Here is a 56,811-nt window from a genome sequence, read left to right as displayed (position 1 = left end):
CCGAGCATATCCACGGCCTCTGTTCGCATACATGCGCATACGGAGGTGGCCGCCTTTAGCGATTGTTGCTATATATAAATCTGGATTCAGAATTTCAACATCACTATCGTGCGTGATATCTGCAGCCGTAACCGTTCCATCACCTTTGACATCAATTTCAATGACTTTTTCTTCGTCAGAGTAAATCTTCAGAGCCAGTTTCTTAATATTCAAAATGATAGAGGCCACATCTTCTTCTACACCTTCAACAGTGGAGAATTCGTGCAATACACCGTCAATTTGAATCGAAGTAACAGCAGCGCCTGGTAAAGATGAAAGTAAGATTCGACGTAAGGAGTTCCCTAAAGTGGTTCCATATCCACGTTCAAGTGGTTCAACAACAAATTTTCCGAATTTGGAATTGCTGTCGATCTCGACCGTTTCAATTTTTGGTTTTTCTATTTCGAGCATTCATTTTACCCTCCTTCAAAACGTCGGTGTTTTTTTCGTTTCATCAAGAATTCGATAGTCACAGACTTTCGCTACAATTCGGAACACGTTCAGTAAGTCGTGATGTTCAAAAATCCTATTCAGATTAACGATTACACGCGGCGGCGTTTTGGTGGACGGCAACCGTTATGAGGTACTGGAGTTACATCTTTGATAGCTGTAACTTCTAGTCCGGCAGCTTGAAGCGCACGGATAGCAGCCTCACGACCTGAACCAGGACCTTTAACTGTAACTTCTAAAGTTTTAAGACCGTGTTCGATTGAAGTTTTAGCAGCGGTTTCAGCAGCCATTTGAGCAGCGAAAGGTGTAGATTTACGTGAACCTCTAAATCCTAGTGCACCTGCGCTTGACCAAGATACTGCGTTACCTTGCATATCTGTAATCGTAACAATTGTGTTGTTAAATGTTGAGCGGATGTGAGCAATACCAGATTCGATATTCTTTTTCACACGACGCTTACGAGTTTGTTGTTTACGTGCCATGTTAAGAAGAAACCTCCTTTACTGATTATTTTTTCTTGTTCGCAACTGTTTTACGAGGACCTTTACGCGTACGCGCATTGTTCTTCGTATTTTGACCGCGTACAGGCAGTCCACGACGGTGGCGGATTCCCCGGAAGCTAGCAATTTCCATCAAGCGTTTGATGTTTAAAGATACTTCACGGCGAAGGTCACCTTCGATTTTGTATTGGTCTAATTGTTCACGGATATTGTTCAACTCGTCTTCAGTAAGATCGCGTACGCGAGTATCTTCAGAGATACCAGCAGAAGCAAGTACTTTCTGAGCAGTAGTTTTACCAACACCAAAAATGTAAGTTAATGAAATAACAACGCGTTTGTCGCGCGGAATGTCAACACCAGCAATACGTGCCATGTGTATGATGCACCTCCTTCATATTAGCCTTGTCTTTGTTTATGTTTCGGATTTTCACAGATTACCATTACTTTACCGTTTCTGCGAATAACTTTACATTTTTCACAGATCGGTTTTACAGATGGTCTCACTTTCATCTAACCCAACCTCCTTAGTAGTCCGGAGTGCAAAAGATTATTTAAAACGGTATGTGATACGACCGCGTGTTAAATCATAAGGAGAAAGTTCCACTGTTACTTTATCTCCTGGCAGAATGCGGATGAAGTGCATGCGGATCTTGCCTGATACATGAGCAAGAATCGTATGGCCGTTCTCCAATTCCACTTTAAACATCGCGTTAGGCAAAGTCTCAACGACTGTTCCTTCAATTTCAATTACATCGTCTTTCGCCATCGACCCAGTCTCCCTTCTGTATACAAATCAGGTTCTCATCTTCAAACAGTATTTGCTGATTGAATAGTTATATTATATTCATTCACCAGGAATGCATGAGTGACATTCGAAAGACAGTCTCCGAGTTCCACTGCCCGCAAGTTGCGGAGAGGGGGTAATCCGGTTTATCCAGTCTGACTCATGTTTCCTCGACCGTCCGGACTGCCTTGGATGAGTTCCAAACCCGTTACACAGATGCTTCCACGAAACCCATTATACTATTTCCAGTGCTGAATTGCACATTGCGAACTCTGCACCGGACTTCATATAATAAGCCTTGTTTGCTTTTGCAGCTCTCGAAAATTCATATCTCCGGTGCTCCTTAAAGCCACATGGAGGCAACTAACTGCGCCCGGCGCCGGGGATTAGCCTCGGTCGCCCTTTAGAAGAGCATCAATGTCAGCAAATACTTTTTGAATGTCCTGCTGTCCATCTATATTTTTCAACACGCCTTTGCTTTCATAGAAATCAAGAAGCGGTTGTGTTTGTTTAATGTTTACTTCTAAACGGTTTGTGACGGTTTCAGGATTGTCGTCTTCGCGCTGGTATAGTTCGCCGCCGTCTTTGTCGCACACACCTTCAACTTGAGGCGGGTTAAACACTAGATGGTAAGCAGTTCCACATACTTTGCAAATCCGACGTCCTGTTAAGCGTTTAACAAGTTCATCTTGTTCAACTTGGATGTTTACGACATGCTCGATTCTTTTGCCAAGATCAGCAAGAAGAGATTCCAGCGCTTCAGCTTGTGGGACTGTACGCGGAAAGCCATCTAGTAGAAAGCCTTCTGCACAATCCACTGCGCTAAGACGCTCACGGACGATACCGATAGTCACTTCATCAGGCACTAATGCCCCTTTATCCATGAACGATTTTGCTTCCAAGCCTAGTTTCGTACCGCCTTTGATAGCAGCACGGAACATATCACCTGTAGAAATATGAGGGATGTCGTACTTCTCAACAATTCTGTCTGCTTGAGTGCCTTTGCCGGCACCAGGTAGACCCATTAATACGATATTCATACGGTTTTGCCCCCTCAGACAAGTAGACAAGAAACGTCTTGCGTTCCCAGGACCCTTGATTATTTCATAAAGCCTTTATAATGACGTTTAACAAGTTGTGATTCCAGTTGTTTCATTGTTTCGAGCGCAACCCCTACGATGATCAATAAACTAGTACCGCCAATTTGAGCCGATTGGGGCAAGCCCGCAAGGTTGATGAAAAAGATTGGCATAACAGCAATGACTGCAAGGAAAATAGCGCCGACAAATGTTAAACGGTATAACACACTTGTTAAATAATCTTGTGTATTTTTTCCCGGACGGATTCCTGGAATATAAGCACCTTGCTTTTTCAAGTTGTCCGACATGTTTTCAGGATTTACCTGAATGAATGCATAGAAGTACGTGAATGCCACGATCAAAGCGACATAAATGATCATGCCGACAGGTCGAGTGTAATCAAACGTATTCTGTACTGCATCCGTAAACGCGTTGGCGCCAAAGAAAGAAGCGATGGTTTGTGGCGTAATAATGAACGCCACTGCGAAGATTACCGGAATAACCCCAGCCGAGTTCACTTTCAAAGGTAAATGCGTTTGTTGTGCACTTGTTGTTTGGCCGCGGCCTGCAACACGTTTTGCATACTGGATTGGAATTTTGCGCAGCGCTTGCTGTACATAGATAACCAAAACAGTAACAGCAACAACTGCTAATGCTAGCAATGCCATGATGGCAAGATTAATCGGGAGTTGATCTCCAGCTCCTTCAATCTGCTGTGCATATAATTGGTTGATAGCTCCAGGTATTGCAGCGACAATCCCAGCGAAGATGATAATCGAAATACCGTTCCCCACACCTTTTGCCGTAATCTGCTCACCAAGCCACAGTAGAAAAGCTGTACCGCCTGTTAAAACAATCGCGATGACTGCATAAGTTGCAATCGTATCGTTCTGTATTAAAGTTCCACCATAAATTTGGTTGAACCCGTAAGACATTCCGATCGCTTGTATAAAGGCAAGTACAATTGTGAAGTAGCGAGTGAATTGAGCAAGTTTCCGTCTTCCGACTTCCCCTTGTTTCGCCCACTCAGCAAATTTCGGTACAACGTCCATCTGCAATAATTGCACGATGATTGACGCTGTAATGTATGGCATGATTCCCATCGCTAAAATCGAAAAGTTAGCAAGGGCGCCTCCACCGAAAGTATTTAAGAATCCAATCAAGCCAGCTTGATCGGTAGCTTGCAGTACATCCGCATCGACATTCGGCACCGGAATGAAAGTTCCGAGACGAAAAATGACGAGCATCAGTAATGTAAAGAAAATTTTATTTCGAATATCAGTCACGCGCATAAAATTGGAGATTGTCTGAAACATTAAAGCACCTCGGTTTGTCCACCGGCAGCTTCAATAGCTTCTTTAGCTGATCCAGAGAATTTGTGAGCTTTAACAGTCAGTTTCTTCTCTAAGCTACCATTGCCCAGAATCTTGATTCCAGAACGTTCGTTGCTCACAACACCTGATTCGATAAGCAATGCAGGTGTAATTTCTGTGCCTTCGTCGAAACGGTTCAATACATCAAGGTTCACAATAGCGTAGTCTTTGCGGTTAATGTTTGTAAATCCGCGTTTAGGCAAACGACGGAACAATGGGTTTTGTCCACCCTCGAATCCAGGGCGAACTCCGCCGCCTGAACGTGCGTTTTGACCTTTATGACCTTTACCTGCTGTTTTACCAGTACCTGAACCGATACCGCGTCCGATACGCTTTCTAGAACTGCGTGAACCTTCTGCTGGTTTTAATTCATGAAGTTTCATTTGGTTGGCACCTCCTTCTATAGAAATCAGGGATTAAACTTCTTTAATAGTTACTAAGTGAGCGACTTTATCAAGCATACCGCGAACGGCTGCATTGTCTTGCTGCTCAACTGTTTGATGCATTTTGCGAAGTCCAAGTGATTGAACAACTTTACGTTGTGTCGGTTTGGCACCGATCACAGATTTTGTGAGGGTAATTTCTAGTTTAGTAGCCATGTAATTTTCCCTCCTTATCCTAATAGCTCTGCTGTAGTTTTGCCGCGAAGTTTTGCAACTTCATCAGCACTTTTCAGTTGAGTTAAACCGTTGATAGTTGCACGTACCATGTTGATTGGTGTGTTTGAACCCAAAGATTTAGACAAGATGTCTTGTACTCCAGCAAGTTCAAGTACCGCACGGACAGGTCCGCCTGCAATTACTCCAGTACCTGGTGAAGCAGGTTTGATAAGAATTTGGCCAGCACCGAAGCGGCCGATTACTAGATGTGGAGTTGTACCTTTAACCATAGGTACTTCGATTAGGTTTTTCTTCGCATCTTCAATAGCTTTACGGATTGCATCTGGAACTTCTTGTGCTTTACCAGTACCAAAACCGACATTACCATTTTTGTCGCCTACAACAACTAATGCGGAGAAACGGAAACGACGTCCACCTTTTACAACTTTCGCTACGCGGTTAATCGTAACTACGCGTTCTTCAAGTTCAAGTTTGTTTGGATCAATACGACGCATGAAATGTGTCCCTCCTTCTTTTAAAATTGTAAACCATTTTCACGTGCAGCTTCTGCAAGAGCTTTAACACGTCCATGATATAAATAACCACCGCGGTCAAAAACAATCGATGTGAATCCTTGTTCTACAGCGCGTTTTGCGATAGTTTCGCCAACTTTTGCTGCAGCTTCAAGATTTCCTGTTGAACCTTCGAAGTCTTTTTCCATTGATGATGCGCTAGTTAGTGTTACACCATTTACGTCATCGATCAATTGTGCATAAATGTATTTATTTGAACGGAATACGTTTAAACGCGGGCGTGATGCTGTACCCGTGATTTTAGAACGTACACGAGCATGACGTTTTTTACGAGATGCGTTTTTATCGAGTTTCGTAATCACTGAGGTCACTCCTTTCAGACTGCCTAAGCAGCATTATTTACCTGTTTTACCTTCTTTGCGGCGAACTTTTTCCCCTTCGTAACGAATCCCTTTGCCTTTATATGGCTCTGGCGGACGTACTTGGCGGATGTTTGAAGCAAGTGCTCCAACACGTTCTTTGTCAATACCTTTAACGATTACGCGAGTGTTAGCTGGAACTTCAACTGAAACTCCTTCTTCCGGAGTAAATTCTACCGGGTGAGAGTAACCAACGTTAAGAACCAATTTTTGCCCTTGTAATTGCGCACGGTAACCAACACCAACTAATTCAAGCACACGCTCGAACCCTTCAGAAACTCCTAGAACCATGTTCGCTAGCAAAGCACGAGTTGTACCGTGAATTGTGCGGTGTTCTTTTGAATCTGAAGGACGTGTTAGAGTTAGCACGTTTTCTTCTTGTGTAATTGCGATATCTTTGTTAAATGTGCGAGTCAACTCGCCTTTAGGACCTTTAACAGTTACGACATTGTTGTCTCCAACTGTGATCGTAACGTTTGCAGGAACCTCGATTGGTTTTTTACCTACACGTGACATTCTGTTGCACCTCCATTCGTTTGTTGTCTCTTACCAAACGTATGCTATAATTTCTCCGCCGATTTGTTTCGCGCGGGCTTCTTTATCAGTTACTAATCCTTGTGATGTCGATACTAAAGCGATTCCTAAACCGTTTAGTACGCGTGGCACCTCATTAGTTTTAGCGTATACACGCAATCCTGGTTTTGAAATACGTTTCAATCCAGTAATAACGCGTTCGTTGTTAGCTCCGTATTTTAAGAAAATCCGGATCATGCCTTGTTTGTCGTCTTCAACATATTCAACGTCACGGACGAAACCTTCACGCTTAAGAATTTCAGCGATGTCTTTTTTCATATTAGAAGCCGGAAGCTCTAATTTCTCGTGACGTACCATGTTCGCATTACGAATGCGTGTCAGCATATCTGCAATCGGATCTGTCATTGTCATTACTTTTACCTCCTTCCCAAATTAGGGGATTACCAGCTGGCTTTTTTGACGCCAGGAATTTGTCCCACATATGCAAGTTCACGGAAACAAATACGGCAAAGTTTAAATTTGCGTAATACTGAATGCGGACGTCCGCATCTTTCACAGCGTGTGTACTCTTGTACTTTAAACTTTGGCGTGCGTTTTTGTTTTGCGATCATAGATTTTTTAGCCACGTTTACGCCTCCCTCACGTTTACTTTTGGAACGGCATTCCGAATTGTGTTAATAACTCACGAGCTTCTTCATCAGAGTTCGCAGTTGTTACAATTACGATGTCCATACCGCGTACTTTAGAAACTTTATCATAATCGATTTCAGGGAAGATCAATTGTTCTTTCACACCAAGTGTGTAGTTGCCGCGTCCGTCGAAAGATTTTTTCGAAACGCCACGGAAGTCACGTACACGTGGAAGTGAGATAGCAATTAATTTATCCAGGAAGTCGTACATACGCTCTCCGCGTAGTGTAACTTTACATCCGATTGGCATTCCTTCACGAAGACGGAAACCAGCGATAGATTTCTTAGCTTTAGTAATAACTGGTTTTTGACCAGTGATCGTTTGTAATTCTTCAACAGCCGAGTCAAGAGACTTAGTGTTTTGAACAGCTTCACCAACACCCATGTTGACAACAATTTTATCAACTTTTGGAGTTTGCATTACTGATTTATATTCAAACTTGCTCACTAGAGCAGGAGTGATTTCATTCACATATTTTTCTTTTAGGCGGTTCATGTGTGTACCTCCCTTCATTCAGGAATTTTATTTATCTAATTTTTCACCGGATTTTTTTGCAACACGAACTTTTTTACCATCTTCAACCTTATATCCTACACGAGTCGGCTCGCCGGATTTAGGGTCAAGTAACATAACGTTAGAAACGTGAATTGCTGCTTCTTGGCTGACAATTCCACCTTGTGGGTTTGCCTGGTTCGGTTTTGTATGCTTCTTGATGATGTTGACACCTTCAACAAGCACGCGGTCTTTCTTAGGTAGAGCAGCTAAAACAACACCTGTTTTGCCTTTATCTTTACCTGAGATCACCTTAACTGTATCGCCTTTTTTAACATGCATTCTGTCGCACCTCCTTGGTATGGCACATTGATTTATTAAAGAACTTCAGGAGCAAGTGAAACGATCTTCATGAAGCTGTTGTCGCGTAGTTCGCGTGCAACAGGTCCGAAAATACGTGTTCCGCGTGGACCTTTGTCGTCACGAATGATAACACATGCATTTTCATCAAATTTGATGTAAGTACCGTCTTTACGGCGAGCTCCGCTTTTCGTGCGAACGATGACAGCCTTAACGACTTCACCCTTCTTAACAACGCCACCTGGTGTTGCTTTCTTCACGGTACAAACGATTACGTCTCCGATGTTTGCAGTCTTACGACCAGAACCACCAAGTACTTTAATCGCTAGTACTTCACGAGCACCCGAGTTGTCTGCAACTTTTAAACGACTTTCCTGTTGGATCACTTAGGTTACCTCCCTCCGGAATTTCTTAGGTTCCGAACTTATTTAAATTAGATAATAACCGCTTTTTCTACAATTTCCACTACGCGGAAACGTTTTGTAGCTGATAGCGGACGAGTTTCCATGATACGAACGATGTCGCCCATTTTCGCTTCGTTTAGCTCGTCATGAGCTTTAAATTTCTTAGAGTATTTTACACGTTTGCCATAAAGTGCGTGCTTCTTTTGAGTTTCAACCATTACTGTAACGGTTTTGTCCATTTTGTCAGACACAACACGGCCTGTGTATACTTTGCGTTGGTTACGCTCAGTCATACTTGCAAACCTCCTCTCGAATTATCAGTTATTGCCACTGATTTCTCTTTCATGAATCACAGTTTTCATACGCGCAATCGCTTTACGAACTTCGCGGATGCGAGCAGTGTTTTCTAATTGACCAGTAGCCAATTGGAAGCGAAGGTTGAAAAGCTCTTCTTTCAGTGATTTCACTTTTTGTTCGATTTCAGCAGTGGTTAAGTCACGGATTTCATTAGCTTTCATTCGATTCACCACCAATTTCTTCACGTTTTACGAACTTCGTTTTAATCGGAAGTTTGTGAGATGCAAGGCGCAATGCTTCGCGTGCCACTTCTTCAGATACTCCTGCAAGTTCAAACATAATTTTACCTGTTTTAACAACCGCTACCCAGCCTTCAGGCGAACCTTTACCGGATCCCATACGAACCTCAAGAGGCTTTTTCGTATATGGCTTATGCGGGAAAATTTTGATCCATACTTTACCGCCACGTTTCATGTAACGAGTCATGGAAATACGTGCTGCTTCGATTTGGCGGTTTGTGATCCAAGATGATTCTAAAGCTTGGAGACCAAATTCACCGAATGCGATTTCTTTGCCGCCTTTAGCTTCTCCGCGCATCTTTCCGCGGTGCTCACGACGATATTTAACGCGTTTAGGCATTAACATATTATTTGCCTCCTTCCTCAGATTTCTTCTTAGTTGGAAGGACTTCACCGCGGTAGATCCATACTTTTACGCCAAGCTTACCATAAGTAGTGTCTGCTTCAGCATGCGCATAATCGATGTCAGCGCGTAGCGTATGGAGCGGAACAGTGCCTTCACTGTAGTGTTCAGCACGCGCAATGTCAGCGCCGCCTAGACGTCCAGATACTTGAGTTTTGATCCCTTTAGCGCCAGAACGCATAGTGCGTTGGATTGCTTGTTTTTGTGCACGGCGGAAAGACACGCGGTTTTCCAATTGACGTGCTACGCTTTCAGCAACTAGTCTCGCATCAAGGTCAGCTCTTTTGATTTCGATGATGTTGATGTGTACACGCTTGCCAGTCATAGTGTTAAGTTGCTTGCGAAGTACTTCTACTTCAGAACCACCTTTACCAATTACCATACCTGGTTTCGCAGTGTGAATCGTTACGTTGACACGGTTTGCAGCGCGTTCAATTTCAATTTTTGAAACTGATGCTTCTTTCAAACGTGCTTCGATGTATTCACGGATTTTAATATCTTCGTGAAGAAGTGTCGCATAGTCTTTTTCAGCGTACCATTTTGACTCCCAGTCACGAATGATTCCGATACGCATCCCGATTGGATGTATTTTTTGTCCCACGAATTATCCCTCCTTCTTCTCAGATACCACTAATGTGATGTGGCTTGTACGTTTGTTGATTGCGCTTGCGCGTCCCATTGCACGTGGACGGAAACGTTTTAATGTTGGACCTTCGTCAACGAATACTTCGCTTACGATCAAGTTGTCCAGGTTCATTTCGTAGTTATGTTCAGCGTTAGCAGCTGCAGATTTTAATAACTTCTCAATAACAATCGATGATGCTTTTGGAGTGTGTTTTAAAATCGCAACGGCTTCGCCAATTTGCTTGCCTCGGATTAAATCTACTACTAAACGGACTTTACGAGGAGCAATACGTACTGTTCTAGCAACAGCTTTTGCTTGCATGGGGAAATCCTCCTCTCAATTAACGTCTTGTTTTCTTATCGTCTGCACCATGACTAGCGTATTTGCGCGTTGGAGCAAATTCTCCTAGTTTATGGCCTACCATATCTTCAGTTACGTATACAGGGATGTGCTTACGGCCATCGTATACTGCAATTGTTTGTCCGATGAATGTCGGGAAAATTGTAGAACGGCGAGACCAAGTTTTAATCACTTGTTTTTTCTCAGAATCCTTTTGTGCTTCAACTTTTTTCATAAGATGATCGTCAACAAAAGGTCCTTTTTTCAAGCTGCGGCCCATTTGGGATCCTCCCTTCGTGATTGCACCACGGTTCTTATGCTGAACCGTAGCGGAATCAAATTATTTTTTACGACGACGCACGATGAACTTATCTGACTTGTTCGTTTTCTTGCGTGTTTTGTATCCAAGAGTCGGTTTGCCCCATGGAGACATTGGTGATTTACGTCCGATTGGCGAACGTCCTTCACCACCACCGTGTGGGTGATCGTTAGGGTTCATTACAGATCCGCGGACTGTTGGGCGTTTGCCTAACCAGCGAGAGCGTCCTGCTTTACCAATGTTGATCAATTCGTGCTGTTCGTTACCTACAGCACCGATAGTTGCGCGGCAAGTAGCAAGAATCATACGAACTTCGCCTGATTGCAAACGAACTGTTACGTATTTTCCTTCTTTACCAAGAACTTGAGCTGAAGTTCCTGCAGAGCGTACTAGTTGTCCGCCGGCACCTGGCTTCAATTCAATGTTATGGATTGTAGAACCCATTGGAATGTTCAATAACGGAAGTGCGTTACCTGGTTTGATATCAGCTTCAACGCCTGACATGATTTGCGTTCCAACTTCGATTCCTTTAGGAGCCAAGATGTAACGTTTTTCTCCGTCAGCGTAGTGAATTAATGCGATGTTTGCAGAACGGTTTGGATCGTACTCGATTGTAGCAACGCGTCCTGGAATGCCATCTTTGTTACGTTTGAAATCGATGACACGGTATTGGCGTTTATGTCCACCACCGTGATGGCGTACAGTGATTTTACCTTGGTTATTACGGCCGCCTTTACGTCTAGTTGGTTGTAGAAGCGATTTTTCAGGCTTGTTCGTTGTGATTTCAACGAAATCTGAAGTAGTCATGTTACGACGACCGTTAGTGGTAGGTTTATATTTTCTAATCCCCACGTTGTTTCCCTCCTTCGTTAGTAGTTCTTTAAGAACTTATAGAAATTAAATTTCGAACAATTCGATGTCTTTAGAGTCAGCAGTCAATTTAACGATCGCTTTGCGGCGTTTGTTAGTGTAGCCTGCATGTTTGCCCATGCGTTTGAATTTCCCTTTGTAGTTCATGATGTTGACTTTCTCAACTTGAACTCCGAAGATGTCTTGAACAGCATGTTTTACTTGTGTTTTGTTAGCGCGAGTGTCCACTTCGAAAGTGTACTTCTTATCTGCCATTACTTCAGAAGAACGCTCAGTAATGACCGGACGCTTTAAAATATCACGTGCTTCCATTAACTAAGCACCTCCTCAATTTTCTCTACTGCTGCTTTAGTCATAACAACTTTGTCATGTCCAAGCAAATCTAAAACGTTGATACCAGTTGCTGCTACCACTGTCATACCTTGAATGTTGCGAGCAGATAATGCTACGTTTTCATCCGGATCAGCAGTTACGAACAAAGCTTTTTTACCAATTGAAAGGTCTTGGATCAATTGAGTAAATGCTTTTGTTTTTGGTGCGTCAAATGTCAACCCTTCAAGTACCATCAAGTTTTCTCCAACTACAGTTGATGAAAGTGCAGAGCGAAGAGCTAAACGACGGACTTTCTTAGGCAATTTATAGCTATAGCTACGTGGTGTTGGACCAAATACGACACCGCCTCCACGCCATTGTGGTGAACGGATCGAACCTTGACGAGCACGCCCAGTTCCTTTTTGGCGCCATGGCTTTTTACCACCACCAGCTACTTCAGAACGATTTTTTACTTTATGGTTACCTTGACGAAGTGATGCGCGTTGCGCGATTACTGCGTCGAATAACACTGCTTCATTTGGCTCGATACCGAATACATAGTCGTTCAATTCGATGTCGCCCACTTGTGAACCTGTTTGATTTAATAAAGCTACTTTAGGCATTCGTGTTTCCTCCTTCCTCTAAAAAAATATTATTTCGATTTGATAGCTGATTTTACGCGAAGCAATGCTTTGCGTGAACCAGGGACATTACCTTTGATTAGAAGCAAGTTACGTTCAGCATCAACCTTAACGATCTGAAGGTTTTGAATCGTAATTGTCGTTCCACCCATTTGACCAGGCAATTTCTTCTGTTTGAATACGCGGTTTGGAGCAACCGGACCCATTGAACCAGGACGGCGGTGGTAACGTGAACCGTGAGCCATTGGCCCGCGTGATTGTCCGTGGCGTTTAATAACACCTTGGAAACCTTTACCTTTTGTTGTTCCTGTAACATCTACTACATCGCCTTCTGCGAATACATCTACTTTGACTTCCTGACCAATCTCGTAATCAGCTAAGTTTACATTGCGAAGTTCGCGAATGAAGCGCTTAGGAGCAGTGTTCGCTTTTGCTACGTGTCCTTTAGCTGGTTTGTTAGAAAGCTTTTCGCGCTTGTCTTCAAAACCTAACTGGATTGCTTCGTAGCCGTCAACCTCAACTGTTTTCTTTTGAAGTACTACGTTTGGAGCAGCTTCAACTACAGTTACAGGGATTAAATCACCGTTCTCAGCAAAAACTTGCGTCATACCGATTTTTCTACCTAAGATTCCTTTGGTCATGTTGTCACACCTCCTGTGATTATTTGAGTTTTTCTATTTCGTTTGCCGATTAAAGTTTAATTTCAATGTCGACGCCAGATGGTAAATCTAATTTCATTAACGCGTCAACTGTTTGTGGTGTTGGGTTAACGATATCGATCAGACGTTTGTGCGTGCGCATTTCGAATTGCTCACGTGAATCTTTATAGATATGCACAGAACGCAAGATTGTGTAGACTGACTTTTCAGTTGGCAACGGGATCGGACCCGATACACTTGCACCTGAACGTTTTGCAGTTTCTACAATTTTCTCAGCAGACTGATCTAGAACTCTGTGATCATATGCTTTTAAACGGATACGAATTTTCTGTTTTGCCATTACTTTCCCTCCTTTTCGCCTATTTTGGATAGACATTCTCCACGAAAATTTTCCAATCACTCGCCATGGCAAAGCGGCCGGGTGTATCGGTAACCTCTCGCTTCATCGCAGTCAAAGACCAACATTCACCATTATACATAAGAAAAAAGAATTCCGCAAGACTTTCCACGAAATTCTTTTCAATTCGCTTTTATTAGTATAACAGGATATTTCGGATATTCAACTCATACGAGAAAAGTCCGAACATTTTTTCTTAAGCCGAAAACATTACTGCAAGCCAACCAAATACGACGAGCGGAATATTGTAATGAAGAAAAGTCGGCACACACGTATCCCAAATGTGATTGTGTTGCCCGTCGATATTCAAACCTGCAGTTGGTCCTAATGTTGAATCTGACGCAGGAGAACCAGCATCACCTAATGCCCCCGCTGTGCCGATCAAAGAAATGATGGCAATCGTCGAGAATCCGAATTCCATACTTAATGGAACGAAAATCGCTGCAATAATTGGAATGGTCGCAAACGAAGAACCGATTCCTATAGTCACTAACAGTCCTACTACTAACATGAAGAAAGCTGCAATGCCTTTATTGCCATTAAATGCATCAGCAACACTGACAACGAGAGGTTCGACTGCTCCTGTGGCTTGAATAACAGCAGCAAAGCCATTAGCCGAAATCATAACAAACCCGATAAATGCCATCATACGCATTCCAGCGCTTAAGATATCGTCCGCTTCACGCCATTTCATTGCTCCAAATATATACAGCACAAGAATCCCCGCAAGTGCTCCGATGATCATTGAATCTGTTTGGATCTGGCCGTACAGGGCAGCAAACAAAGCGATAACCGTCACGATGATATCTTTTTTCGAAGCCACCTTTTTTGGTGTTTCTTCTATAGTATTAACATGCGTATGATAATCTCTCGGTTTCCGGTAAGCAATGAAAACAGCAACCGCCAAACCAAGGGCCATGCCAGCAACCGGAATTGCCATCGCTTTCGGAATATCCGCCATATCGATCGGCAATCCTGCCAGCTCCATCTGCGTTGCTACGATTTCATGGAAAATCAATCCGAAGCCATATGGCAATAAAATATAAGGCGCTGTTAAACCAAACGTCAGCACAGATGCAATCAAGCGGCGGTCAATTCTCAGCTCATTTAAAATGTGTAAAATTGGCGGAACTAATAACGGGATAAATGCAATGTGAATCGGGATTAAGTTTTGCGAAAAAATCGCCATAACAAGCAACGCAAAGATAATTAAAGCCTTTGCTAAATTCTCTCTTGTCGCTTCCCCTTCTTTATTGACCAGCTTCAAAACTTTTGACACAAGCAATTCAGGAATGCCGGTGCGCGATATCGCTACTGCAAATCCTCCGAGCATCGCATAACTGAGCGCAATGGTCGCTCCTGCTCCCAATCCATCTGTATACGCTGAAACGGTATCTATAAATGATAAGCCGCCACTCAAGCCACCCGCAAGCGCTCCAATCAATAAAGCGAATACTACATTGACGCGCATCAAGCTTAAAACTAACATCACCAAGACGGCAATAACTACTGCATTCATATATATAATCTCCTTTAGTTTGCTAAAGCGTTAAAGTACACACTTAAAATTAACAAAACCCAAAAAGGATGTCAACCGCAAAAGCCAGTATTGCTGAAAGTAGAAAAACTCAGAAAATAGATAGACGTAATTACAGCGATTTGGCTGCCAAAAAAAATCCTTCGCTGTATATGCGAAGGATTTCTACTATATAATAAACCGGTATTACACTGGCTGCTGTTTTTGTTCATATGCTGTGATGTAGTCAGCGTATTGGAATGTCAAAGCAATCTCATCCCAGCCTTTAAGCAGCATTTCTTTCCAATATGGATCTATTGTAAATACATAACGGCTTCCGTCCTGTGCAGTTACCGTCTGCTCATCCAAATTGACTTCTAGCTGAAAACTATCTTTTTGCCCTTTTTGGATCAGCTCATCTACTTCTTGATCGGTTAACCGAATCGGCAAAATGCCGTTTTTTACACAATTATTATAGAAGATATCTGCATAGCTAGGAGCTATCACCACATTAAACCCATAATCTTGAATTGCCCACGGAGCATGTTCGCGTGAAGAGCCGCAGCCAAAGTTTTCTTGCGCGACTAAAATTTCGGAGCCCTTGAAACGCGGATCGTTGAGGACAAAGTCTTCTCTCGGTGTGCCGTCCTGATGGAAGCGCCAATGATAAAACAAATATTTGCCGAACCCGGTGCGTTCGATGCGTTTTAGAAACTCTTTAGAAATAATTTGGTCCGTATCCACATTTTTTCGGTCAAGCGGCGTCATTACGCTTGTGATTTTATTGATCGGCTTCATGTACTCTGCCTCCTTGTCTCCATTTCTTCTATGCTGTTGGCACGGGGTCTTTCATGAAATTACGGACATCTGTCAAATGGCCTTCAATTGCTGCAGCTGCCGCCATAACCGGACTGACCAAATGCGTCATAGAACCCGCTCCTTGGCGTCCTTCAAAATTTCGGTTGGAAGTGGAAGCGCAGCGTTCGCCTGCAGGCACAGAATCTTCGTTCATCGCCAAACACATACTGCATCCTGTTTCCCGCCATTCAAATCCTGCTTCCAGGAAGACCTTGTCCAATCCTTCAGCTTCTGCTGCCCGTTTCACTGATTCTGATCCCGGAACAACAATAGCAGTTACCGACGGATGTACTTTTTTCCCTTCGACAATGGCACTCGCAGCTCTTAAATCACCAATGCGTGCATTGGTGCAGGAGCCGATAAAGACATGCTGGATATCAATAGAAGATAATGGCGCTCCTTGTTCCAGCTGCATATAAGCTAAAGCTTGCTTTAATGCATCGCGGTCCGCTTGCTTGTCATAGTCCGCTTCGTAAGGTACATGGCCTGCAATGCCTGATCCCATCGATGGATTTGTTCCCCAAGTAACAAAAGGAGAAATTTCATCTGCATGAATGCTGAGCGACACATCGTATGTAGCCCCTTCTTCTGTCGCTAAGGCTTTCCACCGGGCAGCTGCCTGTTCAAACTCTTCATCTTTTGGCACATGTCTGCGGCCTCTCAAGTATTCAACAGTCGTTTCATCCGGACTGATCAACCCGGCACGAGCACCCGCTTCAATGGACATATTGCAAATGGTCATCCGCTCCTCCATAGAAAGCTTGCGAATTGCATCTCCTGTATATTCCACGATATGCCCAGTTCCCATATCAACACCAAACTTCGCGATAATCGCTAAAATTACATCTTTTGCAGAAACACCGAAGCCTAACTCACCGTCAATGCGAATTTCCATCGTTTTCGGTTTTGATTGCCAAAGAGTCTGTGTTGAAAGGACGTGCTCTACTTCACTGGTGCCGATGCCAAATGCCAAAGCGCCGAATGCCCCGTGGGTAGAAGTATGGCTGTCTCCGCAGACAATTGTTTTGCCTGGCTGCGTAAGCCCCAGCTCCGGTCCGATGACATGGACAATTCCTTGGTCAGGATGATTAATGCCGGCAAGCGGAACACCAAATTCATCACAATTTTGCTGGAGGGTCTTAATTTGCTTTCGGGAAATTGGATCCGTAATCGTTTCCCGGTTTCTCGTTGGAACATTATGGTCCATCGTCGCAAAGCATAAATCCGGCCGGCGCACTTTACGGCCATTCAGCCGAAGCCCTTCAAATGCCTGAGGCGAAGTGACTTCATGCAATAAATGAAGATCAATATAAAGGAGATCCGGCTTTCCTTGCTCTTCATATACAATATGCTGTTCCCAAATCTTTTCAATAATCGTTTTCGCCATGCGAACCACTCCTTTCAATCAGACATAAGAATACATGATATGTTCTGATACAAATTCTCTTTCCAATTCCTCAATCACTTTTGTGACAAATCGATCGGTTGATACCACATGCTTGCCTTCTTGAGACAAATCTCCTGTACAATATCCGTCATCCAACACGCTCATTACCGCTTCTTCAATTGCAGCCGCTTCCGAATGCATGCCGAACGAATGGCGCAGCATCATCGCTGCCGACAAAATTGCAGCTGATGGATTAGCTTTATTTTGTCCAGCAATATCAGGAGCCGAACCATGTACCGGTTCGTAAAGCCCAAAGCCATCTGTACGGACGCTTGCTGATGGCAGCATGCCAAGAGATCCTGTGATTACCGAAGCTTCATCGCTTAAAATATCACCAAACATATTTTCAGTGACGACTACATCAAACTGGCGTGGATCTGTAATTAGTTTCATTGCTGCGGAATCGACCAGCATATGTTCCACTTCCACGTCCGGATAAGCTGCTTTGCGTTCTTCCACCACTTCACGCCATAGCTTGCTCGTTTCCAGCACATTGGCTTTATCCACTGAAGTTACTTTGCCTCTTCGCGTGCGGGCAAGTTCAAATGCCTGGTCCACAATCCGCTCAATTTCTTCACGCGTGTAAACGAGTGTATCAATTCCAGCTTTTTCTGTCCGGCGTTTCGGTTCACCGAAATACAAGCCGCTTGTCAGTTCCCGCACAATCACCATATCCACTTCTTTTGCCACTTCTTCTTTTAGAGGGGAAGAACCAAGCAAAGCAGGTACCGCTTTGACCGGCCGGATATTTGCAAATAAATCGAAATGCTTCCGGATATTCAACAAACCTTTTTCTGGACGAAGATGAGCCGGGTTTTGATCCCATTTCGAACCTCCGACAGCACCGAGGAGAATCGCGTCGCTTGCCGCACAAATGGCAATAGTTTCGTCAGGCAGTGGGTTGTTATGCACATCCACTGCACTGCCTCCGATTAACGCGTGCTTTAAATGAAAAGTATGTCCATAACGCATTGCGATGGATTGCAGCACTTTTACCGCCGCATCTGTTACTTCTGGTCCGATTCCGTCTCCTGGCAATACCGCTATTGTTTTTTTCATTTTAAATTCCTCCTCTTTCGATTTATCCGTTTTAGACCACTGCGACTTTTACTTTTTGCCCCGATTTGACTAGTTGGCGATTGACTGTATTCAAGTACGCTTTTGCTGTTGCTTCCAAAACGTCTTGTGCTACGTCGCGGCCTGTTACTGTTTCCCCGTCATACGTCATATTGATAACCGCTTCACCTAGTGCATCGCGCCCTTTACCGATTGATGTTACCCGATAATCCAGAATGTGGACTTCACCGGCTACAATGCGTTCCAAGGTATTGAATATCGCTTCCACCGACCCTGCGCCTGTTGCAGCTTCTGTTACCAACTCGCCATTCGGCTGATAAGCAGAAACAGTAGCTGTCGGGATATTCGCTGTCCCGTAATGGACTTGAACACTTTCCAATTTATAAACCGGTATTTCGCTGTCATTGATCTGCTGATCGGTTAGCAACACTAGTAAGTCCTCTTCTACTATTACTTTTTTTCGATCCGCCAGTTTCTTGAATTCCACGAATGCTTTTTTCAACTTTTCATCACTCAACTCAAAGCCCATTTTAAGTGCCCGGTCTTTGAATGCATGTCTGCCAGAATGTTTGCCGAGCACCAATTCAGTTTTTGCATCGCCAATCAATTCCGGTGTAATGATTTCATACGTCAATGGATTTTTCAGCATGCCGTCTTGATGGATGCCTGATTCATGAGCAAAAGCATTTTTTCCCACAACCGCTTTATTCGGCTGAATCAAGCTGCCTGTCAACTGGCTGACCAATTGGCTTGTGCGCTTAATTTCTTTTAGTTGAATGCCCGTTTCAGTTTCATAAACTTGTTTACGGATATGAAGAGCGACTGCAATTTCTTCGAGAGCTACGTTTCCAGCGCGTTCTCCGATGCCGTTGATCGTACCTTCTATTTGAGTCGCACCATTTTCAATTGCAGCCAGGGTATTTGCTGTAGCCATCCCTAAATCGTTATGGCAATGCGCTGACAACTTGACGTTTTCGATGCCGATGACGTTTTCCGATATATAGCGGAACAGCGCACCGTATTCATGCGGTGTGGCGTAACCGACTGTATCCGGAAGGTTGATTGTAGTGGCACCTGCTTTGATGACTTCACGGATGATGCGCGCCAGAAATTCCGGTTCGGAGCGGGAAGCATCTTCTGCCGACCACTGGACAAGCGGGAAGAACTGCTTGGCGTATTTGACAGAAGCTACAGCCGTTTCGATTACTTGTTCTGGTGTTTTCATCAATTTATGTTCCATATGGATCGGTGAAGTTGCCAAGAAGATATGAACATGGGGCTGTTCGCCGCCTTTTAATGCTTCCCATGCAGTGGAAATATCACTTTCAACCGAACGGGCTAAGCCCGTCACGATTGAGTTTTTTACTGTACCTGCGATGCGTTGAACCGCATCGAAATCTCCTGGCGAAGCTGCTGGAAATCCTGACTCGATGATCGTAGCCCCAAAACGTTCGAGTTGGCGGGCGATTTCGATTTTCTCAGCAGTATTCAAGTTGATCCCAGCCGACTGTTCCCCGTCTCTTAGCGTTGTATCAAAGATGTCAATTTTGCGCACTAGCAACCACCTCTTTTGTTTTTGTTTTCTTGCCTTCGTTAACAAATGGCATCATTGCACGAAGCACTCGGCCTACTTGCTCGATTTGATGAGTTTCTTCCGCTTTTTCAATGGCTGTGAATTCCGGGCGGTTCAATTGGTTTTCAAGCAACCAGCCTTTCGCGAATTTTCCTGTTTGGATATCAGTCAATACATCTTTCATACGGTCTTTAGTTGCTGCATCAACAATGCGTGGACCTGAAACGAAATCTCCCCACTGAGCTGTATCAGAGATTGAATAGCGCATTCCTGAAAGTCCGCCTTCGTACATCAAATCAACGATCAATTTCAGTTCATGCATGCATTCGAAGTATGCCACTTCCGGCTGATAGCCCGCTTCCACTAATGTTTCAAATCCAGCTTTCACTAAAGAAGTTACACCGCCACAAAGTACTGCTTGTTCACCGAATAGATCTGTTTCCGTTTCTTCTTTAAATGTAGTTTCAAGAACACCCGCGCGCGCAGCCCCGATTCCTTTCGCATAAGCAAGAGCCACTTCCTGCGCTTGTCCTGAAACGTCTTGATGGATGGCGAATAATGCTGGAACGCCTGCTCCCGCTTCGTATGTACGGCGAACAAGATGACCTGGCCCTTTTGGCGCTACTAAGAATACATCTACATCTTCCGGAGCCACGATTTGATTGAAATGAACATTAAAACCGTGAGCAAAAACAAGTGACTTTCCAGCCGTCAATGCCGGTTTGATTTCTTCATTATAGATTTTTGTTTGTTTTTCATCCGGCACCAAAATCATGATGACATCTGCTGCTTGTGCTGCTTCTGCTACTGTCGTTACGTTCATGCCATCTTCTTGTGCTTGCTTAAATGATTTTCCAGGTCTTACGCCAACTACTACATCAAATCCTGATTCTTTTAAGTTCTGTGCGTGTGCATGCCCCTGAGAACCATATCCGATAATTGCGATTGTCTTTCCTTCTAATACCTGCTCGTTTACGTCTTGGTTATAATACATTTTTGCCATTTTTAATTTCCTCCTCGATTTTTGGTTTTTTATAAGATGGATAATTGTTCTGAATGTGCTTTTTGAGTTTCCCGAACAAATGCGGTTACTCCGGTTCTTGTAATCTCCTTAATGCCATAAGGTCTCATTAAGTCAATAAATGCTTCAATTTTCTCCGGATCGCCAGCCACCTGAAATGTAGTGACATTTTTGCTCATATCGACTACGGTGGCCCGGAAAGGTTCGACGATGGTATAAATTTCATTTCTCACCGCTGGCGCCGATACCACTTTTACCATGGCCAGTTCTCTCATAACCATTGCTTTGTCCGTAATATCGTGTACCTTGATAACGTCAATTTGCTTTTGCAGCTGTTTTAATAATTGTTCAAGTTTCCCCTCCCCATCCACATTGACGACAAAGGTCATTTTTGACATTCCCGGCTGTTCGGTATGCCCTACCGAAATGCTTTCGATATTGAATTGACGTTTCATCAAAAGCCCTGTCACCCGGTTTAACACACCACTTTGATTGAGTACCGTTGTTGTTATGACTCGTTTCATTCGCCTTTCACTCCGATCATTTCATTCAACCCCTTGCCTGGCGCAACCATTGGATAGACATTTTCCATTTGCACCACTCGGCAATCGATCAACGCCGGTTCAGTTGAAGCAAATGCTTCTGCAAACACTTTTTCTGCTTCTTCCATCGTTTCCACTTTATATCCCTGAATATCATATGCTTGCGCCAGCTTAACAAAATCCGGCTGCACATGAATCAATGATTGGGAATAACGTTCTTCATAAAATGTTTCTTGCCATTGTCTTACCATTCCAAGGCTTTGATTGTTTAGGATAACCACTTTCACTGGAAGCCTTAATTCCTGCAATAGCGATAATTCCTGCAAAGTCATTTGGAATCCGGCATCTCCGACTACCGAGACCACGATATCATGCGGCTTTGCCAATTGTGCTCCAATAGCAGCTGGGAAGCCGAATCCCATCGTACCGAGTCCACCGGACGTTACCCAGTTATGTGGGTGGTTGAATTTGTAATACTGAGCTGTCCACATTTGATGTTGTCCGACATCCGTCGTAACGACTGCATCCCCTCCCGTTAAGCGGTGAATCAACTCAACAGCTTGCTGAGGAAGAATTCCCCGTTCCTTATCAGCCTTGTAATGTAGTGGGTATTCTACCGTGTTGGCCGATAAGTGTTGTAGCCAGTCAGTTGTGTCTGGTGATTCAAAGCTTTGATTCAACAGTTCCCGCAACGCCTCTTTCGCGTCTGCTACTATCGGAATGTCTGTTGGAACGTTCTTTCCGATTTCAGCAGGATCGATATCAATGTGAATCACTTTTGCATTCGGTGCGAAATGTGCGAGATTGCCAGTGAGCCGATCATCAAACCGTGCTCCGATATTCAAAAGAACATCACATTCACAAATCGCGGTATTAGCTGTATATGTTCCGTGCATCCCAGCCATTCCAAGAAACAGATTGTGATTGCCCCCTATCGATCCCAGTCCCAGTAATGTATTAGTGATAGGGATTTGGTGGCGCTCTACAAATCTTTTCAGCTCTTCTGTCGCTTGAGCGGCTAGTACACCAGCACCAGCTAATATCAGCGGCTTTTTCGAAATTGATAAGGCTTGAGTTGCTTTTTGGATCTGCAAGTAATTCGGGTTGGTAGTAGGCTGGTATCCCGGTAGATGAATCGCCTCATCTTGCGGAAAGTCTGTTAAAAACATTTCCGTTGAGATATCTTTCGGGATATCTACTACAACCGGCCCCGGCCGTCCTGTCGAAGCGATGTAAAATGCTTCTTTGATGATTCTCGGGAAATCTTCTACATTTTTCACTTGGTAGTTATGCTTAGTAATTGGCTGTGTAATTCCGATGATATCCGCTTCTTGAAAAGCATCTGTTCCAATTACCGTACTGGCAACTTGTCCGGTAAACACTACTAATGGCAATGAGTCGAGCATGGCATCTGCAATTCCGGTTACTAGATTAGTTGCCCCAGGACCAGATGTGGCAATAACCACTCCGGTTTTCCCTGAGACGCGGGCATATCCTTCAGCGGCGTGTATGGCACCTTGCTCATGCCTTGCAAGCACATGCCGGATTGGATTTCTGTGCAATGCATCATAAATTGGTAACACAGCCCCTCCTGGATAACCGAAAATCACATCAACACCTTGCTCTTTTAACGATTGAATCAGGACATCTGCACCGCTGCCTTTCAATTTCTGCTTTGTTACTTCTCTTACTTCAACATTTACTCCCAATCTGTCCGCCTCCTTTTGGATTGTGTCTTTGGTAGAATAAAAAAAGCTTTTTCATCCTACACAAAGAAACTTGTTCTTTGTATAGGGATGAAAAAGCTTCATGGTACCACCCTATTTCGCCGCGCAACCGCAGCCTCATGGATAAGCTATGCTTATCCTTTTCTAACGGTAACCTAATCGAGCCGGCTACCGGGAATGCCTAAACGGTAAGAACCTTTCAGCACTCCACTCAGAGGGGATGTCGTAAATGGGAGTATTGCCGGCTTCCACCTATACCGGCTCTCTGTGAATACATTTTCCATTTACTTTAACCTCGTCATTGAATTAATATATGAAATTTTATTTATTTTGATTAGACCTTGTCAAACCACATTCAGATGTCCAGCATAAACTTTTACTCCGTCTTGCTGAACTAATTCACGGAAAGATACGAGCAAATCATTTGTTACAGGTCCTGGTTTTCCGTCTCCTATCACTCGTCCATCCACTTTAACGACTGCAATCACTTCTGCAGCTGTTCCAGTCAAGAAAACTTCATCAGCTACATAAACATCATGCCTTGTAAAAACAGCTTCCTGTACTTCATATCCTTTTTTAGCTGCAATTTCCATAATCGCGTTTCGGGTGATTCCTTCAAGCGCTCCTACATAACCAGGCGGTGTAAGAATTTTTTTCTTGCGTACGATGAAAATGTTGTCTGCTGAACCTTCTGCCACATAGCCTTGGTCATTAAGCATGAGTGCTTCTGATACACCGGCTAAGCTCGCTTCTATTTTAACTAAGATGTTATTCATATAGTTTAACGATTTAACCTTTGGGCTTAAAACGTCTGAGCGGCTTCGCCTTGAAGCAACGGAAACAATTTCAATCCCTGAATCGTATAAGGCTTTTGGAAATAGAGATAAGGGCTCTGCAATTACAATGACGTTAGGTGTTCCACAACTTAAAGGATCAAGGCCAAGATTTCCGACTCCTCTGGAAACAACGAGGCGAATATAAGCATCTTTTAATTTATTTTGGCGAAGAGTCTCTACAACCAAATTGGTCATTTCTTCGAAAGTGTGCGGAATTTCAAGCATGATTGATTTTGCTGAATCGTAAAGACGTTCTAAGTGTTCCTCTAATCGAAATACGTTTCCGTTGTAAGAACGAATTCCTTCGAACACTCCGTCTCCGTATAAAAACCCGTGATCATAAACTGAGACTTTAGCGTCTTCTTTTCTAACAAATTCACCGTTCATATAGATTACTTGTTGTTCCATACTTTCCACTTCTTTCTCCAAAAGTTTTATTCTTGCTCCTTAAGTTCTTATTTACCATCTGTAAATTGTTGTTATCATATCGCCTATTTTAAAGAGTGTCAACAGCGTTTGTTGGAGTTTTTAGTCTATTTTGAATATTATTCATTTATGTATCCGCTTCCAATGTCTCTAAATCAAGGTTTTGAGAGTTTTTAAAAAAGTGTGAACTTTTTTTGAATGCAGTATATTACATACTTCATATAAGCAAAAAAAGTGCAGACATGGGCCTGCTTTTAAGCATAAAAAAATCCCCTGGATCATTAAAAATGATCCAGGGGATTTGAAATTTAGCATTAATTACTTCTGAATTGAAGCAACAACGCCAGCGCCTACAGTACGGCCGCCTTCGCGAATAGAGAACTTAGTTCCTTCTTCAAGAGCGATTGGAGAAATCAAAGAAACTGTCATTTCGATGTTATCTCCTGGCATAACCATTTCTACGCCTTCAGGAAGGTTACAAACGCCAGTTACGTCAGTTGTACGGAAGTAGAACTGCGGACGGTAGTTTGTGAAGAATGGAGTGTGACGTCCACCCTCTTCTTTTGAAAGAACATAAACTTCAGCAGTGAATTCAGTGTGTGGAGTGATTGTGCCTGGTTTAGCCAATACTTGTCCACGTTGTACGTCGTCACGAGAGATCCCGCGAAGAAGAGCACCGATGTTGTCACCAGCTTCAGCATAATCTAACAATTTACGGAACATTTCTACACCTGTTACAGTTGTAGCTTTTGGTTCTTCAGTAAGACCGATGATGTCAACAGTGTCGCCGACTTTAACTTGTCCGCGTTCAACGCGTCCAGTAGCAACCGTACCACGGCCAGTGATTGAGAATACATCCTCAACAGGCATCATGAATGGTTTGTCAGTGTCACGTGTTGGAGTTGGAATGTACTCATCAACAGCATTCATCAATTCCATGATTTTTTCTTCCCACTCTGCTTCTCCTTCAAGAGCTTTAAGAGCAGAACCTTTGATAACAGGAATGTCATCGCCAGGGAAGTCATATTCAGATAGAAGATCGCGAACTTCCATTTCAACAAGCTCAAGAAGCTCTTCGTCGTCTACCATATCACATTTGTTCATGAATACTACTAGGTAAGGAACACCAACTTGACGTGAAAGAAGGATGTGCTCACGAGTTTGTGGCATTGGGCCGTCAGCAGCAGATACTACTAGGATCCCGCCGTCCATTTGTGCAGCACCAGTGATCATGTTTTTAACATAGTCAGCGTGTCCTGGGCAGTCAACGTGCGCGTAGTGACGTGAAGCAGTTTCATACTCAACGTGTGAAGTATTGATAGTGATACCGCGCTCTTTTTCTTCAGGTGCGTTATCGATTTGGTCATAAGAACGAGCTTCCCCGCCTGATGCTTTAGCAAGAACTGTAGCGATTGCAGCAGTTAAAGTTGTTTTACCATGGTCAACGTGACCGATTGTACCAATATTCGCATGTGTTTTAGAGCGATCAAATTTAGCTTTTCCCATTAGAAAAATCCTCCTCAAAATATAAGTTAATTAGGTGTTTGAAGCGCCGGAATAACAGGGCCCTATTATTCCAGGCATACAAACTATTTATACTTTATTAAAGATCAAATTTCAATTATTGACCTTTATTTTTTTTGATGATTTCTTCAGAAATTGATTTTGGTACTTCTTCATAGTGATCGAAGTGCATTGAGAACACACCACGGCCTTGCGTATTAGAACGCAATGAAGTTGCATAACCAAACATTTCTGCAAGAGGAACCATAGCACGGACAACTTGTGCGTTTCCGCGAGCATCCATACCTTCTACACGGCCACGGCGTGACGTAATGTCACCCATGATATCTCCAAGGTACTCCTCAGGGATAACAACCTCAACACGCATAATTGGCTCAAGAAGAACCGGGTTAACTTTAGAAATAGCATTTTTAAGAGCCATTGAAGCAGCTACTTTAAAAGCCATTTCGTTGGAGTCAACATCATGGTAAGAACCATCGAACAATTTAGCTTTGATATCAATCAATGGATATCCGGCAATAACACCGTTGTCTAGAGAGTCGCGAAGACCCGCTTCAACAGCTGGGATGTATTCACGTGGAACAACACCACCAACGATAGCATTTTCAAATTCAAAACCTGCTCCTTCTTCGTTTGGAGAGAATTCAATCCAAACGTGTCCGAATTGTCCGCGTCCACCAGACTGACGTACAAATTTACCTTCGACTTGTGCAGAGCTACGGAATGTCTCACGGTATGATACCTGAGGTGCACCTACGTTAGCTTCTACGTTAAACTCACGGCGCATACGGTCAACTAGGATATCAAGGTGAAGCTCACCCATACCCGCGATGATTGTTTGACCAGTTTCCTGATCTGTATGTGCACGGAAAGTTGGATCTTCTTCTTGCAATTTCGCAAGGGCTTGACCCATTTTGTCTTGGTCCGCTTTTGATTTCGGCTCTACTGACAATGAGATAACTGGTTCCGGGAATACCATGCGCTCAAGGATTACTTGGTTTTTCTCGTCACTCAAAGTATCTCCAGTAGAAGTATCTTTTAAGCCGATTGCAGCAGCGATATCTCCGCAATATACTTCAGAAATCTCTTCACGAGAGTTTGCGTGCATTTGCAGGATACGACCTACACGTTCACGCTTGCCTTTTGAGGAGTTCTGAACGTATGATCCAGATTTAAGAGATCCAGAGTATACGCGGAAGAATGTTAGTTTCCCTACGTATGGATCTGTCATAACTTTAAACGCTAGTGCAGAGAATGGCTCGTCTTCGCTAGGTCGACGAATTACTTCTTCTTCTGAATCAGGAAGAACACCAGTCATCGGTGGTACATCAAGTGGTGATGGTAGGTAATCAATTACTGCATCTAGCATTAATTGAACGCCTTTGTTCTTGAATGCAGTTCCGCATACCACTGGGTAAAACTCAACTGACAACGTTCCTTTACGGATTGCTGCTTTAAGTTCATCTACAGTGATTTCTTCCCCACCAAGATATTTTTCCATCAAGTCTTCATCCAGCTCAGCAACAGCTTCCACTAGTTTAGTGTGCCATTCTTCAGCCAGTTCTCTATAATCTTCAGGAATTTCTCCGTCAGTAATTTCAGTTCCCAAATCGTTTGCATAAAAACGTGCATTCATTTCAACAAGGTCAATAATCCCTGAGAAACTTTCTTCTGCACCGATTGGCAATTGAATTGGGTGAGCGTTTGCTTGCAAACGATCATGCAAAGTCTTTACAGAGTAAAGGAAATCTGCACCAATTTTATCCATTTTATTGACGAACACAACACGTGGTACACCATATGTTGTTGCTTGACGCCATACTGTTTCAGTTTGTGGTTCAACACCCGATTGAGCATCAAGAACTGTAACAGCACCATCAAGAACACGCAATGAACGTTCAACTTCAACAGTGAAGTCTACGTGTCCAGGAGTATCAATGATGTTGACGCGGTGCCCTTTCCAAGAAGCTGTTGTAGCAGCAGAAGTGATCGTGATTCCACGCTCTTGCTCTTGCTCCATCCAGTCCATTTGAGAAGCACCTTCATGCGTTTCGCCGATTTTGTGGATACGGCCTGTGTAATATAAAATACGCTCCGTAGTAGTCGTTTTACCGGCATCAATGTGTGCCATGATTCCGATATTACGTGTTTTGTCTAAGGAGAACTCTCTAGCCATGTTGTTTTTCTCCTTCCATCTCGGATTAAGATTTTAACATCTTGAAAGAAATTACCAGCGGTAGTGAGCAAACGCTTTGTTCGCTTCCGCCATTTTGTGAATATCTTCACGTTTTTTAACTGAAGCTCCAGTGTTGTTAGCAGCATCAAGAATTTCGTTAGCCAAACGCTCTTCCATTGTTTTTTCTCCACGCAGGCGTGAGTAGTTTACAAGGTAGCGAAGGCCTAGAGTTGTACGGCGTTCAGGGCGAACTTCAACCGGTACTTGATAGTTAGCTCCACCAACTCGGCGTGCGCGAACTTCAAGAACTGGCATTACGTTTGTCAACGCTTGTTCGTATACTTCAATTGGATCTTTACCACTGCGTTCTTTAACTAATTCGAACGCTCCGTATAGGATCTTTTGTGAAGTACCTCTTTTTCCGTCAACCATCATTTTATTAATTAAGCGTGTCACCAATTTGGAATTATAAATCGGATCTGGCAACACGTCACGTTTCGATACAGGACCTTTACGAGGCATGTGTGTTCCTCCTTTCAACGAAATCTCTTCGTTATTTCAAATAATTATTTTTTTACTTTTGGACGTTTAGTTCCGTATAAAGAACGGCTTTGCATACGGCCGTTAACTCCAGCAGTATCAAGTGCTCCACGTACGATATGGTAACGTACACCCGGTAAGTCTTTTACGCGTCCGCCGCGAAGAAGAACTACACTGTGCTCTTGAAGGTTGTGGCCTTCTCCAGGGATGTAAGCATTAACCTCAATTTGGTTTGTCAACCGTACACGTGCGTATTTACGCAAAGCAGAGTTCGGTTTCTTTGGTGTCATTGTACCAACACGTGTGCAAACTCCGCGTTTCTGAGGAGAGCTTACGTTAGTCTGAGACTTTTTAAAGCTGTTATATCCTTTGTTCAACGCTGGTGAGTCTGATTTAGTGCTTTTTGGTTTACGAGGCTTGTTAACTAATTGGTTAATTGTAGGCATCGATTTTTCCTCCTCTCAAAAGGTGTTCTAATTCCACATATCCAGGTGGTTCATTTTTTGGGTAAAAACAAAGTCTTTGTGTTTTTTACACAAAAACTGTCAGCCAGTAATCGCCACAGCAGCTGCTCCGACATGAATGCCGTATGCTTTGCCAAGCTTTAAGCGTGAATCTGCAAATTCGATCGGAATACCTTTTTCTCTAGCTAGTTGAATGATTTGTTCGGTCATTCGATCGTCCGCGTCCTTTGCCACTATTACTTCTTGGACAATACCGCTTTTCAATGCTTTTACTGTTTGCTTTGTACCTATGATTGTTTTACTTGCCTGCTTTACTTTTTCATAAGACATTTGCATATCCTCCAAAGTGTCAGACGGTTAAACCATCAACCCTCAACATATTATCATTGTATGAATTTGATGTCAACAGTATTCTCAAAAAATCCCGGGGAGTTTAGAAAAGAACTCCCCGGAAAAAGTTAGTTTATGATTCTGTGCCGACGATTTCTTGTTGCGCTTCTTTTTCACTTCGCGCAATTTTAATCTGGCGGTAACGCTGCATTCCTGTTCCAGCTGGAACAAGTTTACCGATGATGACGTTCTCTTTCAAACCTAACAACTCATCACGTTTCCCTTTAATCGCTGCATCTGTAAGGACGCGAGTCGTTTCCTGGAATGATGCGGCTGATAGGAATGATTCTGTTTCAAGAGAAGCTTTGGTAATACCAAGAATGACCGGGCGGCTTGTTGCTGGCAAATTGCCTTCTAAAACTGCTTTTTCATTCGCTTCTGAGAACTGGTGAATATCCAAAAGTGAACCTGGTAACAAGTCGGTATCTCCGGCTTCAATTACGCGAACTTTACGGAACATTTGACGAACCATAACCTCTACGTGCTTATCGCCGATTTCAACACCTTGCATACGGTATACTTTTTGAACTTCTTTCAGCAAATACACTTGAACAGACTGAACATCTTTTACTTGTAGCAATTGTTTCGGATCGATCGAACCATCAGTTAATACTTCACCTCGGCGGATAACATCATCCACTTGAACTTTTAGGCGGGCATTGTATGGCGCCAGGTATTTACGTGTTTCGACATCCCCTTGAATCGTGATCTCTTTTTGGCCTTCGCGAATTTCATCTACTTCGGTAACAGTACCGTTGATTTCAGAAATAACTGCTTGCCCTTTCGGATTCCGCGATTCAAAAATTTCTTGGATACGTGGAAGACCTTGTGTAATATCGTCTCCCGCAACTCCGCCTGTATGGAATGTACGCATTGTAAGCTGAGTTCCTGGCTCACCGATTGATTGAGCAGCAATAATACCAACCGCTTCGCCCACTTCGACTTCATCACCAGTCGCTAAGTTAATGCCATAACATTTCTTACACACACCATGTTTTGTATTACAAGTAAACGCAGAGCGGATTGTTACTTCCTTGATCCCTGCTTCCATAATTAAGCGAGTCAGGTCTTGAGTAATCAATTCGTCTTTTGCTACAATCACTTCTTTTGTTTCAGGATGACGGATTGTTTTCTTCGCATGGCGACCTACAATACGCTCATCCAGCTCTTCAATCACTTCAGTGCCTTCCATCAATGCTCCAACAAGCAATCCTCGGTCTGTTCCACAATCGTTTTCTCGGACGATAGCATCTTGTGCTACATCAACCAAACGACGTGTCAAATAACCTGAGTCTGCAGTTTTCAAGGCAGTATCGGCAAGACCTTTACGTGCACCGTGAGTAGAGATAAAGTATTCAAGTACCGTCAGACCTTCACGGAATGAAGATTTAATCGGAAGTTCGATGATGCGTCCAGCCGGGTTGGCCATTAGTCCTCGCATACCAGCAAGCTGAGTAAAGTTGGATGCGTTACCTCGGGCTCCGGAGTCACTCATCATATAAATCGGGTTCAATTTATCAAGAGAAGCCATTAGTTTTTCCTGAATGACATCTTTCGCATTACTCCAATGAGAGATGACGCGCGCATAACGTTCTTCTTCCGTAATCAATCCACGACGGAACTGTTTCATAACTTTGTCAACGTTTGCTTGTGCTTCAACAAGAATTTCATTTTTATCAGGAAGTACGACAATATCTGCAACTCCAACTGTAATACCAGCTTGTGTTGAGTATTTGAATCCAAGGGTCTTCATACGGTCAAGCATTCTTGAAGTTTCAGTAATATGGAAACGTTTGAATACTTCAGCGATGATTTCTCCAAGAATTTTTTTCTTGAATGGCGTTACCAGCTCAGCTTCCGCAATATGAGTACGGATATCTGTTGTAGTTGGCACGAAATATTTAGCTGGCGTTTCCACCTGCAAATTATAATCGGTTGGTTCGTTGATATACGGGAAAGACTCCGGCAGAATTTCATTGAAAATAATTTTACCGACAGATGTCAATAAAAGCATTTTGTTTTCTTCTTCTGTAAACGTCGGATTCTTTAAAGAACCAGCAAGAATTGCAATTCTTGTATGAAGGTGGACATGCCCTGTCTGGTAAGCAACAAGCACTTCTTCAGGCCCAGAGAATGTTGCGCCTTCACCTGTAGCTCCTTTGCGTTCAAGAGTTAAGTAATAGTTTCCTAAAACCATATCCTGAGATGGAGTTACAACTGGTTTCCCATCTTTCGGGTTCAAGATATTCTGCGCAGCAAGCATAAGAAGACGAGCTTCGGCTTGTGCTTCAGAAGAAAGCGGTACGTGAACAGCCATTTGGTCACCATCAAAGTCGGCGTTGTACGCAGTACATACTAATGGGTGTAGACGGATCGCTTTACCTTCGACAAGTGTTGGTTCAAATGCTTGGATACCAAGTCTGTGAAGAGTCGGTGCTCGGTTCAATAGAACCGGATGCTCCTTAATTACATCTTCAAGTACATCCCAAACTTCTGAATGCAAACGCTCGATTTTACGTTTCGCGCTCTTAATATTATGTGCAAGACCGCGTTCAACAAGTTCTTTCATTACAAAAGGCTTGAATAGCTCAATCGCCATTCCTTTCGGTAATCCACATTGATACATCTTCAAGTTCGGTCCTACAACGATAACGGAACGGCCTGAATAGTCAACACGTTTACCAAGAAGGTTTTGGCGGAAACGTCCTTGTTTCCCTTTCAGCATATGAGAAAGAGATTTTAACGGACGGTTACCCGGTCCGGTAACTGGACGGCCACGGCGCCCGTTATCAATTAACGCATCAACAGCTTCCTGAAGCATACGTTTTTCGTTTTGAACGATGATGCTAGGCGCACCAAGGTCTAACAAGCGTTTTAAGCGGTTGTTCCGGTTAATTACACGACGGTACAAATCGTTCAAGTCGGAAGTCGCAAAACGTCCGCCATCCAATTGAACCATCGGGCGAAGCTCCGGTGGAATAACCGGAAGAACATCAAGAATCATCCAATCCGGATTGTTTCCGGAGTTACGGAAAGATTCCACTACTTCAAGGCGTTTGATCGCACGTGTGCGGCGTTGTCCTTGAGCAGTTTTTAGTTCTTCTTTTAATGAATCTGTTTCGCGTTCAAGATCGATTTCCTGTAGAAGTCGTTTGATCGCTTCAGCACCCATTGCAGCTTGGAATTTTTTACCGAATTTATCGCGATAAGCACGATATTCTTTTTCCGAAAGAAGCTGTTTCTTTTCAAGCGGTGTATCCGCAGGATCGATTACTACATAAGAAGCGAAATAAATAACTTCTTCAAGTGAGCGCGGAGACATATCCAAGATAAGGCCCATGCGGCTCGGAATTCCTTTGAAATACCAAATATGTGATACAGGAGCTGCAAGTTCAATGTGGCCCATGCGCTCACGGCGTACTTTTGAACGTGTGACTTCAACGCCACAGCGGTCGCAGACTACACCTTTATAACGGACGCGTTTGTATTTTCCACAATGGCATTCCCAGTCTTTTGTAGGACCGAAAATACGTTCACAGAACAAACCGTCTTTTTCTGGTTTTAATGTACGGTAGTTAATTGTTTCTGGCTTTTTGACTTCTCCATAAGACCATGAGCGGATTTTATCGGGTGACGCTAATCCGATTTTCATATACTCAAAATTGTTAACATCTATCAAGGAGCCTACCTCCCTTTTGTCTCGAGTTTCTGTACGGCTTGTCCTCGTTTAAGACCAAGTGATTGGAAATCGGACGGCAGGCTTGGACCGTCCGCTTCCAAATTTTATCAATCAACTGTTCCAACAGGTGCTTCTGTATCTGCAATTGGCAAGATATTTAGTGAATCAGCAGGCTGAAGGTCTTCCTCTTCATCCAAATCACGCAATTCAATTTCTTCATCGTCAATTGTCAACATTTTAACATCCATACCTAAACTTTGAAGTTCTTTGATTAAAACTTTGAATGATTCCGGAACGCTTGGTTCTGGAACACTCTCGCCTTTAACAATTGCTTCATAAGTTTTAACACGTCCAACTACATCATCCGATTTTACCGTTAAAATTTCTTGAAGGGTATGGGCTGCGCCATATGCTTCAAGCGCCCAAACTTCCATCTCACCGAAACGCTGTCCACCGAATTGCGCTTTACCACCAAGTGGTTGCTGCGTAACCAGTGAATAAGGGCCTGTAGAACGGGCATGTAATTTATCATCAACCATGTGCGCAAGTTTGATCATGTACATGATTCCTACTGATACGCGGTTATCAAAGGCTTCTCCTGAACGGCCATCATAAAGGATGGTTTTCCCGTCACGAGGCATCCCGGCTTCTTCCATCGTTTCCCACACGTCTTCTTCATTGGCGCCGTCAAATACGGAAGATGCCATATGAATTCCAAGTGAACGAGACGCCATACCTAAGTGAAGCTCAAGTACTTGTCCGATGTTCATACGTGATGGTACGCCAAGCGGATTAAGCATGATGTCAACCGGAGTTCCATCCGGCATAAACGGCATATCTTCTTCTGGAAGGATACGAGAAATTACACCTTTGTTCCCGTGACGTCCAGCCATTTTATCTCCGACTTGGATTTTACGTTTTTGAACGATGTACGCGCGCACCAATTGGTTTACACCTGGTGGCAGTTCATCGCCATCTTCACGGTTGAAAATTTTCACGTCAAGGACGATTCCGCCAGCGCCGTGTGGCACTCGTAGAGAGGTATCGCGCACTTCACGTGCTTTTTCACCAAAGATCGCGTGCAAGAGACGTTCTTCAGCTGTCAGCTCAGTAACCCCTTTAGGAGTAACTTTACCTACCAAAATATCTCCGTCTTTCACTTCTGCGCCGACACGAATGATGCCACGGTCGTCGAGGTTGCGAAGTGCATCTTCACCGACATTCGGAATGTCGCGTGTAATTTCTTCTGGCCCTAGTTTTGTATCACGTGAGTCAGATTCATATTCTTCAATATGGACTGATGTATAAACATCGTCTTTCACCAAACGCTCACTCATGATGATCGCATCTTCATAGTTGAAGCCATCCCATGTCATGAATGCCACTAAAACGTTACGTCCTAGCGCCATTTCCCCGCGTTCCATTGAAGGACCATCTGCTAAGATATCACGAGTTGAGATACGGTCTCCCACTTTAACAATCGGGCGTTGGTTATAACTTGTCCCTTGGTTTGAGCGAACGAATTTTTGCAATTTATAAGAGGTAACATCGCCTTTTACTTCTCGGCCATCTACTTCTTCAATGCGGCGAACTTTAATTTCTCTTGCTTCTACAGACTCAACAATACCATCATGTTTAGCGATGACTGCTGCTCCTGAATCTCGTGCTGCCAAATGCTCCATTCCTGTCCCGACGAAAGGTGCTTCAGGATTTAACAACGGAACTGCTTGACGTTGCATGTTCGCTCCCATCAACGCTCGGTTGGAGTCATCGTTTTCAAGGAACGGAATACAAGCTGTCGCTACTGAAACTACTTGTTTCGGAGAAACATCCATGTAGTCAATGCGGTCACGTTTAATCAATGTGTTTTCCCCGCGGAAACGTGCCACTACTTCTTCTTCTACGAAAGAACCGTCATCAGATAACCGAGAGTTGGCCTGAGCCACTACATAATTATCTTCTTCATCGGCTGTCAAATAGTCGATTTGAGGTGTCACAACTCCTGTTTCCGGATCAACACGGCGATAAGGCGTTTCAATAAATCCGAATTTATTTACTTTCGCAAAAGTGGAAAGTGTATTGATCAATCCAATGTTTGGACCCTCAGGTGTTTCAATCGGACACATCCGGCCATAATGCGAGTAGTGAACGTCACGCACTTCAAAGCCGGCGCGTTCACGCGTCAAACCACCAGGCCCTAAAGCTGATAGACGGCGTTTATGTGTCAATTCACCCAATGGGTTTGTTTGGTCCATAAACTGGGAAAGCTGAGAACTACCAAAGAACTCTTTAATCGATGCAATAACTGGACGGATATTGATCAATTGCTGCGGCACGATAGCTTGCGTATCATTGATTGACATACGTTCACGAACAACGCGTTCCATACGGGACAAACCGATACGGAATTGGTTTTGCAGCAATTCTCCTACTGAACGAAGACGACGGTTACCCAAATGATCGATGTCATCTGTGTTTCCTACTCCGTAAAGAAGGTTAAAGAAGTAACTGATAGACGAAATGATATCCGCAGGTGTTACGTGTTTGATTTTATCTTCCACGTAAGCATTGCTAATAACATTGATTTCCTTTTGGTTTTCATCATTCGGGGCATAAATTTTAACTGACTGCAATGTAACATCGCCTTCAAGTACGCCACCTGTTTGAGAAACGGTGTGGAAATTCACTCCACTTTCCAAGTATGGGATTAAACGATCCAATACACGGCGGTCAATTACTGTCCCTGCTTCAACCAAAATTTCACCAGTTTCTGGATCAACTAAAGTTTCTGCAATCGTTTGATTGAAGAGACGGTTTTTAATGTGGAGTTTTTTGTTCATTTTATAGCGACCAACATTTGCTAAATCATAGCGTTTTGGGTCGAAGAATCGTGAGTACAATAAGCTCTTAGCACTTTCGACTGTCGGCGGTTCACCTGGACGCAAACGCTCATAAATTTCGAGCAATGCTTTTTCTGTGCTTTCTGTGTTATCCTTTTCAAGCGTGTTTTGCAGGTATTCGTTATCTCCAAGCAAATCAATGATTTCTTGGTCGGATCCGAAGCCAAGCGCTCTTAAAAGAACAGTTACCGGCAATTTACGCGTGCGGTCGATTCTGACATACACGACGTCTTTCGCATCTGTTTCATATTCAAGCCAAGCACCACGGTTCGGAATAACCGTAGCTCCAAAGCCTTTTTTACCATTTTTGTCGGTTTTGTCGTGGAAGTAAACACTTGGTGAACGCACTAATTGAGAAACGATAACGCGTTCAGCGCCATTGATCACAAAAGTTCCGGTTTCAGTCATTAATGGGAAATCCCCCATAAAGACATCTTGTTCCTTCACTTCGTCTGTTTCCTTGTTGTGAAGACGCACTTTTACGCGAAGCGGAGCTGCGTAAGTGACATCCCGTTCTTTCGATTCAGAGACTGGATACTTTGGTTCTGCGAGACTGTAATCAACAAACTCAAGCGAGAGATTTCCAGTGAAATCTTCAATCGGCGAGATATCTCGGAACATTTCGCGCAATCCTTCTTCGAGGAACCACTCATAAGACGCTGATTGAATTTCAATCAGGTTAGGAAGATCGAGCACTTCTTTAATTCTCGAAAAACTTCTACGTTGACGATGTTGCCCGTACTGAACTAGTTGACCTACCAACTTATTCACCCCTCAATAAAACGATTATAGGTCTTTGCGATTTCCACTAAATAGTGTATGATATCGAAAAGACAAAAAGAAAACGAGCCTAAATTCAACCCATTTTCGGTTTACCCGTGATTGTTTCTGTCGCCATGCTATGCCTGAAAAAGGGCAAACGACCTCAAAATAATAAATTTTGCATTTCATTATAATAACATAGACGTTTTGTCAAGTCAAACTTTTCTCGCCTCAAAAATAAAGTAACCTTTCTTTTTGTCAACTGTGCGACAATTACCGAAAAGCTCTTTTAATTTTTGCTCAGTCGAAGGAGCTCCTTGCTTTTTTTGAATGACAACCCACAACGAACCATCATCCTCTAATTTTTCATAAGCCTCTTCATAAAAACGGAATATCGTTTCTTTCCCAGCACGGATTGGCGGATTAGTCAGTATTGCCGAAAAACCTTCTGTTTTAACCGAAGACAGTCCGTCACTCTCATAAATGAGGACATTTGGAACACCATTCTTTTCAGTATTCTTTTTGGCCAATTCAATTGCCCGAGTATTTACATCTACCATATGAACTTCTTTTTGGGGAAGTGATTTCGCGATTGCCATTCCGATCGGTCCATATCCACACCCTACATCCAGAATAGGTCCAGCGAGCTGTGAGTCTTCAAATGCCTCAATCAATAAACGCGATCCGAAATCGACTTCACCTTTACTAAACACACCAGCATCTGTCTGAAAGTGGAATTTCTCACCACGCAATGTGTACGGCCATTCTCGAGGTTTACTTGCTGTTTGGGGATTTTTAGAATAATAATGTTGTGACATTTGGAGCCCTCCTTACCTTTATCTACCCTTCTTGGATCTGTCTGGCATCTCCAAATTTAGAAAGAAGAAAAAAGCTCGCCGGTGAATACGGACGAGCTTTCTTTCTGTTCGCAAATTAGTAAAATTACTTAACTTCTACTGTAGCGCCAACTTCTTCAATTTTAGCTTTAACTTCTTCTGCTTCTTCTTTAGAAACGCCTTCTTTAAGAGCTTTAGGAGCTTCGTCAACTAGTGCTTTAGCTTCTTTCAAGCCTAGGCCAGTAACTTCGCGAACTGCTTTGATAACTTTGATTTTTTGATCTCCAGCAGAAGCTAGGATTACATCAAATTCAGTTTGTTCTTCTTCAGCAGCACCGCCAGCAGCAGCTGCAGCAACTGGAGCAGCAGCAGTTACGCCGAACTCGTCTTCAATTGCTTTTACTAGGTCGTTAAGTTGAAGAACTGTCATTTCTTTAATCGCGTCTAAGATTTGTTCTTGTGTCATTATAGTTTCCTCCTATGGAAAGGTATTTTTTTGGTCGTGCTTTATCCGGCTAACTTATTAAGCGCCTTGTTCTTCTTTGCTGTCTGCAACTGCTTTTGTAATAGCAGCGAAGTTGCGGACTGGAGCTTGTAGTACGCTGAGTAGCATAGATAGTAGGCCTTCGCGTGATGGAAGTTCTGCCAATGCTTTTACATCTTCAGCAGATGCTACAGTTCCTTCGATAACACCCGCTTTAATTTCAAGGGCTTCGTTCTTTTTAGCGAAATCGTTGATGATTCGCGCTGGCGCTACTACATCTTCGTTAGAAAATGCAATCGCGTTTGGTCCTGTAAAGTGTTCGTTGATTGCTTCAAGTCCGTGCATTTCTGTTGCACGGCGAGTCATTGAGTTTTTATAAACTTTGAACTCAATCCCTGCTTCACGAAGCTGTTTACGAAGTTCTGTTAATTGAGCAACGTTCAAGCCGCGGTAATCAACAACTACAACAGAAGCTGCAGCGTTAAATTTGTCAGCGATCGTTTGCACAACTACTTTTTTCGTTTCAACTGCTTTAGTCATGTGGGCACCTCCTATAGATATTTTCATTCATACCGTCCGTCCATAAGAAAAGCCCCTGGTCTTTTAACAGACACAGAGGCATAAAGTCAGCATCAATAATGATGTTCACTGAATTCATCATGTCCTCGGCAGGGATAAATTAAGCGGCTAGCGCCCCTGCTGTCTGCGGTACAAATATACATTTCACAACTTCGCTATTATAGCAAAGCAAGAATGATTTGTCAAACTCTTATTTACCTACAGTGTTAGCGTCTACTTTTACAGCAGGCCCCATTGTAGTAGTTACGTTAAGTGACTTGATGTAAGTACCTTTAGCAGCCGATGGCTTCGCTTTAAGAACTACATCGTGGATAGCCGCTAAGTTTTCAGCAAGTTTGCTGTCATCAAAAGAGACTTTTCCGATTGGAGCATGGATGATACCTGTTTTGTCTGCACGGTATTCCACTTTACCTGCTTTGATTTCTTGAACAGCTTTCGTTACATCAAATGTAACTGTGCCTGTTTTAGGGTTTGGCATTAAGCCTTTTGGTCCTAAAACGCGTCCAAGTTTACCAACTTCACCCATCATGTCAGGAGTCGCTACGATCACGTCGAAGTCAAACCATCCTTGTTGGATTTTTTGGATATATTCAGCATCGCCAACGTAATCTGCGCCAGCTGCTTCAGCTTCTTTAATTTTATCGCCTTTTGCGAAAACCAATACGCTTTGAGTTTTACCAGTTCCGTTTGGAAGTACTACTGCTCCACGGATTTGCTGGTCGTTCTTACGAGTATCGATCCCAAGACGGAAAGCTACTTCTACTGTTGCGTCAAAGTTAACAATGCTAGCTTTTTTCGCAAGTTCGATCGCTTCTTTTGCTTCATATAATTTTGAACGGTCAATTAGTTTTGCTGCTTCTTGCAGCTTTTTGCCTGTTTTAGCCATTTTAAAACGTCCTCCTTGTTGTGGTCTAACGGTATGAACCTCCCACGATTAAAGGCTGCGCGGTTCATGTGAACTCACGCAACCCATCCAAAAACAACTACTGTATTAGTCTTCGATTGTAATGCCCATGCTGCGAGCAGTACCTTCAACCATCAACATTGCAGCTTCAACTGAAGCAGCATTTAGATCTGGCATTTTAGTTTCTGCGATTTCGCGAACTTGGTCGCGTTTCACAGTCGCTACTTTATTGCGGTTCGGTTCGCCTGAACCTGATTCAATACCAGCTGCTTTTTTCAAAAGAACAGCAGCGGGTGGAGTTTTCGTAATGAAAGTAAATGAACGGTCTTCAAATACCGAAATCTCAACCGGAATGATCAGTCCTGCTTGTTCAGCAGTACGTGCGTTGAACTCTTTACAGAAGCCCATGATGTTAACACCTGCTTGACCCAATGCTGGACCAACCGGCGGCGCTGGATTAGCTTTTGCTGCAGGGATCTGCAATTTTACAACTTTAATCACTTTTTTAGCCACGAAACACACCTCCTTAAGTCCGTGATGTGGTAATAGGGTTTCCCCTCCCACTCAATATCTCTGTCAACTATGTTGATAGAATTAGTTATCTTGTACAAATTGTCCTATGACAGTCTGACCTATGAAATAATACCACTTCCGCACCAGAATAGCAAGTGGCTTTTATACTTTTTGCACTTGATCGAAATCAAGCTCCATTTTTGTTTCTCGGCCAAAGATGTCGATAGATACTTTAACTTTGCCTTTTGTCTCGTCGATTTCTTCCACTTTTCCTTGGAAGTTCGCGAAAGGCCCTTCCATTACTTCAACCGTATCACTAATTGCGAAGTCGATTTCTACTTTGCGAGAAGTCATACCCATCTGTTTTAGGATGAACTCAACTTCTTCATCTAATAACGGAGTCGGCTTTGCACCTCCGCCTGATGATCCGATGAAACCTGTAACACCAGGTGTGTTTCTGACAACATACCAAGATTCATCTGTCATGATCAATTCAACTAAAACGTAACCAGGGAAAGTTTTGCGCATGACGGTGCGTTTTTTGCCGTCTTTAAAATCTGTTTCCTGTTCCTCTGGGATAATGACCCGAAAGATTTTATCTTGCATGCCCATTGTTTCTACACGCTTTTCCAAGTTAGCTTTTACTTTATTTTCGTAACCGGAATACGTATGGACTACATACCAATTTTTCTCCATAATCGTGCGGACTGTACGTCCATCCCTCCTTTTTTTCCAAATGAAAAAACCCGTTCTCAAAAACTGACGGGCTATTTTTTAACGTGTTATTCTTATTGACCGCATTAAAGCGCTAAGAACCATCGGAATAACTCCGAAATAACTGTATCAATCAATGCAAAGAAAAGAGCCATGAAGATTACAGTTGAAAGAACAACAATCGTGTAACGAGTCAATTCTTTCCGTCTAGGCCAGCTTACTTTTCTCATTTCCGAAACGACATTCTTAAAGAAACTGCCAATGTTGCCCATTGTTTAAAAAACCTCCGAAATTCAAAATTACTCTATATCGTTCGGCTTTCACTTAAAATTCATAACGTTTGTTTATGCACGGTATGCCCATTGCAATGAGCACAGAATTTTTTAAGTTCCAAACGTGTGCTAGATTCCTTTTTTGCCGGAATCGTGTAATTGCGGGATGCACATTTCGAGCAGCTTAAAACGATTTTTTTAGCCATTTTCCTCACCTATTCGAGTTTCCAGCTTTTTCAAGGGTATCACCTTAAAAGTCAGCTGTCAACTGCACTTTAAGACATGCGCGTCTCATCAAATTGAAGGTGCCGCTCCAACTTTCGCTTAACTCGCTGCAGAGCATTGTCAATCGATTTCACATGACGTTCCAACTTTTCAGAAATTTCCTGATAAGACTGTCCATCTAAATAAAGAGCCAGTACCTCTCGTTCAAGGTCACTCAAAACTTCTCCCATTTTAGCTTCCATGTACAAAAATTCTTCATTGTTGATCATCATTTCTTCCGGGTCATCAGCCCCGTTGCCTGTTAGCACATCCATTAAAGTCCGATCAGATTCTTCATCGTAAATTGGCTTGTCGAGAGATACATAAGAATTTAATGGAATATGTTTTTGCCGCGTCGCTGTCTTAATAGCTGTAATGATTTGACGAATGATGCATAATTCTGCAAAAGCCCGGAAAGAAGATAATTTTTCGCTTCTAAAATCCCGGATGGCTTTATATAAGCCAATCATTCCTTCTTGAATAATATCTTCTTTGTCAGCACCAATTAAAAAATAGGAGCGGGCCTTCATACGGACAAAATGCCGAAACTTCGTAATTAAAAAATCCAAGGCTTCAGTATTTCCGCTGTGGACTAAACTAACAAGTTCTTCATCTGTCATTTCTGTGAATCGCTGGGCTTGAACTTGCTCATGATTTACCACGGCTATCCCTCCGGTTGCGCGAGCCTCGATAACAACAGTATACAGGAAGAAAAAATTGAGCGTCAACCTATCATTTCTGCCCGCGGCGCCATTTTTCGAAAATTTCGGCTACTTCGTCTGAAAGTGAAATCTTGGAAAATGCACGCTGCTCCTGGATTTCTTTCACTTTTTTTGAAATATTCTGTTGAATTTCTTCCATTTCAATTTTTAATTCTCTGGCAGAAATTCTGAGGGCTCCTTTGCCGAAAATCACTCTTTGTTCCGTCATATCGGATGTAGCTACATGAATCTGATCCCGGCGGTTACTCAGGCTCGTTGCCAGTTTTTCAATCCGTTCGTCTGCCGTTTCGCTTTCCTTGGTATAAATCACTTCAATGTCATGGCGTAAATTTTTCGCTTCAATTCCAGGAACCAGATGGGCGTCAAATACAATAATGACACGCCATCCCTTATAACTTTGGTATTCTGCCATTTGCTCGATCAGCCGGTCCCTGGCATCTGCGAGCTTTTCTTTTTTCAATTCTTTTAGTTCCGACCAGTCTCCAATGATGTTATATCCATCAACCAGTAGAATGTCCATGGCATCAACCGAGTGGATTACGCTTCCGGTAGACTTCATACATCAAAAGACTAGCCGCAACAGACGCATTCAATGACGTGACATGACCAACCATTGGCAACTGATAAAGAAAATCGCATTTGTCGCGCAAAATCCGGCTCATGCCTTTCCCTTCACTTCCAATAATGATAGCGAGCGGCAAGCTGGCATCCATATTGCGGTAATCTGTTGATTCCTTAGCATCTGTTCCAGCAATCCACACACCGCGTTTTTTCAACTCATCAACAGTTTGCGACAAGTTATTAACTCGAACTACTGGTACATGCTCGATTGCTCCGGTTGAAGACTTCGCCACAACCGCTGTAAGGCCAACTGCACGCCTTCTTGGAATAATCAACCCGTGGGCTCCGATGGCATCTGCTGTTCTCATAATGGAGCCCAGATTATGGGGATCTTCCAGTTCATCCAATATTAAAAAGAACGGATCTTCCGAACGCGCTGCTGCTGCGTTAAACAAATCATCCAGTTCTGCATAATTGTAAGCTGCTACCGCGGCTGCAATGCCCTGATGATTTGAATCCGTCAAACCGTCGATTTTCTTCTTCGGCACAAACTGAACCAAAACTCCTTTTTCTTTTGCCAACTGCAATAATTCTGTGATTCCTTTTTTCTGGACACCTTCAGCTACCCAGATTTTATTGACATCCCGGTCGGCGCGCAATGCTTCCAGGACAGGGTTTTTGCCGCCGATAATTTCCGGTGTTAAATCCTCGCTCATTTGATCGCTCCTCTCAGCTCTTCTACAATATTAATGGCATAAGTAATAATTTCATCCACCCGCTCCTGCTGCTCTTTCAAATACAGCCAGCCAAGAACCGCTTCAAATGCGGTACTGAAATTATAAGTCTGAACATCGGTGTTTTTTGGAACCGATCCCGACTTCGCGTTACGGCCTCTTCTCATGACAGCCAGTTCCGCTTCAGTCAAAAATTCCTCTTCAGTCAACCGCTTCAGTACCATCGCCTGCGCTTTGGCGGAAACGAATGTCGTCGACTGGCGATGAAGAATATTCGGTTTAACGCGGCCTGAGCGCAGGAGATGCTCACGCACAGCCTGCTCATAAACCGCATCACCCATATATGCGAGGGCCAACGCGTTCAATTGATCAACGTCGCTGTTTCGTAAAACGTTCACGCTGTTACCCCCTTTTCCAACGCGTGCCTTGCGCTGTATCTTCTAAGATAATGTTTTTTTCTTTAAATAAGTCGCGGATTTCATCCGCTCTTGCGAAATCACGGTTCTTGCGTGCTTCAATCCGTTCGGCCAGCAGCGCTTCCACTTCTGCATCCAGCAATTCCTCTTCCTGCTTGAACGGCAAACCTAATACACCAGCCAGTTCATCGAACATCGAAATGAATGCTTCCAGCACTTCCGTTGCTGTCTGCTTTTCCAGTAAATACGTATTAGACAATCGCGACAAATCAAATACCTTAGAAATGCCGGCTGCTGTATTAAAATCATCATCCATCGTTTCAATAAAAGCTTCTTTGATGCCGTTGATTTTTGACAGCCAGATATCCGAATGATCTCCCATATCGGCAGACGTTTCAAGACGATGCTTTAAATTTGCATAAGCTGTGCGCAACCGTTCAAGACCCGCAATTGCGTCTTCCACTAAGCTTTGGGAGTAGTTGATCGGGTGGCGGTAATGCACTGACAGCATAAACATGCGAAGAACTTGCGGATCCAGCTCTTTCAGTATGTCATTGACCAACACGAAGTTATTCAACGACTTGGACATTTTCTCATTATCAATATTAATATAGCCGTTATGCATCCAGTAGCGGGCAAACGTCTTTCCAGTCAGCGCTTCAGATTGGGCAATTTCATTTTCATGATGCGGGAATGTTAAATCTTGTCCGCCTGCATGGATGTCAATCGTATCGCCCAAATGCTCCCGTGCCATGACAGAACATTCAATATGCCAGCCCGGACGACCCGCTCCCCATGGACTTTCCCATGAAATCTCACCTGGTTTTGCTGATTTCCACAAAGCGAAATCCAGTGCATCTTCTTTCTTATCGCCGGTTTCAATACGCGCACCAACTTTTAGTTCATCAACTGATTGATGCGACAATTTTCCATAACCTTCGAATTTACGGGTCCGATAATAGATATCCCCTTGCGATTCATAAGCATATCCTTTTTCAACCAGCACTTCGATAAACTCGATAATCTGCGGTATGTGATCCATAACGCGCGGATGCACATCCGCTTCTGCGCAGCCAAGCGCTTTCGTATCTTCAAAATAGGCTTTGATAAAACGTTCGGCAATTTGTGGAACTTCTTCGCCCAGTTCATTTGCCGCACGGATCAATTTGTCATCCACATCCGTGAAATTCGAAACATAAGTCACATCATATCCGCGGTACATCAAATAGCGGCGAACCGTATCGTAAACGATTACCGGCCGCGCATTGCCGATATGGATATAGTTATAGACCGTAGGCCCACATACATACATTTTTACTTTTCCCTCTTCTAACGGGATAAACTCCTCTTTTTGACGCGTTAACGAATTAAAAACTTGAATCGTCATTTCGGGCATCCTTCTTTCTTCTGAGCATTTTTCAATTGTTCAATTTCCCGCTGCAATGCAGCAATTTTCAATTCCATCGACTCGCATTTGTCCATAACCGGGTCCGGCATATTCTGATGATTTAAATCAGGCTTCACTTTAATCCCGTCCTGAATGACCACTTTCCCTGGAACACCAACGACCGTTGCGTTTGCCGGCACATTTTTCAATACCACTGAACCGGCTCCCACTTTCGAATTGGCTCCAATAACGATTGATCCAAGAACTTTCGCTCCCGTTGCCACCAGTACATTATCTTCCAAAGTCGGATGGCGCTTCCCGCGCTCTTTACCTGTTCCACCAAGTGTTACTCCTTGATAAAGTGTTACGTTGTCACCGATGATACACGTCTCGCCAATGACAACCCCCATGCCGTGATCAATAAAGAAACGGCGGCCAATGACAGCGCCTGGATGAATTTCAATCCCGGTGAAAAAGCGGCTAATTTGCGAAATGACCCGGGCAATAAAGAATAATTTCTTCTTGAAAAAGAAATGTGCCAGCCGATGAGCCCAAATGGCATGCAGGCCAGAATACGTTAAAATAACTTCCAAATAGCTCCGTGCCGCAGGATCTTGTTCGAAGATGACGTCAACATCATCTTTTAATAATTTCCACACAATTTCCGTCTCCTTTCTTGGACAAAATAAAAAGCGCCCCTGTCAATTTAATGACAGAGACGCATCGTTGCGCGGTTCCACTCTGATTAGAAAGGCACAAAAACCTTTCTCTCTTGAACACCTTTAACGCAGGTAATACGTCTGGTCTACTTGATTCGACTCAGCACTCGGAGAGGCATTTCGATGCAGCAGCGGCCCGGATCACTTTCAGCCGGTGATGACCCTCTCTTTAGAGCTTGCTGCATGTACTTCTTCTCGTCAACGATTTCCTAATAGTAAGTCCATTTTACACTTTTGGACTGATAAGTCAATTTTATCTCACTTTACTCTGCAAGAAGGCTCGGCTTATGCTTTCACGAATTGAGAAACACGGGCAATCGTTTTTTCTTTACCCAGCAAAGCGATCGAATCCGGCAATTCAGGACCGTGTGTCTGACCGGTCGTTACAACGCGGATCGGCATGAACAAATTCTTCCCTTTATGTCCTGTTGCTTTTTGTACCGCTTTGATAGCTGCTTTGATTTCTGCCGGCTCAAAAGCTTCCAGTGCTTCAAGCTGCTCTTTGAATGAAGCCATCACTTCCGGTACCTGCTCTCCAGCAAGCACTTCTTTTTCCGCTTCGCCATAAGACAGTTCATCGGTGAAGAATAAATCAGACAGTTCCACAATTTCAGCACCAAAGCTCATTTGGTCGTGGTATAACGCAATCAGTTTTTCTGCCCAAACGGATTGTTCTTCTGTTAAGGTTTCAGGCACTTTGCCTGCTTTTTGCAGATGAGGCAGTGATAATTTCACTACTTCTTCAAGCGGCAATTGCTTGATGTATTGGTTATTCATCCACATTAATTTCTGCTTATCAAACATTGATGGCGATTTTGACAGACGGTTCACGTCAAAAATACGAATCAGCTCTTCTTTTGAGAAAATTTCTTCCTCGCCTTCTGGAGACCATCCCAAGAGTGCAAAGAAATTAAACAAAGCTTCTGGAATATACCCAAGGTCCTTGTATTGAGAGATGAACTGCAAAATTGATTCATCGCGTTTTGACAGTTTCTTGCGCTCTTCATTAATGATCAACGTCATGTGGCCAAAAGTAGGATAATCCCAACCGAAAGCATCAAACACCATCAATTGTTTCGGAGTATTCGATAAGTGCTCCTCGCCCCGGAAAACATGGGAAATCTTCATCAAATGGTCATCCACTACAACCGCAAAGTTATACGTCGGAATGCCGTTTGTTTTAACCAACACCCAGTCGCCGACATCTTTTGATTCGAATGAAACCGTGCCGCGTACCAGATCTTCAAACTCATACGTTACGTCAGTCGGCACTTTCATGCGAAGCGTATGAGGCAAACCAGCCGCTTCTTTTTCCGCAACTTCTTCAGCCGTCAGATTGCGGCAAGTACCAGCGTATTGCGGCGCTGCAATACCCGCCGCTTTTTGTTCTTCACGTTCTGCTTCCAGTTTTTCCGGTGTACAGAAACATTTGTAAGCCGTTCCGTTTTCAAGCATTTCCTGGGCATAGCCTTTATAAAGATCCAAACGTTCCATTTGGCGATAAGGGCCATACTCTCCGCCGATATCTACGGATTCATCATAATCGATGCCCAGCCATTTTAGATTGTCCAGCTGTGACAACTCACCTGCTTCGATGTTCCGTGCAATGTCGGTATCCTCGATGCGAACGATGAATTTGCCGTTATGATGGCGGGCAAACAAATAATTGAAAAGCGCTGTGCGGGCGCCACCGATATGTAAATGGCCAGTTGGGCTAGGTGCATAACGTACTCGTACTTCTTGTGTCATCTTTTTTCCTCCTAAGTGAATAACAGTATCTCTTATTCTATCACTCTGGTACATCCAGCGAAAGCGGGCGTTGCACCAATAAAATCACAGCAAGCGCTGCGACTCCTTCTTCGCGTCCGATAAACCCAAGGTGTTCAGATGTCGTTGCTTTAACATTGACTTGGGAAACATCAGCTTCTAATAATTTGGCAATCGACTCACGCATTTCTTCAATATAAGGAGCCAGTTTCGGTTTTTGGGCAATCACTGTGCAATCCACATTGCCCAATTCATAGCCTTGTTCCTTTACGTATTGCCAAATATGCGTCAACAATTTTTTCGAATCCGCATCTTTAAACTCAGGATCGGTATCCGGGAAATGTTTGCCGATATCGCCACCACAAATCGCTCCTAATGCAGCATCCGTAATCGTGTGAAGCAAGACATCCGCATCCGAATGACCAAGCAATCCCCGGTCATGGGGAATTTCAATGCCCCCTAAAATGAAAGGTCTTCCTTCCGCTAATTGATGTACATCGTACCCCTGTCCAATTCTCATCATCTCTGCCCCTCCTGTATCTGGCTTTCCAAAATGGCTTTGCCATAAATCAAATCTTCCGGTGTTGTCATCTTCACATTTTCATAAGTGCTTTCTACAATTTGTACAGGATGACCCAAACGTTCTACGAGCATAGCTTCATCCGTTCCAAGGAAATCATCTTCAACTGCCGATTTCGCAGCTTTTAAAATTAAATTATAGTCAAACGCTTGTGGAGTTTGAACCATCCACAATTGGTTGCGGTCCACGGTTTCGGTAATAATTCCATTTGTCGCTTTTTTGATTGTGTCTTTTACCGGTACTGCGGCAATTGCTGCCCCGCATGTTTTTGCGGTTTCAACTAATCGTGTAATAACATCGCGTGAAATGAACGGCCGAGCCGCGTCATGCACCAGCACAACGCCACAAGGCGGAATCGCTTCAAGACAAGCTCTTACACTGTCCTGTCGCTCCATTCCGCCATCTGCGTAACCATGAACTTTAGTAATGCCGTATTTAGTGACATAATGATCGATGATCGAACGTTCCTCTTCTTTTACCGCAAGCCAAATAGCTTCACACTGTGGATCTTGCTGAAACACTTCCAAAGTATAAAGAAAAATTGGCTTGTCAAAAAGCTCAAGCAATAATTTGTTTTTATTTGCTTTCATCCGTTTCCCGCTGCCTGCAGCAGGCAAGACGACTGTATATTTCATATTGTTACATCCTTTATCCATTCATTGAGGCTTGACGGCCTTCTCGAGGCTTGGCAAAAATCATCCGTCCGGCAGAAGTTTGCAGTACGCTCGTTACTGTAACATCAATTGCCTGTCCAATAAAGCCTTTGCCATCTTCGATAACAATCATTGTACCATCATCTAAATACGCAACGCCTTGATTTTGTTCTTTACCATCTTTGATAACGACAACATGCATATCTTCACCAGGAATAACCACCGGTTTTACTGCATTTGCTAGATCATTAATGTTCAAAACAGGAACATTATGCAATTCACAGACTTTATTTAAGTTAAAATCATTGGTCACCACTTGGCCACCCATTTTCTTAGCGGCACGCATCAATTTTAAATCTACTTCATTGACTTCATCAAAATTTTCTTCCGTAATCATAATAGCACCTTCACGCTCACTTTGGAGACGTTTTAAGATATCCAGGCCTCGCCGGCCGCGCGTCCGCTTTAATGTATCAGAGGAATCAGCAATATGCTGCAATTCCGACAGAACAAATTGCGGCACTACAAATGTACCTTCCATGAATCCGGTAGCGGAAATATCCGCAATCCGGCCATCGATAATGACACTTGTATCCAGTAATTTATACGATGCTTTTTCAACTGGCACTTCAATCTCCGGCTTCTTATTAGAAACAGCCAGTCTTTGGGGAATAAGCATAGAGATAATTTCTTCCCGCTTTTGGAAACCTACGGCAAAACCTAAATAACCAAGCACCACCGACAGAATAATAGGCGCAGCTGTAGCGACAATCGGAATTTCAATGGTATTTAATGCAAACCCAATAAGGAACGCTACCACCAGTCCAATAATCAGCCCGATCGTACCGAACAGCAAATCCGGTGTCGGGGCATGGAGCAGCTTTTCCTCCATCCATTTCATAAATTTAACTATTAAATCAGCAAATATTAAAGACAATAAAAAGAAAATAATTGCGCCGATAAGAGCTGATACGATTGCATTATTGACCCATGGGCTGTCGAAAATAGGGATAAGTTCAAATACGTAAGGTAAAAATATGATTCCAACTGCAGCACCAATCAGTAAAAATAAAATCTGGATAATTTTCTTTAACATAAACTCCACCTCCTTCTTTATAATTATACACATTTTGCATTAGAAACGCTTTTATGACCCCTGTTATAATTAGGAAAACAAAAAGGAAGCACCAAGTGCCTCCTCATTGTGGAAAAATTTCTTTTAATGCATCATTTACACTTTCGACACCTATTACCCGAATTCCTTCCGGATAATCCCAGCCGCCTAGATTGGAAGCCGGTACAATTGCGCGTTTAAATCCTAGCTTTGCCGCTTCCTGGACACGCTGCTCAATTCTTGATACCCGGCGCACTTCACCGGTCAGCCCTACTTCGCCGATGATGCAATCATAGACATTCGGTGCCTTATCCCGGTAACTTGAAACAATGCTTGCGAGCACCGCCAAATCGATTGCCGGTTCATCAAGCTTCACGCCACCGGCCACTTTAATATAGGCATCTTGAGCCTGCAGCAGCATGCCTACTCGCTTCTCCAGTACCGCCATCAACAACGACACGCGGTTTTGGTCGATTCCCGTCGCCATCCGTTTTGGGTAGTTAAAGCTCGAAGGGGTGACGAGGGCTTGAATTTCAACCAAAATCGGCCGTGTCCCTTCCATAGAAGCCACTACCGTCGATCCGGCTGCTCCGCTCGAACGTTCCTGCAAAAACAATTCAGATGGGTTCAGCACTTCCTTCAATCCACCTTGCAGCATTTCAAAAATAGCAATTTCATTGGTTGAACCAAAGCGGTTTTTGACACTCCGCAAAATGCGGTAGGTATGGTGACGTTCCCCTTCAAAATACAGCACCGTATCTACCATATGCTCCAGAATACGCGGCCCTGCAATTTGCCCTTCTTTGGTCACGTGCCCTACTAAGAAGATGGCGATATTCTTCGTTTTCGCAATGCGCATCAACTCCGCTGTGCTTTCCCGGACTTGTGTTACACTTCCTGGAGCTGAAGTCACTTCTGGATGGTGGACTGTTTGAATAGAATCCACAATAACAAAATCAGGTGCAACATCTTCAATCGTATGGTGAATCAATTCCAGATTGGTCTCTGCGTAGATGAATAATTCTGAAGAAGAAGCATTTAAGCGCTCTGCCCGCAATTTGGTTTGGCGAATAGACTCTTCCCCTGAAATATACAATACGCGGCTGCCACTATTGGCCAGCATTGCGGACACTTGAAGCAGCAATGTAGATTTCCCGATTCCCGGGTCTCCACCGATCAAAACCAGAGAACCTGGTACAATACCGCCACCCAATACCCGGTTCAACTCGCCCATTTCTGTCTCTACGCGTGGCTCTTCCTGTGTTTTAATGGAATTAATCGGCGTCGCTTTTTGGGAAACAGTAGCGGAATGCTGAAATGCACCGCGTGTCCCTTTAGGAGCTGCCACTTCCACTTCTTCCACCATCTGATTCCATTCGCCGCATCCTGGGCATTTCCCCATCCATTTTGCTGATTCATAACCGCACGACTGACAAATAAACTTCGTCTTTTTCTTAGCCATGGGGGACCTCCTTTATCAAATAAAAACGCCCGCCGGAGTCCGGCGAGCGGATTTTCATATAATTATTTTACTTCGGTGGTAATTGGTTCATTTGTACGGATGACAAATTCGTCATCTTCTACATCAAAAATAATCCGTTGGCCGGCAATTGCTGTGCCTTTTAATAGTTCCTCAGATAAACGGTCTTCCACATGTTTTTGAAGAGAACGGCGAAGTGGACGTGCTCCGTATTCCGGATCATACCCTTCTTTCGCTACTTTTTCAAGCGCAGCCTCTGTCAATTCCAACTCGATATTTTGCTCTTTCAAGCGATCTGTCAATTGTTTTGACATCAAGTTGACGATCTCTCTTAAGTTTTCTCTTTCGAGTGAATGGAATACAATCATGTCATCAATACGGTTTAAGAACTCAGGGCGGAAGGCTTTCTTCAACTCAGCCAACATTTTGCTCTTCATGTCTTTATAGTCTGTCTTCGCGTCATCTAAATTGAAACCAACATATTTGTTGTATTTCAGCTCTTCTGCACCAACGTTTGAAGTCATGATGATGACCGTATTGCGGAAATCGACTCTGCGTCCTTTGGAATCTGTCAACCGGCCGTCTTCAAGCACTTGTAAAAGAATGTTAAAGACATCCGGATGCGCTTTTTCAATTTCATCAAGGAGTACAACAGAGTAAGGCTTTCTGCGGACTTTTTCAGTCAATTGGCCGCCTTCTTCATAACCTACATAACCTGGAGGTGAACCTACAAGGCGTGAAGTCGAATGTCTTTCCATATACTCTGACATATCAATGCGGATCATTGCATCTTCATCACCGAACATAGATTCAGCAAGCGCGCGAGCAAGTTCTGTTTTACCGACACCAGTTGGCCCAAGGAAGATAAATGAACCAATCGGACGTTTTGGATCTTTCAATCCGGCACGTGCACGGCGAATCGCTTTTGAAATCGATGTGACCGCTTCTTCTTGGCCAATTACACGGTTATGAAGAATTTCTTCCAAGTTCAACAGTTTTTCAGACTCAGTTTGCGCCAGTTTAGAAACTGGAATTCCAGTCCACATAGACACAACTTTCGCAATGTCTTCAACAGTTACTTCGGATTCTTCTTTGCCTTGTTTTTCTTTCCATTCTTTTTTCGTTTTATCTAATTGATCTTTTAATTTTTGTTCTGCATCACGTAAAGCAGCCGCTTTTTCAAACTCTTGGCTTTGCACCGCTTCATTTTTCTCGGAGCGGGCTGCTTCTAATCTTGTTTCAAGCTCTTTCAAATCTGGTGGAGTCGTATATGAACGAAGTCTGACTTTTGAACCTGCCTCATCGATCAAGTCAATCGCTTTGTCCGGCAAGAATCGGTCAGAAATATAACGATCTGACATTTTCGCTGCCGCTTCAATCGCTTCATCTGTAATTTTTACCCGGTGATGTGCCTCGTAACGATCGCGCAGCCCTCTGATAATAAGGATTGTTTCATCAACAGATGGTTCGTCTACTTGAATTGGTTGGAAACGGCGTTCAAGTGCAGCGTCTTTTTCAATATATTTGCGGTACTCATCTAAAGTTGTAGCACCGATACATTGCAGTTCACCACGTGAAAGAGAAGGTTTTAAAATATTTGAAGCGTCAATTGCCCCTTCTGCTCCACCTGCTCCGATTAACGTATGAAGTTCATCGATAAAGAGAATAACATTACCGGCTTGGCGAATTTCATCCATTACTTTTTTCAAACGGTCTTCAAACTCACCACGGTATTTAGTGCCTGCTACAACAGTACCCATATCCAGCACCATAACGCGTTTGTCACGCAATGTTTCTGGCACTTCATTGTTGACAATTTGCTGTGCCAAGCCTTCAGCGATAGCTGTTTTACCAACTCCTGGCTCCCCAATCAAAACAGGGTTATTCTTCGTCCGGCGGCTTAATACTTCAATAACGCGAGTAATTTCCTGGCTTCTTCCGATAACCGGATCCAAGCTGCCTTCGCGCGCTACTTGAGTTAAGTCACGGGCTAAACCATCAAGTGTTGGTGTATTTGCAGAAGCGTTCGGGCTGCTTCCAGTAGAAGCTTGCTCATTGCTGCCTAACAGCTGCAATACTTGCTGGCGTGCTTTGTTCAGGCTCACTCCTGCATTCCCTAAGACACGGGCTGCTACGCCTTCACCTTCACGAATTAACGCAAGTAGTAAATGTTCTGTTCCAATATAGGAATGCCCCAATTTACGGGACTCATCAACAGATAATTCAATAACTTTTTTCGCTCTTGGCGTATAGTGAACGATTGGACCGACATCTTTTTCACCGACTCCAACAAGTTCTTTAACGCCTTCTTCGATTAATTGAGTATTAACTTCGATAGCTTCTAAAGCTTTTGCAGCAATTCCGCCACCTTCACGAATCAAACCAAGCAAAATATGTTCTGTTCCTATTGATTCATGTTTCATACGAATAGCCTCTTCTTGAGCTAATTGAAGCACTTTTTGTGCGCGTTGTGTAAATCGATTAAACATCATGCGAATTCCTCTCCTTCATTAGTTACATTTTCTTTATTCAGACGCTCACGGAATAATTTCGCGCGGGCAAAATCGCGTTCTTTCGGCTGCAGCGGTTTTCCAGCATATTGCTGAAGAAAGGCTGGCTGCATAAAAATCATTAATTCATTCAGAATCGACATATCCATATCTTCGATCATTTTCAAATCAATACCTAATCGAACATCCGATAAACAAGTTGCCGCTTCTTCTGTTGTTAATAATCGAGAGTGAGTCAGCGTACCAAGAGAACGGTAGATACGGTCCTCTAAAGCGATAGAAGAATTATTTAAAATCGCTTCTCTTGCCAGACGTTCTTGTTGAATGATCTGTTCCGTCATGTTCTGTAAATCTTGTAAAATATCATATTCTGACTTTCCTAGAGTCATTTGGTTAGAAATTTGATACACATTGCCAAGTGCTTCACTGCCTTCTCCGTAAATACCTCTTACAACCATTCCTAAACGTGAAATCGCTGGAATAATACGAGCAATTTGATGTGACATCGTAAGTGCTGGCAAATGAAGCATGACGGATGCCCTCATACCCGTTCCTGTGTTAGTCGGGCAGCTAGTTAAATAACCAAATTTTTCATGAAAAGCATATGAAAGATTTTTTTCGAGCAATGAATCTAGTTGGTTAGCTACTTGGTAAGCTTCTTGCAAATGAAAACCCGACTGCAGGCTCTGTATTCGCAAATGGTCTTCTTCATTGACCATGACACTGAGTTCTTCATTTTCTGATAACAATACTGAACCCGAATGAGTGCCTTTCGCTAAGTAAGGACTAATTAAATGCTTCTCCACTAATACTTCTCTTTGCAACTTAGGGGTTTCCTGTATATTAATATGTGTGAACGAATGATTCAACTCATGGCCCTTATCGAGCAATACAGAAGAAACCTCTTTGTCTACTTTGAGTGCTTCATCTTCCGAAAACGAATACGGAAATTGAAAATCACTCAAATTGCGAGCAAGCCGGATACGCGTACTCATAGCAATATCGACATTTTCGCCATCATTCGCCATCCAACTGCTGGCTCTAGGTTGAAGAAAACGCTCAATTGCCACCAGAAGCACCTCCTTCAAGCTGTAGATTTAATTCTTTTATTTCATCTCGAAATTTTGCAGCTTCTTCAAAATTCTCATTCTCTATAGAAACTTGCATTTGTTTACGTAGTTCTTCTATTTCTTTTCTTATTTTTAAAGTGCTTCCGTAAGATACAGGTATTTTTCCTGCATGTTCGAAATTCCCATTATGCAGTCTCTTAAAAATATTTTCTAACTGGGAGTCAAAAGCGTTATAGCAAGTGGCACATCCGAATTTACCTAACTCCAAAAACTTTGTGAATGTAAATCCGCAAGAAGGGCAAACGGCCACTTCTTTTTTCACTGGACTCATTGATGTTTGTTGCTTAGGGAACCAATTTGATAACAATTGATGAATGGCTAAAGGATCTTGCTCGAAAACGAAATTCAAATTGTGGTTTTCAGCGGCACAGACGTGACATAAATGACGTTCCGTCATTTGCCCTTGCACTTTTTGTTTTACTATTACTGATGCAGGACGTTCTCCGCATTGATCGCAAATCATTTTATCACCCCTTATGTGTTCGACTGATACTTTAAAGTAAAGAGCATAGCAATAAGAATTCTTGCTCTTACTTCATCGCGTACCGGTAGCGGCAAAAGTAAAGTTGAGCGGTCAATTGCGCTAAAAATTAACTTTGCTTCTCGTTTAGAAATGATTTCATCATCTAAGAGCCGAAAAATAATGTCCTCAGCCATACTTTGAGTAGCACCATTTTCTAAACGACTAATTATTTCTGCAATCACATCTGACTTTTTATGAAGCCTAATACGCTTGATGCGAATATAGCCGCCCCCACCTCTTTTACTTTCTACCAAATAGCCGCGGTCTACAGTAAACCTGGTGTTAATCACATAATTTATTTGAGAAGGCACACATTGAAATTTTTCTGCCACTTCGTTTCGTTTTATTTCAATATGGTCTCTCTCGCTTAATTCGATAACCTCTTTTAAATAACCTTCAATCACATCTGAAATATTCCGCATCGCCTTCACCTCTTCGATACATAATACGTCAAAAGCTGACTTTGACTATATTTGACTTAATTATACACTATGCATTTTGAGGATATCAAATAGTACGATTTGAAGAAGGCGGTCTATAGAAAAAGCCTCGAGAAAAAGATCCCGAGACATTCATACATACTACTCTTGTTCCATTATTCTTTTTAGAAAGTCTTTTGTATGGCTCGAGATTGATTTAGTTTCCTCTTCCCGGTACTTGGTTATCCATTTTGTTCCTTCACGCCACACTTCTACAACATCACCTTCAGCGACGTCATGCGTAAAATCTGATACCGGAAAAGTGTACTGGTCATGATCTTCATTAATTGGTGTTAATAAAGCAGTCCTTTTATCTATGGTTTCTACTTTATATAATCCGGGTTTCATATTCATCACCTCTTTATAGCTTTTCCCTTAAACAAGAAAATTCAATCCTTCAAAAATTTTTTATTGAAAATGATTATTTATGCTTATATTTACTTGTTATCTTTACTATACTTATTTCTTGAAAACGCAAAAAAAGCCGTTGCCGGATATACCGGCAACGGCTTTTTTTTAATGGCCCAGCGACGTCCTACTCTCACAGGGGGAGACCCCCAACTACCATCGGCGCAAAAGAGCTTAACTGCCGTGT

General features: G+C 43.2%; 68 protein-coding genes, 1 rRNA gene and 3 other annotated features (1 of these 72 only partly in view). All 69 genes read right to left on the bottom strand.

From position 1 onward, the window contains the following. Positions 1–450, bottom strand: partial view of a DNA-directed RNA polymerase subunit alpha gene (locus AC3AQ9_RS19405; RefSeq protein WP_437151736.1) — the start only. It extends 495 nt beyond the left edge of the window; 450 of the gene's 945 nt are visible here — the first part of the coding sequence; the start codon lies at positions 448–450; the stop codon falls past the left edge of the window. A gap of 131 nt (positions 451–581) precedes the next feature. Continuing rightward, positions 582–971, bottom strand: coding sequence for a 30S ribosomal protein S11 (gene rpsK, locus AC3AQ9_RS19400; RefSeq protein ID WP_006828953.1), 390 nt, complete (start codon positions 969–971; stop codon positions 582–584). A gap of 25 nt (positions 972–996) precedes the next feature. Beyond that, positions 997–1,362: a 30S ribosomal protein S13 gene (gene rpsM, locus AC3AQ9_RS19395; protein WP_488309123.1), complete on the bottom strand. Its 366-nt coding sequence runs from the start codon at positions 1,360–1,362 to the stop codon at positions 997–999. Between the two features lie 23 nt (positions 1,363–1,385). Beyond that, a complete protein-coding gene (rpmJ, locus tag AC3AQ9_RS19390; RefSeq protein WP_006828951.1) occupies positions 1,386–1,499 on the bottom strand; it encodes a 50S ribosomal protein L36 in 114 nt (37 codons plus the stop codon). A 37-nt stretch (positions 1,500–1,536) separates the two neighbouring features. After that, entirely contained in the window at positions 1,537–1,755 is a 219-nt protein-coding gene (infA, locus tag AC3AQ9_RS19385) for a translation initiation factor IF-1 (protein WP_006828950.1), read from the bottom strand. Positions 1,756–2,159: 404 nt separating this feature from the next. Continuing rightward, positions 2,160–2,813, bottom strand: coding sequence for an adenylate kinase (locus AC3AQ9_RS19380; protein WP_488309122.1), 654 nt, complete (start codon positions 2,811–2,813; stop codon positions 2,160–2,162). Positions 2,814–2,872: 59 nt separating this feature from the next. Further along, a complete protein-coding gene (secY, locus tag AC3AQ9_RS19375) occupies positions 2,873–4,168 on the bottom strand; it encodes a preprotein translocase subunit SecY (RefSeq protein ID WP_488309121.1) in 1,296 nt (431 codons plus the stop codon). Next, a complete protein-coding gene (gene rplO, locus AC3AQ9_RS19370; RefSeq protein ID WP_052654087.1) occupies positions 4,168–4,608 on the bottom strand; it encodes a 50S ribosomal protein L15 in 441 nt (146 codons plus the stop codon). Before rplO ends, secY begins: the two co-directional genes overlap by 1 nt. A 33-nt stretch (positions 4,609–4,641) precedes the next feature. Beyond that, positions 4,642–4,824, bottom strand: coding sequence for a 50S ribosomal protein L30 (rpmD, locus tag AC3AQ9_RS19365; RefSeq protein WP_488309120.1), 183 nt, complete (start codon positions 4,822–4,824; stop codon positions 4,642–4,644). A gap of 14 nt (positions 4,825–4,838) precedes the next feature. Beyond that, complete coding sequence (gene rpsE / locus AC3AQ9_RS19360) at positions 4,839–5,339, bottom strand: 30S ribosomal protein S5 (protein ID WP_488309119.1); 501 nt, start codon at positions 5,337–5,339, stop codon at positions 4,839–4,841. 20 nt (positions 5,340–5,359) lie between these two features. Next, complete coding sequence (rplR, locus tag AC3AQ9_RS19355; protein WP_488309118.1) at positions 5,360–5,719, bottom strand: 50S ribosomal protein L18; 360 nt, start codon at positions 5,717–5,719, stop codon at positions 5,360–5,362. Positions 5,720–5,752: 33 nt separating this feature from the next. Beyond that, a complete protein-coding gene (gene rplF / locus AC3AQ9_RS19350) occupies positions 5,753–6,292 on the bottom strand; it encodes a 50S ribosomal protein L6 (protein WP_488309117.1) in 540 nt (179 codons plus the stop codon). 30 nt (positions 6,293–6,322) lie between these two features. Then, positions 6,323–6,721 (bottom strand): 30S ribosomal protein S8, encoded by a 399-nt coding sequence (rpsH, locus tag AC3AQ9_RS19345; protein ID WP_488309116.1) that lies wholly within the window; start codon positions 6,719–6,721, stop codon positions 6,323–6,325. A gap of 29 nt (positions 6,722–6,750) precedes the next feature. Continuing rightward, a complete protein-coding gene (rpsN, locus tag AC3AQ9_RS19340) occupies positions 6,751–6,936 on the bottom strand; it encodes a 30S ribosomal protein S14 (protein WP_006828941.1) in 186 nt (61 codons plus the stop codon). Positions 6,937–6,955: 19 nt separating this feature from the next. Further along, positions 6,956–7,495 carry a 50S ribosomal protein L5 gene (rplE, locus tag AC3AQ9_RS19335; RefSeq protein ID WP_300990963.1) on the bottom strand — a complete coding sequence of 180 codons (540 nt, stop codon included), beginning with the start codon at positions 7,493–7,495 and terminating at the stop codon, positions 6,956–6,958. A gap of 27 nt (positions 7,496–7,522) precedes the next feature. Then, entirely contained in the window at positions 7,523–7,834 is a 312-nt protein-coding gene (gene rplX / locus AC3AQ9_RS19330; RefSeq protein WP_488309115.1) for a 50S ribosomal protein L24, read from the bottom strand. Between the two features lie 35 nt (positions 7,835–7,869). Then, the gene (rplN, locus tag AC3AQ9_RS19325) at positions 7,870–8,238 is read right to left on the bottom strand and encodes a 50S ribosomal protein L14 (protein WP_052654106.1); all 369 of its coding nucleotides are present in this window, start codon (positions 8,236–8,238) and stop codon (positions 7,870–7,872) included. A 47-nt stretch (positions 8,239–8,285) separates the two neighbouring features. After that, positions 8,286–8,549, bottom strand: a complete 264-nt coding sequence (gene rpsQ, locus AC3AQ9_RS19320; protein ID WP_488309114.1) for a 30S ribosomal protein S17 — start codon at positions 8,547–8,549, stop codon at positions 8,286–8,288. Between the two features lie 24 nt (positions 8,550–8,573). Next, entirely contained in the window at positions 8,574–8,774 is a 201-nt protein-coding gene (rpmC, locus tag AC3AQ9_RS19315; RefSeq protein ID WP_036803912.1) for a 50S ribosomal protein L29, read from the bottom strand. Beyond that, positions 8,764–9,198: a 50S ribosomal protein L16 gene (rplP, locus tag AC3AQ9_RS19310; RefSeq protein WP_052654124.1), complete on the bottom strand. Its 435-nt coding sequence runs from the start codon at positions 9,196–9,198 to the stop codon at positions 8,764–8,766. Before rplP ends, rpmC begins: the two co-directional genes overlap by 11 nt. A gap of 1 nt (position 9,199) precedes the next feature. Then, entirely contained in the window at positions 9,200–9,856 is a 657-nt protein-coding gene (gene rpsC, locus AC3AQ9_RS19305) for a 30S ribosomal protein S3 (protein WP_071152057.1), read from the bottom strand. A 3-nt stretch (positions 9,857–9,859) separates the two neighbouring features. Further along, complete coding sequence (rplV, locus tag AC3AQ9_RS19300; RefSeq protein WP_300990961.1) at positions 9,860–10,201, bottom strand: 50S ribosomal protein L22; 342 nt, start codon at positions 10,199–10,201, stop codon at positions 9,860–9,862. A 19-nt stretch (positions 10,202–10,220) separates the two neighbouring features. Further along, positions 10,221–10,499 carry a 30S ribosomal protein S19 gene (gene rpsS / locus AC3AQ9_RS19295; protein WP_006828932.1) on the bottom strand — a complete coding sequence of 93 codons (279 nt, stop codon included), beginning with the start codon at positions 10,497–10,499 and terminating at the stop codon, positions 10,221–10,223. 60 nt (positions 10,500–10,559) lie between these two features. Further along, positions 10,560–11,390 (bottom strand): 50S ribosomal protein L2, encoded by an 831-nt coding sequence (gene rplB, locus AC3AQ9_RS19290; protein WP_488309113.1) that lies wholly within the window; start codon positions 11,388–11,390, stop codon positions 10,560–10,562. Positions 11,391–11,435: 45 nt separating this feature from the next. Then, complete coding sequence (gene rplW, locus AC3AQ9_RS19285; protein ID WP_300990959.1) at positions 11,436–11,720, bottom strand: 50S ribosomal protein L23; 285 nt, start codon at positions 11,718–11,720, stop codon at positions 11,436–11,438. Next, positions 11,720–12,343, bottom strand: coding sequence for a 50S ribosomal protein L4 (gene rplD, locus AC3AQ9_RS19280; protein ID WP_488309112.1), 624 nt, complete (start codon positions 12,341–12,343; stop codon positions 11,720–11,722). Before rplD ends, rplW begins: the two co-directional genes overlap by 1 nt. A gap of 29 nt (positions 12,344–12,372) precedes the next feature. Further along, positions 12,373–13,002, bottom strand: coding sequence for a 50S ribosomal protein L3 (gene rplC / locus AC3AQ9_RS19275; RefSeq protein WP_488309111.1), 630 nt, complete (start codon positions 13,000–13,002; stop codon positions 12,373–12,375). Positions 13,003–13,051: 49 nt separating this feature from the next. After that, a complete protein-coding gene (gene rpsJ, locus AC3AQ9_RS19270) occupies positions 13,052–13,360 on the bottom strand; it encodes a 30S ribosomal protein S10 (protein WP_036803896.1) in 309 nt (102 codons plus the stop codon). Positions 13,361–13,613: 253 nt separating this feature from the next. Beyond that, positions 13,614–14,936, bottom strand: a complete 1,323-nt coding sequence (locus tag AC3AQ9_RS19265; protein ID WP_488309110.1) for a Na+/H+ antiporter family protein — start codon at positions 14,934–14,936, stop codon at positions 13,614–13,616. A gap of 204 nt (positions 14,937–15,140) precedes the next feature. Then, positions 15,141–15,731, bottom strand: coding sequence for a 3-isopropylmalate dehydratase small subunit (gene leuD / locus AC3AQ9_RS19260; protein ID WP_488309109.1), 591 nt, complete (start codon positions 15,729–15,731; stop codon positions 15,141–15,143). A gap of 28 nt (positions 15,732–15,759) precedes the next feature. After that, positions 15,760–17,178, bottom strand: a complete 1,419-nt coding sequence (gene leuC / locus AC3AQ9_RS19255; RefSeq protein WP_488309108.1) for a 3-isopropylmalate dehydratase large subunit — start codon at positions 17,176–17,178, stop codon at positions 15,760–15,762. Positions 17,179–17,196: 18 nt separating this feature from the next. Continuing rightward, the gene (gene leuB, locus AC3AQ9_RS19250) at positions 17,197–18,297 is read right to left on the bottom strand and encodes a 3-isopropylmalate dehydrogenase (protein WP_488309107.1); all 1,101 of its coding nucleotides are present in this window, start codon (positions 18,295–18,297) and stop codon (positions 17,197–17,199) included. A gap of 31 nt (positions 18,298–18,328) precedes the next feature. After that, positions 18,329–19,870: a 2-isopropylmalate synthase gene (locus AC3AQ9_RS19245; RefSeq protein WP_488309106.1), complete on the bottom strand. Its 1,542-nt coding sequence runs from the start codon at positions 19,868–19,870 to the stop codon at positions 18,329–18,331. After that, on the bottom strand, positions 19,857–20,924 hold the full coding sequence (gene ilvC / locus AC3AQ9_RS19240) for a ketol-acid reductoisomerase (protein WP_488309130.1): 1,068 nt from the start codon (positions 20,922–20,924) through the stop codon (positions 19,857–19,859). The genes AC3AQ9_RS19245 and ilvC overlap by 14 nt, the downstream gene beginning before the upstream one ends. Continuing rightward, on the bottom strand, positions 20,921–21,433 hold the full coding sequence (gene ilvN / locus AC3AQ9_RS19235; RefSeq protein ID WP_488309105.1) for an acetolactate synthase small subunit: 513 nt from the start codon (positions 21,431–21,433) through the stop codon (positions 20,921–20,923). Before ilvN ends, ilvC begins: the two co-directional genes overlap by 4 nt. Continuing rightward, a complete protein-coding gene (ilvB, locus tag AC3AQ9_RS19230; RefSeq protein WP_488309104.1) occupies positions 21,430–23,160 on the bottom strand; it encodes a biosynthetic-type acetolactate synthase large subunit in 1,731 nt (576 codons plus the stop codon). The genes ilvN and ilvB overlap by 4 nt, the downstream gene beginning before the upstream one ends. 80 nt (positions 23,161–23,240) lie before the next feature. Next, positions 23,241–23,489 (bottom strand) — a binding site (T-box leader). A 33-nt stretch (positions 23,490–23,522) separates the two neighbouring features. Then, positions 23,523–24,422: a branched-chain-amino-acid transaminase gene (gene ilvE, locus AC3AQ9_RS19225; RefSeq protein ID WP_488309103.1), complete on the bottom strand. Its 900-nt coding sequence runs from the start codon at positions 24,420–24,422 to the stop codon at positions 23,523–23,525. 336 nt (positions 24,423–24,758) lie between these two features. Next, complete coding sequence (gene tuf, locus AC3AQ9_RS19220) at positions 24,759–25,946, bottom strand: elongation factor Tu (RefSeq protein WP_488309102.1); 1,188 nt, start codon at positions 25,944–25,946, stop codon at positions 24,759–24,761. 115 nt (positions 25,947–26,061) lie between these two features. Next, positions 26,062–28,140 carry an elongation factor G gene (gene fusA, locus AC3AQ9_RS19215; protein WP_488309101.1) on the bottom strand — a complete coding sequence of 693 codons (2,079 nt, stop codon included), beginning with the start codon at positions 28,138–28,140 and terminating at the stop codon, positions 26,062–26,064. Positions 28,141–28,191: 51 nt separating this feature from the next. Continuing rightward, positions 28,192–28,662: a 30S ribosomal protein S7 gene (gene rpsG, locus AC3AQ9_RS19210; protein WP_036803872.1), complete on the bottom strand. Its 471-nt coding sequence runs from the start codon at positions 28,660–28,662 to the stop codon at positions 28,192–28,194. 44 nt (positions 28,663–28,706) lie between these two features. After that, positions 28,707–29,126 carry a 30S ribosomal protein S12 gene (gene rpsL / locus AC3AQ9_RS19205; protein WP_300990945.1) on the bottom strand — a complete coding sequence of 140 codons (420 nt, stop codon included), beginning with the start codon at positions 29,124–29,126 and terminating at the stop codon, positions 28,707–28,709. 99 nt (positions 29,127–29,225) lie between these two features. Continuing rightward, positions 29,226–29,474, bottom strand: coding sequence for a 50S ribosomal protein L7ae-like protein (locus AC3AQ9_RS19200; RefSeq protein WP_488309100.1), 249 nt, complete (start codon positions 29,472–29,474; stop codon positions 29,226–29,228). A 133-nt stretch (positions 29,475–29,607) separates the two neighbouring features. After that, positions 29,608–33,213, bottom strand: coding sequence for a DNA-directed RNA polymerase subunit beta' (gene rpoC / locus AC3AQ9_RS19195; RefSeq protein WP_488309099.1), 3,606 nt, complete (start codon positions 33,211–33,213; stop codon positions 29,608–29,610). 107 nt (positions 33,214–33,320) lie between these two features. Continuing rightward, entirely contained in the window at positions 33,321–36,875 is a 3,555-nt protein-coding gene (gene rpoB, locus AC3AQ9_RS19190) for a DNA-directed RNA polymerase subunit beta (RefSeq protein WP_488309098.1), read from the bottom strand. Positions 36,876–37,090: 215 nt separating this feature from the next. Continuing rightward, positions 37,091–37,693 carry a class I SAM-dependent methyltransferase gene (locus tag AC3AQ9_RS19185; RefSeq protein WP_488309097.1) on the bottom strand — a complete coding sequence of 201 codons (603 nt, stop codon included), beginning with the start codon at positions 37,691–37,693 and terminating at the stop codon, positions 37,091–37,093. Positions 37,694–37,817: 124 nt separating this feature from the next. Further along, a complete protein-coding gene (gene rplL, locus AC3AQ9_RS19180) occupies positions 37,818–38,177 on the bottom strand; it encodes a 50S ribosomal protein L7/L12 (protein WP_488309096.1) in 360 nt (119 codons plus the stop codon). 57 nt (positions 38,178–38,234) lie between these two features. Beyond that, the gene (rplJ, locus tag AC3AQ9_RS19175; protein WP_488309095.1) at positions 38,235–38,735 is read right to left on the bottom strand and encodes a 50S ribosomal protein L10; all 501 of its coding nucleotides are present in this window, start codon (positions 38,733–38,735) and stop codon (positions 38,235–38,237) included. Between the two features lie 36 nt (positions 38,736–38,771). Then, positions 38,772–38,922: a sequence feature (ribosomal protein L10 leader region), on the bottom strand. Positions 38,923–38,964: 42 nt separating this feature from the next. Further along, the gene (gene rplA, locus AC3AQ9_RS19170; RefSeq protein WP_488309094.1) at positions 38,965–39,660 is read right to left on the bottom strand and encodes a 50S ribosomal protein L1; all 696 of its coding nucleotides are present in this window, start codon (positions 39,658–39,660) and stop codon (positions 38,965–38,967) included. Positions 39,661–39,765: 105 nt separating this feature from the next. Further along, entirely contained in the window at positions 39,766–40,191 is a 426-nt protein-coding gene (gene rplK, locus AC3AQ9_RS19165; protein ID WP_052654209.1) for a 50S ribosomal protein L11, read from the bottom strand. Positions 40,192–40,353: 162 nt separating this feature from the next. Continuing rightward, complete coding sequence (gene nusG, locus AC3AQ9_RS19160; RefSeq protein ID WP_488309093.1) at positions 40,354–40,887, bottom strand: transcription termination/antitermination protein NusG; 534 nt, start codon at positions 40,885–40,887, stop codon at positions 40,354–40,356. 104 nt (positions 40,888–40,991) lie between these two features. After that, the gene (gene secE / locus AC3AQ9_RS19155) at positions 40,992–41,177 is read right to left on the bottom strand and encodes a preprotein translocase subunit SecE (RefSeq protein WP_488309092.1); all 186 of its coding nucleotides are present in this window, start codon (positions 41,175–41,177) and stop codon (positions 40,992–40,994) included. 59 nt (positions 41,178–41,236) lie between these two features. Beyond that, entirely contained in the window at positions 41,237–41,383 is a 147-nt protein-coding gene (gene rpmG / locus AC3AQ9_RS19150) for a 50S ribosomal protein L33 (RefSeq protein WP_488309091.1), read from the bottom strand. Between the two features lie 69 nt (positions 41,384–41,452). Further along, positions 41,453–42,169 (bottom strand): RNA polymerase sporulation sigma factor SigH, encoded by a 717-nt coding sequence (sigH, locus tag AC3AQ9_RS19145; RefSeq protein WP_488309090.1) that lies wholly within the window; start codon positions 42,167–42,169, stop codon positions 41,453–41,455. 4 nt (positions 42,170–42,173) lie between these two features. Beyond that, the gene (locus AC3AQ9_RS19140; RefSeq protein WP_488309089.1) at positions 42,174–42,683 is read right to left on the bottom strand and encodes an NYN domain-containing protein; all 510 of its coding nucleotides are present in this window, start codon (positions 42,681–42,683) and stop codon (positions 42,174–42,176) included. 4 nt (positions 42,684–42,687) lie between these two features. Further along, entirely contained in the window at positions 42,688–43,440 is a 753-nt protein-coding gene (gene rlmB, locus AC3AQ9_RS19135; protein ID WP_488309088.1) for a 23S rRNA (guanosine(2251)-2'-O)-methyltransferase RlmB, read from the bottom strand. Then, positions 43,437–43,856, bottom strand: a complete 420-nt coding sequence (locus tag AC3AQ9_RS19130; protein ID WP_488309087.1) for a Mini-ribonuclease 3 — start codon at positions 43,854–43,856, stop codon at positions 43,437–43,439. Before AC3AQ9_RS19130 ends, rlmB begins: the two co-directional genes overlap by 4 nt. A 4-nt stretch (positions 43,857–43,860) precedes the next feature. After that, positions 43,861–45,261 carry a cysteine--tRNA ligase gene (gene cysS / locus AC3AQ9_RS19125; RefSeq protein ID WP_488309086.1) on the bottom strand — a complete coding sequence of 467 codons (1,401 nt, stop codon included), beginning with the start codon at positions 45,259–45,261 and terminating at the stop codon, positions 43,861–43,863. Beyond that, positions 45,258–45,920, bottom strand: a complete 663-nt coding sequence (gene cysE / locus AC3AQ9_RS19120; RefSeq protein ID WP_488309085.1) for a serine O-acetyltransferase — start codon at positions 45,918–45,920, stop codon at positions 45,258–45,260. Before cysE ends, cysS begins: the two co-directional genes overlap by 4 nt. 52 nt (positions 45,921–45,972) lie before the next feature. After that, positions 45,973–46,191, bottom strand: a binding site (T-box leader). Positions 46,192–46,265: 74 nt separating this feature from the next. Further along, the gene (gltX, locus tag AC3AQ9_RS19115) at positions 46,266–47,729 is read right to left on the bottom strand and encodes a glutamate--tRNA ligase (RefSeq protein ID WP_488309084.1); all 1,464 of its coding nucleotides are present in this window, start codon (positions 47,727–47,729) and stop codon (positions 46,266–46,268) included. 40 nt (positions 47,730–47,769) lie between these two features. After that, positions 47,770–48,270 (bottom strand): 2-C-methyl-D-erythritol 2,4-cyclodiphosphate synthase, encoded by a 501-nt coding sequence (gene ispF / locus AC3AQ9_RS19110; protein ID WP_488309083.1) that lies wholly within the window; start codon positions 48,268–48,270, stop codon positions 47,770–47,772. Beyond that, positions 48,267–48,962, bottom strand: coding sequence for a 2-C-methyl-D-erythritol 4-phosphate cytidylyltransferase (gene ispD, locus AC3AQ9_RS19105; protein WP_488309082.1), 696 nt, complete (start codon positions 48,960–48,962; stop codon positions 48,267–48,269). The genes ispF and ispD overlap by 4 nt, the downstream gene beginning before the upstream one ends. A 13-nt stretch (positions 48,963–48,975) precedes the next feature. After that, positions 48,976–50,076: a PIN/TRAM domain-containing protein gene (locus AC3AQ9_RS19100; protein ID WP_488309081.1), complete on the bottom strand. Its 1,101-nt coding sequence runs from the start codon at positions 50,074–50,076 to the stop codon at positions 48,976–48,978. 103 nt (positions 50,077–50,179) lie between these two features. Continuing rightward, positions 50,180–51,556 (bottom strand): DNA repair protein RadA, encoded by a 1,377-nt coding sequence (gene radA / locus AC3AQ9_RS19095; RefSeq protein WP_488309080.1) that lies wholly within the window; start codon positions 51,554–51,556, stop codon positions 50,180–50,182. Between the two features lie 62 nt (positions 51,557–51,618). Continuing rightward, positions 51,619–54,066, bottom strand: coding sequence for an ATP-dependent Clp protease ATP-binding subunit (locus AC3AQ9_RS19090; RefSeq protein WP_488309079.1), 2,448 nt, complete (start codon positions 54,064–54,066; stop codon positions 51,619–51,621). Further along, the gene (mcsB, locus tag AC3AQ9_RS19085; RefSeq protein ID WP_488309078.1) at positions 54,063–55,154 is read right to left on the bottom strand and encodes a protein-arginine kinase McsB; all 1,092 of its coding nucleotides are present in this window, start codon (positions 55,152–55,154) and stop codon (positions 54,063–54,065) included. The genes AC3AQ9_RS19090 and mcsB overlap by 4 nt, the downstream gene beginning before the upstream one ends. Then, positions 55,144–55,677, bottom strand: coding sequence for a UvrB/UvrC motif-containing protein (locus tag AC3AQ9_RS19080; protein WP_488309077.1), 534 nt, complete (start codon positions 55,675–55,677; stop codon positions 55,144–55,146). Before AC3AQ9_RS19080 ends, mcsB begins: the two co-directional genes overlap by 11 nt. A gap of 11 nt (positions 55,678–55,688) precedes the next feature. Then, positions 55,689–56,159, bottom strand: a complete 471-nt coding sequence (locus AC3AQ9_RS19075; RefSeq protein WP_488309076.1) for a CtsR family transcriptional regulator — start codon at positions 56,157–56,159, stop codon at positions 55,689–55,691. A 159-nt stretch (positions 56,160–56,318) separates the two neighbouring features. Beyond that, positions 56,319–56,564, bottom strand: a complete 246-nt coding sequence (locus AC3AQ9_RS19070; protein WP_488309075.1) for a hypothetical protein — start codon at positions 56,562–56,564, stop codon at positions 56,319–56,321. A gap of 174 nt (positions 56,565–56,738) precedes the next feature. Continuing rightward, a 5S ribosomal RNA gene (gene rrf, locus AC3AQ9_RS19065) occupies positions 56,739–56,811 on the bottom strand; the annotation flags it as partial.

The organism is Planococcus sp. VCh962 (assembly GCF_057748275.1).
This window is presented reverse-complemented; position numbering and strand designations above follow the sequence as displayed.

Excerpts from the sequence above, each read along its gene's own strand:
- rpsK (WP_006828953.1), bottom strand. The coding sequence starts at position 971 with ATGGCACGTAAACAACAAACTCGTAAGCGTCGTGTGAAAAAGAATATC.
- rpsM (WP_488309123.1), bottom strand. The coding sequence starts at position 1,362 with ATGGCACGTATTGCTGGTGTTGACATTCCGCGCGACAAACGCGTTGTT.
- rpmJ (WP_006828951.1), bottom strand. The coding sequence starts at position 1,499 with ATGAAAGTGAGACCATCTGTAAAACCGATCTGTGAAAAATGTAAAGTT.
- infA (WP_006828950.1), bottom strand. The coding sequence starts at position 1,755 with ATGGCGAAAGACGATGTAATTGAAATTGAAGGAACAGTCGTTGAGACT.
- AC3AQ9_RS19380 (WP_488309122.1), bottom strand. The coding sequence starts at position 2,813 with ATGAATATCGTATTAATGGGTCTACCTGGTGCCGGCAAAGGCACTCAA.
- secY (WP_488309121.1), bottom strand. The coding sequence starts at position 4,168 with ATGTTTCAGACAATCTCCAATTTTATGCGCGTGACTGATATTCGAAAT.
- rplO (WP_052654087.1), bottom strand. The coding sequence starts at position 4,608 with ATGAAACTTCATGAATTAAAACCAGCAGAAGGTTCACGCAGTTCTAGA.
- rpmD (WP_488309120.1), bottom strand. The coding sequence starts at position 4,824 with ATGGCTACTAAACTAGAAATTACCCTCACAAAATCTGTGATCGGTGCC.
- rpsE (WP_488309119.1), bottom strand. The coding sequence starts at position 5,339 with ATGCGTCGTATTGATCCAAACAAACTTGAACTTGAAGAACGCGTAGTT.
- rplF (WP_488309117.1), bottom strand. The coding sequence starts at position 6,292 with ATGTCACGTGTAGGTAAAAAACCAATCGAGGTTCCTGCAAACGTTACG.
- rpsH (WP_488309116.1), bottom strand. The coding sequence starts at position 6,721 with ATGACAATGACAGATCCGATTGCAGATATGCTGACACGCATTCGTAAT.
- rplE (WP_300990963.1), bottom strand. The coding sequence starts at position 7,495 with ATGAACCGCCTAAAAGAAAAATATGTGAATGAAATCACTCCTGCTCTA.
- rplX (WP_488309115.1), bottom strand. The coding sequence starts at position 7,834 with ATGCATGTTAAAAAAGGCGATACAGTTAAGGTGATCTCAGGTAAAGAT.
- rpsQ (WP_488309114.1), bottom strand. The coding sequence starts at position 8,549 with ATGACTGAGCGTAACCAACGCAAAGTATACACAGGCCGTGTTGTGTCT.
- rpmC (WP_036803912.1), bottom strand. The coding sequence starts at position 8,774 with ATGAAAGCTAATGAAATCCGTGACTTAACCACTGCTGAAATCGAACAA.
- rplP (WP_052654124.1), bottom strand. The coding sequence starts at position 9,198 with ATGTTAATGCCTAAACGCGTTAAATATCGTCGTGAGCACCGCGGAAAG.
- rplV (WP_300990961.1), bottom strand. The coding sequence starts at position 10,201 with ATGCAAGCAAAAGCTGTTGCTAGAACAGTACGTATTGCTCCTCGTAAA.
- rpsS (WP_006828932.1), bottom strand. The coding sequence starts at position 10,499 with ATGGGCCGCAGCTTGAAAAAAGGACCTTTTGTTGACGATCATCTTATG.
- rplW (WP_300990959.1), bottom strand. The coding sequence starts at position 11,720 with ATGGAAGCACGTGATATTTTAAAGCGTCCGGTCATTACTGAGCGTTCT.
- rplD (WP_488309112.1), bottom strand. The coding sequence starts at position 12,343 with ATGCCTAAAGTAGCTTTATTAAATCAAACAGGTTCACAAGTGGGCGAC.
- rplC (WP_488309111.1), bottom strand. The coding sequence starts at position 13,002 with ATGACCAAAGGAATCTTAGGTAGAAAAATCGGTATGACGCAAGTTTTT.
- rpsJ (WP_036803896.1), bottom strand. The coding sequence starts at position 13,360 with ATGGCAAAACAGAAAATTCGTATCCGTTTAAAAGCATATGATCACAGA.
- AC3AQ9_RS19265 (WP_488309110.1), bottom strand. The coding sequence starts at position 14,936 with ATGAATGCAGTAGTTATTGCCGTCTTGGTGATGTTAGTTTTAAGCTTG.
- leuD (WP_488309109.1), bottom strand. The coding sequence starts at position 15,731 with ATGAAGCCGATCAATAAAATCACAAGCGTAATGACGCCGCTTGACCGA.
- leuC (WP_488309108.1), bottom strand. The coding sequence starts at position 17,178 with ATGGCGAAAACGATTATTGAAAAGATTTGGGAACAGCATATTGTATAT.
- leuB (WP_488309107.1), bottom strand. The coding sequence starts at position 18,297 with ATGAAAAAAACAATAGCGGTATTGCCAGGAGACGGAATCGGACCAGAA.
- ilvN (WP_488309105.1), bottom strand. The coding sequence starts at position 21,433 with ATGAAACGAGTCATAACAACAACGGTACTCAATCAAAGTGGTGTGTTA.
- ilvE (WP_488309103.1), bottom strand. The coding sequence starts at position 24,422 with ATGGAACAACAAGTAATCTATATGAACGGTGAATTTGTTAGAAAAGAA.
- tuf (WP_488309102.1), bottom strand. The coding sequence starts at position 25,946 with ATGGGAAAAGCTAAATTTGATCGCTCTAAAACACATGCGAATATTGGT.
- fusA (WP_488309101.1), bottom strand. The coding sequence starts at position 28,140 with ATGGCTAGAGAGTTCTCCTTAGACAAAACACGTAATATCGGAATCATG.
- rpsG (WP_036803872.1), bottom strand. The coding sequence starts at position 28,662 with ATGCCTCGTAAAGGTCCTGTATCGAAACGTGACGTGTTGCCAGATCCG.
- rpsL (WP_300990945.1), bottom strand. The coding sequence starts at position 29,126 with ATGCCTACAATTAACCAATTAGTTAACAAGCCTCGTAAACCAAAAAGC.
- AC3AQ9_RS19200 (WP_488309100.1), bottom strand. The coding sequence starts at position 29,474 with ATGTCTTATGAAAAAGTAAAGCAGGCAAGTAAAACAATCATAGGTACA.
- AC3AQ9_RS19185 (WP_488309097.1), bottom strand. The coding sequence starts at position 37,693 with ATGTCACAACATTATTATTCTAAAAATCCCCAAACAGCAAGTAAACCT.
- rplL (WP_488309096.1), bottom strand. The coding sequence starts at position 38,177 with ATGACACAAGAACAAATCTTAGACGCGATTAAAGAAATGACAGTTCTT.
- rplJ (WP_488309095.1), bottom strand. The coding sequence starts at position 38,735 with ATGACTAAAGCAGTTGAAACGAAAAAAGTAGTTGTGCAAACGATCGCT.
- rplA (WP_488309094.1), bottom strand. The coding sequence starts at position 39,660 with ATGGCTAAAACAGGCAAAAAGCTGCAAGAAGCAGCAAAACTAATTGAC.
- nusG (WP_488309093.1), bottom strand. The coding sequence starts at position 40,887 with ATGGAGAAAAATTGGTATGTAGTCCATACGTATTCCGGTTACGAAAAT.
- secE (WP_488309092.1), bottom strand. The coding sequence starts at position 41,177 with ATGGGCAACATTGGCAGTTTCTTTAAGAATGTCGTTTCGGAAATGAGA.
- rpmG (WP_488309091.1), bottom strand. The coding sequence starts at position 41,383 with ATGGCTAAAAAAATCGTTTTAAGCTGCTCGAAATGTGCATCCCGCAAT.
- AC3AQ9_RS19140 (WP_488309089.1), bottom strand. The coding sequence starts at position 42,683 with ATGGACATTCTACTGGTTGATGGATATAACATCATTGGAGACTGGTCG.
- rlmB (WP_488309088.1), bottom strand. The coding sequence starts at position 43,440 with ATGAGCGAGGATTTAACACCGGAAATTATCGGCGGCAAAAACCCTGTC.
- cysS (WP_488309086.1), bottom strand. The coding sequence starts at position 45,261 with ATGACGATTCAAGTTTTTAATTCGTTAACGCGTCAAAAAGAGGAGTTT.
- gltX (WP_488309084.1), bottom strand. The coding sequence starts at position 47,729 with ATGACACAAGAAGTACGAGTACGTTATGCACCTAGCCCAACTGGCCAT.
- ispF (WP_488309083.1), bottom strand. The coding sequence starts at position 48,270 with ATGATGAGAATTGGACAGGGGTACGATGTACATCAATTAGCGGAAGGA.
- ispD (WP_488309082.1), bottom strand. The coding sequence starts at position 48,962 with ATGAAATATACAGTCGTCTTGCCTGCTGCAGGCAGCGGGAAACGGATG.
- AC3AQ9_RS19100 (WP_488309081.1), bottom strand. The coding sequence starts at position 50,076 with ATGTTAAAGAAAATTATCCAGATTTTATTTTTACTGATTGGTGCTGCA.
- radA (WP_488309080.1), bottom strand. The coding sequence starts at position 51,556 with ATGGCTAAGAAAAAGACGAAGTTTATTTGTCAGTCGTGCGGTTATGAA.
- AC3AQ9_RS19090 (WP_488309079.1), bottom strand. The coding sequence starts at position 54,066 with ATGATGTTTAATCGATTTACACAACGCGCACAAAAAGTGCTTCAATTA.
- AC3AQ9_RS19080 (WP_488309077.1), bottom strand. The coding sequence starts at position 55,677 with ATGATTTGCGATCAATGCGGAGAACGTCCTGCATCAGTAATAGTAAAA.
- AC3AQ9_RS19075 (WP_488309076.1), bottom strand. The coding sequence starts at position 56,159 with ATGCGGAATATTTCAGATGTGATTGAAGGTTATTTAAAAGAGGTTATC.
- AC3AQ9_RS19070 (WP_488309075.1), bottom strand. The coding sequence starts at position 56,564 with ATGAAACCCGGATTATATAAAGTAGAAACCATAGATAAAAGGACTGCT.